The 57,671-nt window shown below is 37.0% G+C and carries 49 protein-coding genes, 4 tRNA genes and 2 riboswitches (2 of these 55 cut by a window edge); of the genes, 33 read left to right on the top strand and 20 right to left on the bottom strand.

The window, feature by feature from the left end; translation table 11 throughout:
* On the top strand, positions 1-176 hold the 3' portion of the coding sequence (gene pckA / locus J2786_RS16350; RefSeq protein ID WP_047427432.1) for a phosphoenolpyruvate carboxykinase (ATP). The gene continues 1,441 nt to the left of window position 1, outside the view; the window shows 176 of its 1,617 coding nt (coding positions 1,442-1,617); its start codon lies off the left edge, out of view; the stop codon is at positions 174-176.
* Positions 177-223: 47 nt separating this feature from the next.
* On the opposite strand, the gene J2786_RS16355 is transcribed toward pckA, so the two are convergent.
* Together J2786_RS16355 and J2786_RS16360 are read right to left on the bottom strand one after the other, a co-directional pair.
* Positions 224-664, bottom strand: coding sequence for a hypothetical protein (locus tag J2786_RS16355; protein WP_047427436.1), 441 nt, complete (start codon positions 662-664; stop codon positions 224-226).
* A 61-nt stretch (positions 665-725) separates the two neighbouring features.
* Positions 726-1,133 carry a type II 3-dehydroquinate dehydratase gene (locus J2786_RS16360; protein ID WP_047427440.1) on the bottom strand — a complete coding sequence of 136 codons (408 nt, stop codon included), beginning with the start codon at positions 1,131-1,133 and terminating at the stop codon, positions 726-728.
* 244 nt (positions 1,134-1,377) lie between these two features.
* A riboswitch (SAM riboswitch) is annotated at positions 1,378-1,476 on the top strand.
* Between the two features lie 83 nt (positions 1,477-1,559).
* Here J2786_RS16360 and J2786_RS16365 point away from each other — a divergent pair.
* Together J2786_RS16365 and J2786_RS16370 are read left to right on the top strand one after the other, a co-directional pair.
* Entirely contained in the window at positions 1,560-4,493 is a 2,934-nt protein-coding gene (locus J2786_RS16365) for a SusC/RagA family TonB-linked outer membrane protein (RefSeq protein ID WP_047427442.1), read from the top strand.
* A 17-nt stretch (positions 4,494-4,510) separates the two neighbouring features.
* On the top strand, positions 4,511-6,004 hold the full coding sequence (locus J2786_RS16370) for a RagB/SusD family nutrient uptake outer membrane protein (RefSeq protein WP_047427445.1): 1,494 nt from the start codon (positions 4,511-4,513) through the stop codon (positions 6,002-6,004).
* A 152-nt stretch (positions 6,005-6,156) separates the two neighbouring features.
* Here J2786_RS16370 and J2786_RS16375 read toward each other — a convergent pair whose 3' ends face one another.
* Together J2786_RS16375 and J2786_RS16380 are read right to left on the bottom strand one after the other, a co-directional pair.
* Positions 6,157-6,672 (bottom strand): hypothetical protein, encoded by a 516-nt coding sequence (locus J2786_RS16375; RefSeq protein ID WP_047427925.1) that lies wholly within the window; start codon positions 6,670-6,672, stop codon positions 6,157-6,159.
* Positions 6,673-6,685: 13 nt separating this feature from the next.
* Entirely contained in the window at positions 6,686-7,249 is a 564-nt protein-coding gene (locus J2786_RS16380; RefSeq protein WP_052186786.1) for a hypothetical protein, read from the bottom strand.
* A 27-nt stretch (positions 7,250-7,276) separates the two neighbouring features.
* On the opposite strand from J2786_RS16380, the gene J2786_RS16385 reads away from it, so the two are divergent.
* The 19 genes from J2786_RS16385 to J2786_RS16475 all read left to right on the top strand — a co-directional run bounded on the left by J2786_RS16385 (position 7,277) and on the right by J2786_RS16475 (position 31,167).
* A complete protein-coding gene (locus J2786_RS16385; protein ID WP_047427447.1) occupies positions 7,277-7,600 on the top strand; it encodes a DUF6660 family protein in 324 nt (107 codons plus the stop codon).
* A gap of 147 nt (positions 7,601-7,747) precedes the next feature.
* A complete protein-coding gene (locus J2786_RS16390) occupies positions 7,748-12,109 on the top strand; it encodes a CusA/CzcA family heavy metal efflux RND transporter (protein WP_082001903.1) in 4,362 nt (1,453 codons plus the stop codon).
* 46 nt (positions 12,110-12,155) lie between these two features.
* Entirely contained in the window at positions 12,156-13,385 is a 1,230-nt protein-coding gene (locus J2786_RS16395; RefSeq protein ID WP_047427930.1) for an efflux RND transporter periplasmic adaptor subunit, read from the top strand.
* Positions 13,386-13,519: 134 nt separating this feature from the next.
* On the top strand, positions 13,520-14,401 hold the full coding sequence (locus tag J2786_RS16400; RefSeq protein ID WP_047427451.1) for a bestrophin family protein: 882 nt from the start codon (positions 13,520-13,522) through the stop codon (positions 14,399-14,401).
* An 18-nt stretch (positions 14,402-14,419) separates the two neighbouring features.
* On the top strand, positions 14,420-15,316 hold the full coding sequence (locus J2786_RS16405) for a cation diffusion facilitator family transporter (RefSeq protein ID WP_047427454.1): 897 nt from the start codon (positions 14,420-14,422) through the stop codon (positions 15,314-15,316).
* Between the two features lie 17 nt (positions 15,317-15,333).
* Positions 15,334-15,753 carry a Fur family transcriptional regulator gene (locus J2786_RS16410; protein WP_002983024.1) on the top strand — a complete coding sequence of 140 codons (420 nt, stop codon included), beginning with the start codon at positions 15,334-15,336 and terminating at the stop codon, positions 15,751-15,753.
* A 378-nt stretch (positions 15,754-16,131) separates the two neighbouring features.
* On the top strand, positions 16,132-17,781 hold the full coding sequence (locus tag J2786_RS16415; RefSeq protein WP_374710519.1) for a heavy metal translocating P-type ATPase: 1,650 nt from the start codon (positions 16,132-16,134) through the stop codon (positions 17,779-17,781).
* Between the two features lie 539 nt (positions 17,782-18,320).
* Entirely contained in the window at positions 18,321-18,683 is a 363-nt protein-coding gene (locus tag J2786_RS16420; protein ID WP_047427460.1) for a hypothetical protein, read from the top strand.
* Between the two features lie 213 nt (positions 18,684-18,896).
* A complete protein-coding gene (locus J2786_RS16425) occupies positions 18,897-19,172 on the top strand; it encodes a YHS domain-containing protein (RefSeq protein WP_047427462.1) in 276 nt (91 codons plus the stop codon).
* Entirely contained in the window at positions 19,159-19,836 is a 678-nt protein-coding gene (locus J2786_RS16430; protein WP_156121329.1) for an SCO family protein, read from the top strand. Before J2786_RS16425 ends, J2786_RS16430 begins: the two co-directional genes overlap by 14 nt.
* 189 nt (positions 19,837-20,025) lie before the next feature.
* Positions 20,026-20,700 (top strand): superoxide dismutase, encoded by a 675-nt coding sequence (locus J2786_RS16435; RefSeq protein WP_047427466.1) that lies wholly within the window; start codon positions 20,026-20,028, stop codon positions 20,698-20,700.
* 4 nt (positions 20,701-20,704) lie between these two features.
* Entirely contained in the window at positions 20,705-21,073 is a 369-nt protein-coding gene (locus J2786_RS16440) for a hypothetical protein (RefSeq protein ID WP_047427470.1), read from the top strand.
* A gap of 211 nt (positions 21,074-21,284) precedes the next feature.
* A complete protein-coding gene (locus tag J2786_RS16445; RefSeq protein ID WP_052186790.1) occupies positions 21,285-22,115 on the top strand; it encodes an MbnP family protein in 831 nt (276 codons plus the stop codon).
* Complete coding sequence (locus J2786_RS16450; RefSeq protein WP_047427473.1) at positions 22,108-23,157, top strand: cytochrome-c peroxidase; 1,050 nt, start codon at positions 22,108-22,110, stop codon at positions 23,155-23,157. The genes J2786_RS16445 and J2786_RS16450 overlap by 8 nt, the downstream gene beginning before the upstream one ends.
* A 12-nt stretch (positions 23,158-23,169) precedes the next feature.
* Complete coding sequence (locus J2786_RS16455) at positions 23,170-24,117, top strand: transporter (protein WP_047427476.1); 948 nt, start codon at positions 23,170-23,172, stop codon at positions 24,115-24,117.
* Positions 24,118-24,208: 91 nt separating this feature from the next.
* Positions 24,209-24,395: riboswitch (cobalamin riboswitch) on the top strand.
* A gap of 109 nt (positions 24,396-24,504) precedes the next feature.
* Positions 24,505-26,538 (top strand): TonB-dependent receptor plug domain-containing protein, encoded by a 2,034-nt coding sequence (locus J2786_RS16460; protein ID WP_052186792.1) that lies wholly within the window; start codon positions 24,505-24,507, stop codon positions 26,536-26,538.
* Positions 26,535-27,668 carry a YncE family protein gene (locus J2786_RS16465; RefSeq protein ID WP_047427481.1) on the top strand — a complete coding sequence of 378 codons (1,134 nt, stop codon included), beginning with the start codon at positions 26,535-26,537 and terminating at the stop codon, positions 27,666-27,668. The genes J2786_RS16460 and J2786_RS16465 overlap by 4 nt, the downstream gene beginning before the upstream one ends.
* Before the next feature lie 14 nt (positions 27,669-27,682).
* Positions 27,683-28,876: a hypothetical protein gene (locus tag J2786_RS16470; protein WP_047427483.1), complete on the top strand. Its 1,194-nt coding sequence runs from the start codon at positions 27,683-27,685 to the stop codon at positions 28,874-28,876.
* A gap of 32 nt (positions 28,877-28,908) precedes the next feature.
* Complete coding sequence (locus J2786_RS16475) at positions 28,909-31,167, top strand: T9SS type A sorting domain-containing protein (protein WP_047427486.1); 2,259 nt, start codon at positions 28,909-28,911, stop codon at positions 31,165-31,167.
* Between the two features lie 170 nt (positions 31,168-31,337).
* Here the strand turns inward: J2786_RS16475 and J2786_RS16480 are convergent, their stop codons facing one another.
* From J2786_RS16480 to J2786_RS16520, 9 genes are all read right to left on the bottom strand, one after another.
* Entirely contained in the window at positions 31,338-32,126 is a 789-nt protein-coding gene (locus J2786_RS16480) for a T9SS type A sorting domain-containing protein (protein ID WP_047427488.1), read from the bottom strand.
* A 217-nt stretch (positions 32,127-32,343) separates the two neighbouring features.
* The gene (locus J2786_RS16485; protein WP_082001904.1) at positions 32,344-33,117 is read right to left on the bottom strand and encodes a T9SS type A sorting domain-containing protein; all 774 of its coding nucleotides are present in this window, start codon (positions 33,115-33,117) and stop codon (positions 32,344-32,346) included.
* Between the two features lie 303 nt (positions 33,118-33,420).
* A tRNA-Glu gene (locus tag J2786_RS16490) sits at positions 33,421-33,492 on the bottom strand.
* Positions 33,493-33,555: 63 nt separating this feature from the next.
* Positions 33,556-33,627: transfer RNA gene (locus J2786_RS16495), tRNA-Glu, on the bottom strand.
* 83 nt (positions 33,628-33,710) lie between these two features.
* A tRNA-Glu gene (locus J2786_RS16500) sits at positions 33,711-33,782 on the bottom strand.
* 10 nt (positions 33,783-33,792) lie between these two features.
* Positions 33,793-34,047 (bottom strand): 30S ribosomal protein S20, encoded by a 255-nt coding sequence (gene rpsT / locus J2786_RS16505; RefSeq protein ID WP_002983073.1) that lies wholly within the window; start codon positions 34,045-34,047, stop codon positions 33,793-33,795.
* Positions 34,048-34,113: 66 nt separating this feature from the next.
* Positions 34,114-34,434, bottom strand: coding sequence for a hypothetical protein (locus J2786_RS16510; RefSeq protein WP_034694584.1), 321 nt, complete (start codon positions 34,432-34,434; stop codon positions 34,114-34,116).
* Between the two features lie 358 nt (positions 34,435-34,792).
* Positions 34,793-34,864, bottom strand: a tRNA-Glu gene (locus tag J2786_RS16515).
* Positions 34,865-34,923: 59 nt separating this feature from the next.
* Positions 34,924-36,210: an N-acetylmuramoyl-L-alanine amidase family protein gene (locus J2786_RS16520; protein WP_052186795.1), complete on the bottom strand. Its 1,287-nt coding sequence runs from the start codon at positions 36,208-36,210 to the stop codon at positions 34,924-34,926.
* 53 nt (positions 36,211-36,263) lie between these two features.
* Here J2786_RS16520 and J2786_RS16525 point away from each other — a divergent pair, with 53 nt between their 5' ends.
* The 3 genes from J2786_RS16525 (at position 36,264) to J2786_RS16535 (ending at position 39,826) form a co-directional block, all read left to right on the top strand.
* Positions 36,264-38,849: a putative LPS assembly protein LptD gene (locus J2786_RS16525; protein ID WP_047427503.1), complete on the top strand. Its 2,586-nt coding sequence runs from the start codon at positions 36,264-36,266 to the stop codon at positions 38,847-38,849.
* 141 nt (positions 38,850-38,990) lie between these two features.
* A complete protein-coding gene (locus tag J2786_RS16530) occupies positions 38,991-39,371 on the top strand; it encodes a RidA family protein (RefSeq protein WP_047427505.1) in 381 nt (126 codons plus the stop codon).
* Positions 39,371-39,826: a hypothetical protein gene (locus tag J2786_RS16535; RefSeq protein ID WP_047427508.1), complete on the top strand. Its 456-nt coding sequence runs from the start codon at positions 39,371-39,373 to the stop codon at positions 39,824-39,826. Before J2786_RS16530 ends, J2786_RS16535 begins: the two co-directional genes overlap by 1 nt.
* A 66-nt stretch (positions 39,827-39,892) precedes the next feature.
* Here J2786_RS16535 and J2786_RS16540 read toward each other — a convergent pair whose 3' ends face one another.
* The gene (locus J2786_RS16540; RefSeq protein WP_047427511.1) at positions 39,893-41,422 is read right to left on the bottom strand and encodes a trypsin-like peptidase domain-containing protein; all 1,530 of its coding nucleotides are present in this window, start codon (positions 41,420-41,422) and stop codon (positions 39,893-39,895) included.
* A 339-nt stretch (positions 41,423-41,761) separates the two neighbouring features.
* Here J2786_RS16540 and trhO point away from each other — a divergent pair, with 339 nt between their 5' ends.
* Both trhO and J2786_RS16550 read left to right on the top strand, forming a co-directional pair.
* Positions 41,762-43,123, top strand: a complete 1,362-nt coding sequence (trhO, locus tag J2786_RS16545; protein WP_047427515.1) for an oxygen-dependent tRNA uridine(34) hydroxylase TrhO — start codon at positions 41,762-41,764, stop codon at positions 43,121-43,123.
* A gap of 62 nt (positions 43,124-43,185) precedes the next feature.
* Positions 43,186-43,761, top strand: coding sequence for a 5-formyltetrahydrofolate cyclo-ligase (locus J2786_RS16550; RefSeq protein WP_047427518.1), 576 nt, complete (start codon positions 43,186-43,188; stop codon positions 43,759-43,761).
* Here J2786_RS16550 and J2786_RS16555 read toward each other — a convergent pair.
* Both J2786_RS16555 and J2786_RS16560 read right to left on the bottom strand, forming a co-directional pair.
* The gene (locus J2786_RS16555) at positions 43,710-44,291 is read right to left on the bottom strand and encodes a hypothetical protein (protein WP_047427520.1); all 582 of its coding nucleotides are present in this window, start codon (positions 44,289-44,291) and stop codon (positions 43,710-43,712) included. The genes J2786_RS16550 and J2786_RS16555 overlap by 52 nt on opposite strands.
* Entirely contained in the window at positions 44,275-45,456 is a 1,182-nt protein-coding gene (locus J2786_RS16560) for a hypothetical protein (RefSeq protein ID WP_047427523.1), read from the bottom strand. The genes J2786_RS16555 and J2786_RS16560 overlap by 17 nt, the downstream gene beginning before the upstream one ends.
* A 183-nt stretch (positions 45,457-45,639) precedes the next feature.
* Between J2786_RS16560 and J2786_RS16565 the strand changes: the two genes are divergently transcribed.
* The gene (locus J2786_RS16565) at positions 45,640-45,969 is read left to right on the top strand and encodes a hypothetical protein (RefSeq protein ID WP_034694620.1); all 330 of its coding nucleotides are present in this window, start codon (positions 45,640-45,642) and stop codon (positions 45,967-45,969) included.
* Positions 45,970-46,100: 131 nt separating this feature from the next.
* On the opposite strand, the gene J2786_RS16570 is transcribed toward J2786_RS16565, so the two are convergent.
* The 4 genes from J2786_RS16570 to J2786_RS16585 all read right to left on the bottom strand — a co-directional run bounded on the left by J2786_RS16570 (position 46,101) and on the right by J2786_RS16585 (position 50,127).
* Positions 46,101-46,868, bottom strand: a complete 768-nt coding sequence (locus tag J2786_RS16570) for a TrmH family RNA methyltransferase (RefSeq protein WP_047427527.1) — start codon at positions 46,866-46,868, stop codon at positions 46,101-46,103.
* 20 nt (positions 46,869-46,888) lie between these two features.
* On the bottom strand, positions 46,889-47,680 hold the full coding sequence (locus J2786_RS16575) for a CPBP family intramembrane glutamic endopeptidase (RefSeq protein WP_047427530.1): 792 nt from the start codon (positions 47,678-47,680) through the stop codon (positions 46,889-46,891).
* Between the two features lie 90 nt (positions 47,681-47,770).
* Complete coding sequence (locus J2786_RS16580; protein WP_047427533.1) at positions 47,771-48,610, bottom strand: LytTR family DNA-binding domain-containing protein; 840 nt, start codon at positions 48,608-48,610, stop codon at positions 47,771-47,773.
* Between the two features lie 11 nt (positions 48,611-48,621).
* Positions 48,622-50,127 carry a DNA recombination protein RmuC gene (locus J2786_RS16585; protein WP_047427537.1) on the bottom strand — a complete coding sequence of 502 codons (1,506 nt, stop codon included), beginning with the start codon at positions 50,125-50,127 and terminating at the stop codon, positions 48,622-48,624.
* Positions 50,128-50,309: 182 nt separating this feature from the next.
* Between J2786_RS16585 and J2786_RS16590 the strand changes: the two genes are divergently transcribed.
* The 5 genes from J2786_RS16590 to J2786_RS16610 all read left to right on the top strand — a co-directional run.
* Complete coding sequence (locus J2786_RS16590) at positions 50,310-50,984, top strand: response regulator transcription factor (RefSeq protein ID WP_047427539.1); 675 nt, start codon at positions 50,310-50,312, stop codon at positions 50,982-50,984.
* A 2-nt stretch (positions 50,985-50,986) separates the two neighbouring features.
* Positions 50,987-52,351, top strand: a complete 1,365-nt coding sequence (locus J2786_RS16595; protein ID WP_047427542.1) for a HAMP domain-containing sensor histidine kinase — start codon at positions 50,987-50,989, stop codon at positions 52,349-52,351.
* A gap of 482 nt (positions 52,352-52,833) precedes the next feature.
* Positions 52,834-54,036, top strand: coding sequence for a TolC family protein (locus J2786_RS16600; protein WP_310025943.1), 1,203 nt, complete (start codon positions 52,834-52,836; stop codon positions 54,034-54,036).
* Between the two features lie 3 nt (positions 54,037-54,039).
* Complete coding sequence (locus J2786_RS16605; RefSeq protein WP_047427545.1) at positions 54,040-55,155, top strand: efflux RND transporter periplasmic adaptor subunit; 1,116 nt, start codon at positions 54,040-54,042, stop codon at positions 55,153-55,155.
* On the top strand, positions 55,155-57,671 hold the 5' portion of the coding sequence (locus J2786_RS16610; RefSeq protein WP_047427546.1) for an efflux RND transporter permease subunit. It continues 582 nt past the right edge of the window; the window shows 2,517 of its 3,099 coding nt (coding positions 1-2,517); its start codon is at positions 55,155-55,157; the stop codon falls past the right edge of the window. The genes J2786_RS16605 and J2786_RS16610 overlap by 1 nt, the downstream gene beginning before the upstream one ends.

A 57,671-nucleotide genomic window follows, 5' to 3' on the forward strand; every position in this document is an offset into this window, starting at 1 on the left:
ACGTTTCTACAGGTATTTTAGATCCTAGAGATACCTATGAGAATGCTTCAGAATGGGAAGAAAAAGCAAAAGATCTTGCTTCAAGATATATCAAGAATTTTGAGCAGTACTGTGATACTGAAGAAGGTAAGAAATTAATTGCTTCAGGACCTCAATTGCAGGAACAGACTATTTAATAGCTATCCATCAACATATAAAAAGCCTCATCATTGATGAGGCTTTCTTATTTATACTTTTTACAACTTTCAATCAATTTATTCTGTTCATCCAGTTTTAGAATTGTTGATTGGATAGATTCTTTAGTCAAATGTTTTATGATCAAAAAATGTTTTGAAGAAAAATAAGACTCTTCATTCAACATCTTATCTAAATACTTTGGAGTTGTGAAGGTCGTCCAATATTTTGCTTTGTCAGAAAATGTAATGGTTACTTCTATGGCATCAGATTCAATATTTTCTATTGTATCATCTATGTTAATTGAAGTTATTTCCGGTTCATTATTTAAACTAAAATAAAATTTCGAATACCATCTCAGCCTTCCTTCATTATTTTGAATCCTTACATTTTCATCGTTTATTTCTTTAATGATATAGGATTTTCTTTTCGTTAATTGGCCGGGATATGCCCCAATATTCTTACAGTAAATCTTATCATTTATCTCCATAAATTACTCTCTCTATATCCACAAACATCTGTGAAAATCTGTGCAATCTGTGGTTAAGAAATTACTTCACGCTTAATAAAGCCAACCTATACCCATCCATCCCAAAACCAGACAAAACCGCATCAGTATTAGCAGCTGTCACAGATTTCTGCCTGAATTCCTCTCTTTTATAGATATTGCTGATGTGAACTTCAATCTTGGGTTTTCTGATGTTTTTTAAACAATCGGCAATGGCATAAGAATAATGGGTAAAAGCTCCAGGATTAATTATCACGGCATCAAAATCATCCTCCTGAAGTCTGTTAATAAGCTCTCCTTCAATATTAGACTGATAATATTTTATTTTATGAAAATGAAACTCGGATTTTAAATTTTCCAAATAACTTTCCATAGAGACATTTCCATAGATTTCCGGTTCTCTTGTGCCTAAAAGATTGAGATTAGGTCCGTTGATGATCAAAACTTTCATACTATAAAATTAAAAACTTTTTTGAATTAACTGTATACACCTGGCCGCAATTATTTTTTTTGTGCTATTGAATTATTTATAATGATATTTATCATATTTGAATTAATGGTAAAGTCTGCAACTCCTTATTGGTATGGCTTTTATTAAAATTTTATGTTAATTATTAAAAAATTATCACGAAAAATCAATAAGTCTACTTGTTTTGTAGACTAAAAGTTTCTAGCTTTGCAAACATATTTCGATCGGCTTATAAAGAAAGATGGAGGGAACTGACCCTGTGAAATCTTAACAACCTACCCGTGGGGCAAGGTGTTACGTTCAGCCTTTTAAGGAAAAATAAGCATTTGGTTTATCGTATTTATCGATGCCCTTTGCTGACTATTCTGCAAAGGGCTAAATTTTAATATATGATAAATAAAATTGATTATGATTAGCAAAAATTTATTCAATTCTAAAGCCTGGATACCTCCGGTTGCTGCTTTTTTTCTGGGAGTAACCAGTGTAAGTGCACAGAATTCCTGGCCGAAAAAAGATAGCCTTCATGAAAAGGAGATTGATGAAGTAGTAGTGGTAGCTTATGGAAAAGCTAAAAGAAACAGCTATACCGGTTCTGTAGCCACCATTTCAAGCGATAAAATTAACAACAGACCTGTAACCAATATTACCAAAGCACTTGAAGGACAGGTTGCAGGGATACAGACAACCAGTGCCTCAGGACAGCCAGGTGCGGTTTCGACCATCAGAATCAGAGGTATTGGTTCCATCAGTGCTTCCAGTGATCCGTTATATGTGGTAGACGGAATTCCTTTTGACGGAAATATTAACTCTATAAGTCCAAGCGATATTGAATCCATCAGTGTTTTGAAAGATGCTACAGCAAGTGCTTTGTACGGTTCAAGAGGAGCAAACGGAATTATTATCATTACTACAAAATCGGGTAAAAAAGGAGAAGCCAGAGTTAATTTTAATATCAGTCAGGGATTCTCAGGAAGAGCTGTTAAAGATTATGAGCAGGTAAACACAGATCAGTACTTTCAATTATATTGGGAAGCATTAAGAAACGGATATCAGTCCGGTAAAGTTTCTTCCCAGCAGGCTGCACAAATGGCAACAGACAATCTTGTTTCTACCCTTGGGATCAATCCATATGGAACTGCTTATCCAAAACCTGTAGGAACAGATGGAAAATTATTACCAGGTGCATCGCCACTTTGGAATGATGACTGGAGAGATATTCTGCAGAGAGTGGCTTCAAGAAATCAGGTAGATCTTGATATCAGCGGAGGAAGTGAAAAAAGTAATTATTTCTTTTCATTGGGGTATCTGGATGATAAAGGGATGGCGATTGAATCAGGATTTAAAAGATATAATACCAGATTAAAGATCAATTCTGAAGTAAAAAAATGGCTGAATGTTGGGGTAAACTTAAGTTACACAAACAGCATTCAACAGGCGCCAACTTCTTCAGATTCCAAGGCCAGTAATATCATCAATGCCGCAAGATTTATTCCTTCATTCTATCCTTATTATGAAAGAAATGCAGACGGAACTTACGTTTTGGATGCTGATGGAAACCCGGTTTATGATTTTGGCAAGTACAGACCAACAAATGCGCTTCAGAATCAGAATGCCGCTGCAACCCTGCCATTGGATAAAAACGAAAATAAAGAAGATAACTTTTCAGGAAAAGGATTCATGGAATTCACTTTCTTACCGGAGTTAAAATTCAAAACGAGTTTTTCTGTTGATTTGGTGAATTATAACGGACATTATTATTCAAATCCATTGCTGGGACAAGGTGCTGAAATCGGAGGTTCGGTAACAAAAACCAATACCAGAACGCTTTCTTATACAACCAGCAATATTCTGACATACGATAAGAAATTTGGGAAACACCATGTAAATGCTCTGGCAGGACATGAATTCTATAAATACGATTATCAAACTATTTCAGGAACAAGAAGCCAGTTTTCACTGCCTTATTACTATGAGCCGGATGCGGCTTCCCTGCTGGGGAGTTTCAGTGGAAACAGTAATAAATTAAGCTTATTAAGTTTCCTGGGAAAAGTAGAGTATGACTATAACAATACTTACTTCTTATCTGCATCAGGAAGGGCAGACAGTTCTTCGAGATTTGCAAAAGATAACAGATGGGGGAGATTCTGGTCAGTGGGAGGTTCATGGAAAATATCAAATGAAGAATTTGTGAAAAGCCTGAATGTCTTCAATCAATTGACATTGCGTGCCAGCTACGGAGGACAGGGGAATGATAAATTACTTAGACCTAACGGGCAGCCGCTTTATTATGCTTATCAGGAGTTGTACAGATTTATCAGTCTTGGTGGCGAACCTGGAACAACGCTGGAAAAAACATCTACCAATAATGTAAAGTGGGAAACCAACCTTAACTTAAACGTAGGATTGGAATTCGCGATTCTGAATAACAGGGTTAAAGGAAATATCGAATACTTCAAAAGAAAAAGCCAGGATCTTCTGTTTAATATGCCGGTTGCGCCATCGTTGGGAATCAGTGATTATCCGGCGAATATCGGAACGATTCAGAATACAGGATTTGAATTTTCATTATTTACAACACCTGTTAAAACTGAGGATTTCCAATGGAATGTGGATGTAAACTTAAGTACTTTAAACAACAAAGTAACCAAGTTACCCGGTGGTTCTCTTGTAGTAGGAACAAAATTATTAACGGTAGGAGGCTCTGTATATGATTTCTTTATTCCGGAATGGGTGGGTGTAGATCCAAGCAATGGAAAGCCATTGTGGAAAACCGTTTCTACAGATGCCAGTGGGAACTCAGTGGAAGGAACGACTTCAGAATATTCAAAAGCTACAAAATTGCTGCAAGGTTCTGCATTGCCTAAACTGACAGGAGGGATCAGTACAAGTATTACCTATAAGAATTTTGATTTTTCAGGATTACTGACATTCAAAATCGGAGGGAAGATTCTGGATACCGACTATACTTCCATTATGCATAACGGAAGTGCCGGCGGACGCGCATGGAGTGCAGAAATGTTAAACAGATGGACCCCAGACAATCCTAATACAGATGTCCCGGGATTGAGTACAACAACGAATAACTGGACCTCAACATCATCAAGGTTTTTATATTCAGGAACGTATGCAAGACTTAAAAATGTAAGCTTAGGATATACACTTCCAGAAGATTATTTTGAGAAAATAGGATTGAAAAAGTTCAGAATTTATATCCAGGCAGAAAACCTACTGACCTTCTACAAACATAAGGGAATGGATCCTGAGCAGGCGTTGGACGGAACAACGTATTACAGATATCCTGCAATGAGAACGATCACTTTTGGTCTTCAGGCAACACTTTAACCTTTAAAATTGAAACAATGAAAAAATTAAAATATTTATCGTTTGCACTTATCGGATTTTTATCGTTGACAAGCTGTGAAAGTGAGCTGGACACGGCTCCGACTGATCAGGCCAACAGCGTAGAAGTTTTCAAAACAGCCGAAAGTGCCGAAACGGTGGTGAACGGTACCTGGGCAAAGTTTAATAATGACGGAACAACATACGCTAATATCGGTTATTCCACTGTTTTAAGAGCCAGCGATGCGATGGGAAGTGATGTGGCAGTACTGACCAATAAATATGGTTTTGCTTCCACTTATGCTTTCACCGAAATGGTGAACAGTACGGCAAGCAGACCTTTATTTATCTGGACGATGTTGTATTCCACCATCAATAATATGAATAATGTGATTACAAGAATTGATGGGACAGAAGGAAGTCAGGAGAAAAGAGATCAGGTGAAAGGACAGGCAAAAGCATTACGTGCTTTCTGTTATCTGAATTTGGCGAGCTTTTATCAGTTCAGTTATCTGAAAGATAAGTCAGCATTGACAGCTCCCATTTATACTGAACCTTCTACCACAAGCACGGTAGGGAAGAAAAGAGCAAGGCTTGAAGAAATCTATACATTGATTAAAAGTGATCTTACTGATGCCGATAACCTGTTGAAAAATTATACGAGGAACAATAAGGATAAGATCAACCGTTCCGTTGTGAACGGACTTTTAGCAAGAACTTACCTGAATACCGGTGAATGGAGCAAAGCTTCAGCATCTGCAAAAATTGCAAGAGAAGGATTTTCGCTTATGGCTCCTGAAAAATACAAAGATGGCTTCAATGACATCAACAATGCAGAATGGATCTGGGGGCACGGGCAGACGCAGGAACAGTCTGATGCGAGCTATGCTTTTCATTATCTGGATGTTTCTTCATCAGGAAGTTATTATTACAGCTTTATGGCAGATCCTTATTTTAAAGACCTTTTTGATACCAATGACATCAGATACCAGTTGTTTTCATGGGACGGGCAGAAAGGAAGAGAAGGATTGCTGAGATATGCTAAGTTTAAATTTAAGCCAACTCTTATTGCAGACATTGTTTACATGAGAGCTGCAGAAATGTATCTGATCGAAGCTGAAGCCGAAGCAAGAAACGGAAATGTTTCTCAGGCAGTAACAGTCCTGAACCAGTTGAAAACAGCGAGAAATGCCAATGTTTACAATGGTTCCTTATCACAAAATGATGTTGTAGCAGCAGTTTTAATTGAAAGAAGAAAAGAATTATTCGGAGAAGGATTCTCCCTTTCAGATATTATCAGAACGCAGGGAACAGTAGTAAGAAAACCGTTTGTAGATGCTGATGGTAAGCCGATAAAAGTTCAGATCACTACACCGGACGGAACCGTGAAAACCGTAGACGGTAAAGGGCATTCTGTTCTTGATTTCCCGGATAAATCAGCTTTCACACCCAACAGTACTTATTATTTATTCAGTATTCCTCAGAGAGAGTTTGAGAATAACCCGAATTTATAAGATATAGTCCATAATTAGATTGATTTTTTTTAGCCACTGCTTTTGCGGTGGTTTTTTAATAAAAAACCGTTGCTAAAAAAGCAACGGTTTCTGTTTTTAAAATTATTTTTATAAGTTATTAAAAAGTGTCCTCTCTCCAATTAAAGATCTTGTTATTTTGCGGGCAAATTTTTTCTTTTCTCAAAAATAGAAACTAGCCCATCATTAAAAATAATCTTATTACCATCTATTTTACCATTAGTTATTCTCCTGGTATACCATTTTGTTTTACCTTGAGAAGCAGGAAGAAACTCTTCGATAAAAATCTCATTATTTTTTATTCTATATTTTCCTCCGTAATAAACAGAATTTTTTCCTCTATGTTCATCAAATTTTCCAAAATACATAAGTGATTCATTCTTGAAAAAACCATCATTATGAAAAATGATTATCCTTGGATTCTTCATTTCTTCTTCATTATAATATCTGCCCTCAAAGACCTGAACATAATATGCTGTAGTATCTATTGTCTTTAAATCTTCTTCGGTTGGCTTTTCTTTAAATGAATATTCTGCTTTATCATTTAGTAAAGGCTCACCATATTTATCTTTTTCTATTTTATATAGTTTTTGTCCACAACTATTTAAAAATCCCATCATGCAGAACATTGCAAAAATATATTTAATCATAATCAGATATTTTTTATTCATATGCTATAGTAGAAGGTTTTAGTTGTTTCACTTCATTTTTGTTGAAGATAATATCATGTATAGTTTTGTTAATTCTACTGAACTTTTTCCCATTATAGCAAAACCAGCCATCATCAGTATTGTGAATATATTCTACATTAATATTGTTCAGACTCAGTTTGTCATAAATTTTAGGATTATGTCCCCATATAGAACAATCAATTATATAAGGAAGATTTTCAAAGCTGTTTTCTGAAAAAGCTTTTAGAATTTTATTTTTTTCTTCTCTGGTTAAATGTACTTTTATTGTTGTTATATCAGAATCATAATTTCGTATAAACAAACCTGTTTTTGAATCGTACGTATCAGTCAGGTCTTTATAAACAAATGATGAATTCTGATTTATTGTACTCTGCTTATCACACGATATTAGACTAATAATAAGCGAACAAAAGATGGTCAGGGGAAAATTATGTTTCATTTGTGCCTTTTTAGATATTGAGTTATTATTTTCAATGATATGAATTTTATTTTTATCATAAAGAAATATTGGATAAATGCTCAATAAATAATTCATTTTATAAAAAAACTCTACCTTTGTACCATGAACCTCTTAAGATGGATACTGGCAGTTTACTTCATAGCATTATCACTGATGCCATGTGAAGACACATCCCATCCTCTGAATTCTGGAGGCAATAAAATTGCATTAAGTATTCACGGAGTTCATTCTACAGAAAAAGGAGATATATGTTCTCCGCTTTGTGCATGTAGCTGTTGTCAGATGACAGTTTCAGCATTTAAGATGGATCCTTTATTAGAAATTCCTGAGCAGATTCCTGCTTACTTTTCAAAGAAGATACTATTCCACAAAAACGATTTTGCTTACCAGATTTACGATCCTATCTGGCAGCCTCCTAAAATTTAATTTTTATTGACTTTTAGAAAGTTATGCTTTCTGATACTTAACCGTGCTTGAAACTTTGCAATACCATTGCAGAGGTTTTCAGGATATTTTTGCTGCAGTATTTTATACTGTGTGCATTCACTTTTCAATAAAAATTAAATACAAATCGTGTTAGATAAAATCATAAAATTCAGTATTAAAAATAAGGTGATCATTGGTTTGATGACTTTGGTGCTGATCATCTGGGGAACATGGAGTGCCACCAGATTACCGATAGATGCTGTGCCGGATATCACCAACAATCAGGTACAGATTATTACCGTATGTCCTACATTGGCAGGACAGGAAGTGGAACAGTTGGTAACCTTTCCCATTGAGCAGAGTATTGCCAATGTTCCCGATATTCAGGAAACAAGAAGTATTTCAAGATTCGGCCTTTCTGTAATTACAGTAGTGTTCAAGGAAAATGTAGATGTATATTTTGCGAGACAGCTCATTAATGAACAGCTGAAAAATGCCGTGGAAGAAATTCCGAAAGGAGTAGGAACTCCGGAGCTGGCACCTGTAAGTACAGGTCTTGGAGAAGTGTATCAGTATATTCTTCATCCTAAAAAAGGAAGTGAGAAGAAATACAATGCCAAAGAACTCCGCACCATGCAGGACTGGATCGTTCGCAGACAGTTGAACGGAACACCCGGAGTTGCGGAGATCAACAGTTTTGGTGGCGAATTAAAACAATACGAAGTAGCTATCGACCCCAATCGATTAAAAGCAATGGGAACCAGCATCACTGAAATATTTACCGCTCTTGAAAAAAATAACCAGAATACAGGAGGAGCTTATATTGATAAAAAGCCCAACGCTTATTTCATTCGTGGAATTGGATTGGTAACCTCTCTTGAAGACATTAAAAATATTGCTGTTAAAAACGAAACCGGAAGCGTTCCGATTTTTATAAAAGATGTTGCTGATGTCCGTTTAGGAAGTGCTGTTCGTTACGGAGCTTTAACGTATGACGGGAAAGTAGATGCAGTAGGGGGAGTAGTAATGATGTTAAAAGGAGCCAACAGTAATGAAGTGGTCAGCAATATCAAAGCAAAAATTCCGACTATTCAGAAGTCTCTTCCGGATGATGTTATTATAGAACCATTTCTGGACAGAACAGACCTTGTAGACAGAGCCATCAATACCGTACAGAAAAACCTCATCGAAGGAGCTTTGATTGTAATTTTCGTTCTTGTTGTTTTCCTTGGAAATCTGAGAGCCGGACTTATCGTAGCTTCGGCCATCCCGCTTTCTTTGTTATTTGCATTAGGAATGATGAATGTTTTCGGGGTAAGTGCCAATCTGATGAGTCTTGGTGCTATAGATTTCGGATTGATTGTCGATGGAGCCGTTATTATTGTAGAAGCCACATTGCACCATTTGGGAGTAAGGAAATCTGTCCGTGCCTTGACGCAGTCTGAAATGGATGAAGAAGTATTCCTTTCTGCATCCAAAATAAGAAGCAGTGCTGCTTTCGGGGAAATCATCATCCTAATCGTATATATTCCGATTCTTACACTAGCTGGTGTAGAAGGAAAAATGTTTACCCCAATGGCGAAAACAGTAGGATTTGCTATTCTTGGAGCTTTAATTTTATCCCTGACCTACATTCCTATGATGAGCGCACTGTTTTTATCTAAGAAAATATCCCACAAAGAAACCTTCTCCGATAAAATGATGAATCGTCTTCAAAAGGTTTATCAGCCATTATTACAGAAAGCGATCAAAGTAAAATATATCATTGTTTCGGCAACCACTATAGTCTTCCTTATCTCTGCTTTTATCTTTAAAAATATGGGAGGGGAATTTATCCCGCAGCTGCAGGAGGGAGATTTTGCTTTTCACTGTATTTTACCACAGGGAAGCTCATTGAGCCAGAGTATAGAAACTTCCATGCAGGCGTCAAGAATTATCAAACAGTTTGATGAGGTGAAAATGGTGGTCGGAAAAACGGGTTCCGCTGAGGTTCCTACAGATCCGATGCCACCTGAAGCAACCGATATGATTGTTGTATTGAAGCCGCAAAGCGAATGGAAAACTAAGAAGTCCTATAACGAGCTTGCAGATGAGATCAGCGAGAAACTGGAAACGATTCCCGGGGTATTCTTTGAAAAAAACCAGCCTATTCAGATGCGTTTCAATGAACTGATGACCGGTATCAGACAGGATGTTGCTGTGAAAATTTTTGGAGAAAACCTTGATTCCTTAGCTGTGTATGCAGATAAAGTTGGGAAAATCATTCAGACAGTGGACGGAGCTACAGCCCCTCAGATTGAAAGAGTTAGTGGTCTTCCACAAATCAATGTTCAGTATGACAGAACAAGAATTGCCAATTATGGATTGAATATCGAAGATGTCAACAATGCAGTAAGTACAGCCTTTGCAGGAAAAGCAGCCGGGCAGGTTTTTGAAAATGAAAGACGCTTTGATCTGGTAGTCCGTCTGGATAGTCTTCACAGAACGGATATCTCAGATGTGAACAACCTGATGATTACTTCCGGTACAGGAGCACAGATTCCATTATCGCAGGTCGCGAATATCAGTTATAAACTTGGACCTGCACAGATCAGCCGTGAGCAGGGAAAACGTAGAATTGTCATCGGATTCAATGTAAAAGACCGTGATGTGGAAAGTGTGGTGAAAGATATTCAGGCAAAACTGAATAAAGTGAAACTCCCTTCCGGATATTACTTTACCTACGGAGGACAGTTTGAAAACCTTCAGGAAGCCAGCAAACGTCTGATGATCGCTGTTCCGGTATCATTGCTTCTTATTTTTATGCTGTTGTATTTTACTTTCCGCTCATTCAAACAGGCTGCATTGATCTTTACAGCCATTCCTATGAGTGCAATCGGCGGTGTATTTGCGCTTTTAGTGAGAGATATGCCATTCAGTATCAGTGCCGGGATTGGATTCATTGCTCTTTTTGGAGTAGCAGTATTAAACGGAATTGTTTTGATCGGAACATTCAACCAATTAGAAAAAGAAGGGGAAACCGATATTCTGAAAAGAGTATTTGAAGGAACAAAAACCAGATTGAGACCGGTATTAATGACCGCAACAGTGGCTTCATTAGGATTTTTACCAATGGCTATTTCTACAGGTGCGGGTGCTGAAGTACAAAAACCTTTGGCAACGGTGGTGATTGGTGGTCTGGTAACAGCTACTTTCCTTACGTTATTCGTTTTGCCGATGCTGTATATTATTTTTAACACAAAGATTTTGAAAAGAAAAAATAACAATACAGGAATGTTTACAGCGGTTCTTGTTGTAGGATTCATGATGCTGGGGCAGACTTTTAATGCACAGTCCAGACCTATCTCTGTGGAACAGGCGGTAGAGCAGGCGGTGAGTAATAACTTAACCCTACAGTCAAAAGATTTAAGCATTAAATCCGCTGAAGCATTAAGACCCACAGCAAAAGAACTTCCCAAGGTAAGTTTTGAAGCCCAGCTTGGACAATACAACAGTCCGAAGTTTGACCAGTCGTTTGCTATTTCGCAGAGTATTCCTTTTCCTACGTTGTTTAAAGCAAGAAAAGAACTCATCAATGAGAATATTAAAAGCAAACAGATTGATAAAGAGATCACAGCCAATGAGCTGATAAAGCAGGTACGAACCTATTATTATCAGATTGAATATCTCCAGTATAATAAAGCTCAGCTAACCAGTCTGGATAAATATTATGAGGAATTTATCAGAATCGCGACCGTAAGATTTAAAGCAGGTGATATCAAAAAAATTGAAATCAGTACTGCAGAAACCCAGAAAGGAGAAATTGATCTGCTTCTCAGACAGAACGAAGTTTATCTGAATAACGCTTATAAGAATTTAAAAACTCTGATGAACACTTCAGAAGATATTGAAGTTCCTTTTAATAAAGATTATGCTCCTTTAAAAGCAGAAAATGTACTCGACAGTGCTGTAGTTGCCAACAATCCTACAGTAAAAGCTTTTTATCAGGAAATGGAAATTGCTGAGAAAAATAAGAAAGTTGAAAAATCACTTGGGCTTCCTGATTTCAGCTTAGGATATACCAATCAGTCTTTGATAGGTTTCCATACTGTTAACGGACAGGAAAATTTTTATAATTCAGGAAAACGTTTTCAGTCGGCAACAGTAGGGGTAGCAATTCCTTTGACATTTGGGGCAACAAAAGCAAGAATTCAGGCTCTGGAATATGACAGACAGGTTGCAGAAACCAATGCGAAAATGCAGCAGAAACAACTTTCAGCACAGTTGGACAATGCTTTTAGCCAGTACCAGCAGGATATTCAGCAGTATGATTATTATACAAGTCAGGCTTTGCCTAATGCTGATAAAATTGTAAAAGCAGCCCAGTTAGGATATAAAACAGGAGAAATTTCCTATGTGGAATATCTTTTTGCCCTCCAGACTGCTACCAATATTCAGTTGAAATACCTGGAATCTATCCAGCAGGTGAACCAATCTGTAGTGACCATTAATTCAATCATTAATAAATAATATGAAAGTGCTGAAATACAATATCAGACAAAATACATTCTTAGATATGAAACTCAAATATAATATCATACCCCTTATCCTGATTTCACTATTACTGACAAGTTGTGGAAAAAAAGAAACCGCAGAAGAAAAGGCTCCTGAAAAAACAGAGCAGAAAGAATCTGCACACGAAGAAGCTCCCGCGACGATAGCTTCACTCACAGAAGATCAGATGAAATCCGTAGGAGTTGCATTGGGAACAGTAGAAATGAAAGAATTGACCTCTACTATAAAAGCCAATGGTCTTCTCAGTGTTCCGAATAGTAATAAAGCAACCATTACTTCCCTGTACGGAGGAATTATCAAAACCATCAATATTCAGGTTGGAAGTATCGTGAAAAAAGGACAAGTTATCGCAACCATTGCCAATCCGGAATACATCCAGCTTCAGGAAGATTATTTGACCACAAACAGCAGAATTACTTATGCGGAACAGGAATACAGAAGGCAGAGAGAACTTTTTGATAATGATGCAGGAGCGAAGAAAAATCTTCAGAGTGCCGATGCTGAGCTTAAAACATTAAGAACAAAAAGAGCTTCCCTGCTGAAGCAGCTTCAGATGATGGGAATAAGTCCCGGGAAGGTAAACAATGGAAATATGAAATCCGGTTTGGTGATCACAGCACCTATCAGCGGAACGATCAGCAGTATTACAGCGCAGATTGGAAGTTATGTAGATATTTCTTCTCCTGTGGCCACAGTAATTGATAACGGTTCTATCCATCTCGATCTTCAGGTGTTTGAAAAAGATCTTCCTAAAATGAGAGTAGGGCAGATTGTTCATTTTAAACTGACCAACAATCCGGAAACCGAATACGACGCGAGAATTTACAGCATAGGTTCCTCTTTTGAGAACGAAAGTAAAACTATTTCTATGCATTGCGAAGTGATCGGAAACAAATCCGGGCTGATCGATGGAATGAATATCACCGGAATCGTAAGCCTTGATAAAAGTACAACCCCAGCAGTTCCTACAGAAGCTATTGTAGAAGCAGACGGAAAATACTACGTGTTTATTCAGACCGATAAAAAAGTGGAAGAAGAGCATGAAGAAAAAGGAAAACCACATCCAAAAACCTTAAACTTTGAAAAAATAGAAGTGGTAAAGGGAACAACTGATATGGGATATACCGCGATAACTCCGGTAGGAAGTATTCCGGACAATGCAAAAATAGTAGTGAAAGGAGCATTCTTTGTCAATGCAAAACTGGTGAATTCAGGAGAACACGAGCATTAATGAAAGCAGCCGGAACCAGTAAAATGTCGATTTTTATCCTTAAATTAGAGCTGTTTACGGAATTTTTTATTGAATAAAAGCGGCAGGAAAAAAGTAAAGATTATCTCACCGAATTTTTAATAAATGACCTGATTATGTTACTAAACAAAAAAATATCAGTCTGGTATTTCATCCGTGAAATAAAAACCCAAATTCTGTTCATCGGAATATTTGCCATTGCCATTGGTCTTCTGGACGAATTGCCGTGGTTTCGCAAAATATCACTGCCGTTGAATATTCCTGCATTGCTGGGAACAGCGGTATCATTGCTGTTGGCATTCCGGACTTCCCAATCCTACGAAAGATGGTGGGAAGCCAGAACAGTTTGGGGAGCCATTGTCAATGATTCCAGAACTTTTGTGAGACTGGTCATTCAGTTTATGCCTGCCAGAGATGATAAAACCATAAAAGATTTTGCCGAAAGACAGATCATCTGGACCTATGCCCTTGGAGAATCGCTGAGAAAACTTCCGTTTTCTGAAAAAGTCCAGCAGTATCTGAATCAACATCAGATTAAAGGAGTCAATATTTCCAATGCTATTCTGGACGAACACTCAAAACAGTTGAAAGAAATTGCAGCTTCCAAAGGACTGACGGATTTCCAGCAGATGCAGCTGAACGACATCATCACAAGACTTTGCGACAGTATGGGAAAATGTGAAAGACTGAAGAATACGGTTTTTCCTCGTTCTTACAGTGTTTTAGTTCATATTTTGATCTACGTTTTTGCCGCTATACTTCCGTTTGGGCTTGATGATTCACAGCTGTTGGTAGAAATTGCAATCACTTTCCTGGTTCCGGTGACATTCATTGCCATTGAAAAAACATCTATCATTATGCAGGATCCTTTTGAAAATGGCCCTGTAGATACTCCGATGACTTCTCTGGCACAAACCATAGAGATCAATATCAGACAAATGATTGGTGAACAAAATGTTCCACCTAAAAAAGAAAATACATCTTATTACGAAATGTAATTAAACCATACATACAATATGGAAAATACACCAACACAAACCGTTTCTGCAGGAAGCAGACATAAAAAAAGCTTACTGATTGTTCTGTGCCTCAGTGGAACTTATCTTATTGCTGAGGTTATTGGCGGAATCATGACCAATAGTCTTGCATTATTAGCAGATGCCGCTCATATGCTCACCGATGTGGTAGGATTATTGTTGGCATTTATAGCCATTAAAATAGGAGAGAGAAAAGCTGATCCTTCCAGAACATACGGATATTACCGTACTGAAATACTGGCAGCAGTAGTGAATGCTGTTGTTTTACTTGGAATCTCAATCTATGTTTTGTTTGAAGCCTACCAGAGATTTCAGAATCCGCCGGAAGTACAAAGCAAATCAATGCTGATTGTTGCTGGAATCGGGTTGATCGTTAATATTGTCGGAATGATGATTCTAAGAAAAGACTCAGAAGGCAGCCTGAATATGAAAGGCGCTTATTTTGAGGTACTTTCAGATATGCTTACTTCAGTAGGTGTAATGATTGCCGGAGTGATTATGCTGACAACCGGGTGGTACTATGCCGATCCGTTGATTTCGGCAGCAATCGGACTGCTGATCTTTCCAAGAACATGGAGGCTGTTGAAAGAAGCAATCAATGTTTTACTCGAAGGAACTCCAAAAGATGTTGATATCCATGAACTTCGTACATCTCTGGAAAAAACTCCCGGGGTAAAAAATGTTCATGATCTGCATGTATGGTCGCTGACATCCAGTGTCAATGCAATGAGTGCCCATGTTGTAAAGGAAACAGGATATTCTCAGAATCAATTATTAAAAACATTAACGGATATCACTGTTAATAACTTTAAGATCAGTCATACCACTTTTCAGATAGAGGAGGAAGGCTATGGAGAAAATGAAGTACATCTGTAAAAATTTAAAAGCGTACAATGAAAAAAGATATAGAACACAAGCTCATTGATAAAAATACCAAACCTACCAGTATGAGGATTCTGGTATATGATTTCTTAAGCTCTCAGGAAGCGGCTTTATCTCTTTCTGAAATAGAAAATCATTTTGACAATGCTGACAGAATTACCATCTACAGAACTTTGAAAACCTTTGAAGAAAAAGGAATTGTTCACAGCATTCAGGAGAACACCACCACAAAATACAAACTTTGTGAAGACGATTGTGATGAAAAAACACATAAAGACTGGCATCTGCATTTCTACTGTAAAATATGCAAACAAACTACCTGTAAAGAAGATATTTCCTTCCCTGAAAATATACAGACCAATTTCAGGATTGACGAAATAAGATTGTTTGCTAAAGGAATCTGCGAAAATTGTCTCGAAAGTTTGCAATAGCATTGCATCAGTCTCATCTTTACATTTGTATAAAAATATTCAGTTATGGAAAAATGCTGTAGTACAACCCCGGAAAAACCCAATACAAAAGGACACAAACATAATCACACGGAGGGAGACGGACATGACCACGATGGCCATGATCACTCTCACGACTCCGGAGATCAGACGGTCTTTCAGATGTTTCTTCCTGCCATTATATCTTTCGTCATTTTATTATTGGGAATTGCCTTTGATAACTATATAAAACCCGCATGGTTTACAGGCTGGGTTCGTCTGGTATGGTTTCTGGCAGCTTACATTCCTGTAGGATTCCCGGTTTTGAAGGATGCTTATAAAAGTATTATCAAGGGAGATGTATTCTCAGAATTCTTTCTGATGAGCATCGCAACCATCGGAGCTTTTGCTATTGGGGAATATCCGGAAGGCGTAGCAGTAATGCTTTTTTATGCCGTAGGAGAAGTATTCCAGTCTATGGCGGTCACCAGAGCCAAAGGAAATATAAAAGCTTTATTGGATCAGCGTCCTGATGAGGTAACGGTGATGGAAAATAATCAGCCTAAAACAATAAAAGCAAAAGAAGCAAAAGTTGGAGACGTTATACAGCTGAAACCAGGTGAAAAACTGGCGCTGGATGGAGAATTGCTTTCAGACTCAGCTTCATTCAATACAGCAGCTTTAACCGGGGAAAGTAAACCTGACACCAAAAATAAAGGCGAAGCCGTTCTTGCCGGAATGATCAATATGAACAGTATTGCTTTGGTAAAAGTAAATACGGCTTACGAAGACAGCAAGCTTAGTAAAATTCTAGAACTGGTTCAAAATGCCACTGCTCAGAAAGCACCTACCGAACTGTTTATCAGAAAATTTGCGAAAGTATATACTCCTATCGTAGTATTTCTTGCCATTGGAATCTGTTTACTCCCTTATTTCTTTGTGAGCGATTATCAGTTCAGAGACTGGCTGTACAGAGCATTGATATTCCTGGTAATTTCATGTCCTTGTGCCTTGGTAATCTCTATTCCGTTAGGATATTTCGGAGGAATTGGTGCCGCAAGCCGAAACGGGATCTTATTCAAAGGAAGTAATTTTCTGGACAGCATTGCAGAAATCCAGAATGTAGTGATGGATAAAACGGGAACGATGACTGAAGGTGTATTCAAAGTTCAGGAAGTAAGTATGAGCCCTGAATTTAATAAAGAGGAAATCCTGCAGATGGTGAATGTTCTCGAAAGTAAAAGTACACACCCTGTCGCAACAGCTATTCACAATTATGTAGGAGATATTAATCACGCCATTCCTTTAGAAAATGTAGAAGAAATTGCCGGCCACGGATTGAAAGCAACAATTAATGGTAAAGAACTTCTGGTAGGAAACTTTAAGCTGATGGATAAATTCAACATCAGCTATGATATCAACCATGCCAACATTGTGTACACGGTGATCGCAGTAGCTTACGACAAAAAGTTTGCAGGATATATCACGATTGCAGACAGCATAAAAGAAGATGCCAAAGAAACCGTAGACAATTTGCACAAAATGAATGTGAAAGCCACCATGTTGAGCGGTGATAAAAGTACTGTAGTAAAATACGTAGCAGACCAACTGGGAATTGACAATGCATTCGGAGACCTGCTGCCTGAAGATAAAGTAAACAAGGTTAAAGAAATTAAAGCTAAAAACCAAACCGTAGCTTTCGTAGGAGACGGAGTGAATGATGCACCTGTAGTCGCTTTAAGTGATGTAGGAATTGCAATGGGAGGTTTAGGAAGTGATGCCACCATTGAAACGGCAGATGTCGTCATTCAGGATGATAAACCAAGCAAAATCCCAATGGCCATCAATATCGGGAAACAAACGAAAAAGATAGTCTGGCAGAATATCATCCTTGCATTCGCGGTAAAAGCTGTCGTTCTGGTCTTGGGAGCAGGAGGTTTGGCCACCATGTGGGAAGCTGTTTTTGCAGATGTGGGAGTAGCATTGCTGGCTATCTTAAATGCGGTGAGAATCCAAAGAATGAAATTTTAAGAAGCAAATAATAAACACAACTCAATTATATTCAATAAAAGCTCTGCTGAATTTCAGTGGAGCTTTTGTTTTAAACTTTATCGCATATAAAATCCTTGCGCCTTAAAATAGTAAGCATTTAAAAAAACTTGCGTCTTTGCGTTTCCAAAATTACACCACGCCAGAACTTAATTTAGAAGAGGTAATAGGTTTTTGTTAGATAAACGCCATGGCGCAAAGAAGATAAAAATTGTGTTTGTTTTTAAGGACGCAAGAAAATCAAAGATTTTCAGCAAAATGACGTCTTAATGATTAGTCTCATTAAAAAAGCTCTGCCAAAAACATCAGCAAAGCTTTTATCAACAAGATTAAATTGTATATAAAGAACTAAATTTTTATTTAGGTCTAAAGTCTTATTCAAATTTCGGGATAAAATTATTCTAGTGACAGGCACAGTTTTGTGATTTTTATAGGTAACAGTAGATATGCATAATGACATTCATCATAAATCTGTTATAAAACAGTTTTGAAGTAGTATATTTGTAACAGAGAACAAATCGTTGAGGTTATTCATTTCCATATTCATCATTTTTACCATTGCAATACGTCCCGTTTTGCCATTGGTAAACTATGCTGTGAACTACGATTATATTGTAAAAAACCTTTGTGAGAACAGAAATGTACCACAATCAACATGTAAAGGAAAATGCTATGTGGAAAAAGAACTGGCAAAAACAGAAAAACAGTCCAATAGTTCTCAAACGATAAAGATTGCAGGATTAGATGTTTTTATTTCTCATGATATTCTTTCCTTCTCTTCTCAACTGAACTCGGAGCTGCTTACTGAAGTTCCGGATTCAAGCTATTTTAATTCTCACTCTTCAGAATACTTTTCCAGGATATTTCATCCTCCTTTAGCTTAATTATTCCTGTAAACTATGTTTTAAGTTTATAGTAACGGAAGTTTTAAAACTATTACAATTAAGTTGTTATAGACATCCCAAACAATTAAATGAATAATAAACATCTGAATTCTTATCAAAAATTCTGTATGTTAGAATGGTGGTTCATTAATTGGGAAATCTGGGCTTGTTTCTAACTTTATTTAACATTATTAATTTCAATTTAACATCAAAATGAAATCTCCTCTTATTTTGACTGCTTTGCTGTCAATCTCATTGTTGTCGTGTGCCAAAGAAGCGCCTAAGGTAAAGCATGCAAGCCATATGAACTCTTCCGGAAAAAATTTGGAAAACATACAGGTTGTGAATGAAGAAGATCCCATCTGCCATATGAAAACCGCCGGATCTATAAAAGATACTGCTGTATATAAAAATAAAACGTACGGTTTTTGCAGTGTCTCCTGCAAAAGTGAATTCAAAAAAAGTCCTGAAATATATGCCCAAAAATAAGAAGACCACAAATAAAAGTAAAGTGATCATACCCATTGCGGTATTTGCATTGCTTTTCCTGGGAATCGGGGTAGGAATGGGATATTTTAAAAAGAACCTTTATACTGTGATGAAAGTTCCTGATTTTGAACTGACGGATCAGAACAGTAAAAAAATTACCAATAAAGACATGCTGGGAAAAGTATATCTCGTAGAATTTTTCTTCAGCAAATGTCCTACAATATGCCCTGTAATGAATACCAATATGAAGGCGATTCAGAATCAGATCAATGATCCCGATTTCGGTGTTATCTCCATCAGTATTGATCCGGAAAATGATACCCCTGAAGCATTGAAAGAACATGCGAAAAGAATAGGGGCAAAATCTCCCAACTGGCATTTCCTGACAGGAGACCGTACGTACATTGGTAATCTTGCTGATAAATTTAATATCTATGTAGGTGACAAGGAAGATGAAGGAGAAAGTCTGAACCATAGCGGTATGATTGCGCTGGTAGATCAGGACGGAAATATCAGATGCAGATACAACAAGGAAAATATGCCGATTCTGTATTATTCAGGATTGAATTATGAAGATCCGGAAGGTAAAACACCAATGCTGACAGGGAAATATCACCCTGACAGAGAAATCCTGATTGAGGATATTAAGAAATTATTGAAATAGAGAAGAGGGAAGCTGGATGTTTGAAGCTGGAAGTTATTCCAGACGATGCAGCTCCGGCGATTTTTGAGATGGCTGTAAAGGTAAATAGAAGTTGAAAAAGTTATGTTACCACATTTCATTACTTCCAGCCCCCATCTCCCATCTTCCAGCTTAAGAAGAAAACATTGTTCAACCATAAACAAAAAAGTTATGAAGATTATGAAAATAGCTGCCTTAAGCGCAGTTTTCGCGGCTCAGTTTGCACTGGCTCAGTTTAAGCAGACTCCTCTGCCGTATGCTTATAATGCTCTGGAAGGGAATATTGATGCCCAGACTATGGAAATTCATTATTCAAAGCATGGTGCAGCTTATGCAGCCAATTTGAATAAAGCAATTGCAGGAACTCCACAGGAAAAAGAAACGTTGTTTCAGATTCTTTCCAATGCTTCAAAACTACCTGCTGCAGTGAGAAATAACGCGGGAGGACATTACAACCACGAATTATTCTGGACGGTTCTTACCCCTCAGAAAAATACACAGCCTTCTGCAAAATTGGCAAAAGCCATCACTGAAACTTTCGGAAGTATGGATGCTTTTAAAGAAAAAATGTCTAAAGCAGGAGCAGACCGTTTCGGTTCAGGATGGGCATGGCTTTCTGTAGGAAAAGACGGGAAACTGTTTGTTTCTTCTACTCCTAACCAGGATAACCCTTTGATGGATGTTGTGGAAGAGAAAGGAACTCCTATTTTCGGAATTGATGTCTGGGAACATGCTTATTATTTAAAATATCAGAACAAAAGAGCAGATTATCTTACCGCTATCTGGAACGTTACGAACTGGAAGGAGATCAGCAGAAGATATGACGAAGCGATAAGCAAGAAATAATCTGATGAAATTATTTTACAGCATACTTTTTACTTTTTATATGGTGCTAAGACCTTTGGTGCCATTGGTAGAGTATGCTGTAAATTATGATTATATCGTTAAAGTGCTCTGTATTAATAAATCCAGGCCGGAGATTCACTGTAACGGAAAATGTTATCTGAGTAAAGAATTGGCTAAAACCAATGATTCAGAATCTTCACCTTTCCAGAAACTCAAAAACTCAGGACAGAAAATTCTTGATATCTATATCCTGCCTGAAACTACAAAGATCAATACCACTGAAAAACGACCGTTTTTCAATTTCAACTTCACTTACGAAACAGCCTATTCTTTTCTGTTTCTGACCCATATTTTCAAACCACCGGTTTTTTAAGGTATACCATCACTATTCAACCACAAAGTCATAAAAGCTTACATCAATTAAGAATCAAAGATTTTTAAAAAGCTTACGTGTTCTTATTGTGCATAAAAATGATCACTTAATAAACTTAAGTGTAAAACTTTTGTGCCTTTTGTGGTAAAAAAGAGTGTTTTCACATTCAAAATAACTCATTCAAAATTGTATTCAACTTAAAAAATCAACAATGAAAATTTCTCAATTTTTATCACTATTCTTTATTGCCTTTACTTTGTTCTCTTTTGTTGCTTGTGAAAGCAGCAGAGATGACGAAAATCCGCAGGATACCACTCCCGGAAAACTTCAGATCAAATTTGAAAACGGATTTAATAATGTAGGAGATATTGTGTTAAATCAGACGGTTCAGACTTCTTCCAATGGTCAGAAACATAATTTTTCCGCTTTGAAATACGTCATCAGTAATATCACACTGACAGACGAAAACGGAAATGAATTTAAATACAATGAAAATAACCCTGATAAAGGTGCTTTTATCATAGATCAGGCAGATGCTGTAGCAGGAATTATCTACCTTAATCTGGATGGTGTTCCGAAAAACAATTATAAAAAAATAAGATTCGGATTAGGGGTCAGCCAGAAAGCGTATTTGCTGGGACAGGACGGACAAGCTGAATTCTGGACAAAAGCCAAGCAGAAAGGAATGTCTTGGTCATGGGCTGCCGGTTATGTTTTTGTAAAACTGGAAGGGAAATATGGAAATGATGCACCTTCAAAAGAATTTATGAACCATACCGGAAACATGGGAAATACTGCAGCCAACAATACCCCAGATCTTTATCGCGAAATCACATTGAATCTTCCGACAACAGCAAGGGTAACGGCAAAAATCCGTCCTTCTGTTCATATTCTGGCTGATCTGAACCAATTTCTGAGCGGAGATAAAGCACTTACTCTGACAACAGCCAATGATATGCTGATGGGTTCAAACCAGCACCTGGTAGACATTACCAATAATCTTACAAAAATGTTTAAAGTAGACCACGTTCACAATGATTAATTTTTTTGTTAAAACAATACTGGTTCTGCTTGTAATTGTATTGAGTTGCATTTCGTGCTCTGATGAGGTAATCCAGCCGTTGGAAAAAGATGAAGCCTACAATCTGCAGTTTCCTTCGTATTTCCCGGAAATGACTTTTGATCAATCGGTCAATCCGGTAACTAAAAATGGAGTGGAGCTGGGAAGAAAATTATTCTATGAAGGCAGGCTTTCCCGAAATAATACCATTTCATGCGGGTTCTGTCATATTCAGGAAAACGCATTCACCCATCACGGGCATACCGTAAGTCATGGGGTAGATGATAGAATAGGGATCCGAAATGCACCGCCCATTCAGAACATGGCTTTTCTGAAAAGATATATGTGGGACGGAGTGATTCATAACCTTAATGAGCAGCCGATCAGTCCTATTACAGATATCAATGAAATGGATAGCTCAATACCGGAAGCCATTTCAAAGATTAAAGATGATCAGAAATACAAAAAGCTGTTCAGAGAAGCATATGGAGACGAAACTATTACTGGCGAAAGAATTTTAAAAGCATTATCACAGTTTATGGCTTCTTTAATTTCTGCAGATTCAAAATATGACAGATTCAGGCAGGGAAAAGAACAATTGACTTCGGCGGAATCTCAGGGAATGGTATTGTTTAATCAGAAATGTGCATCCTGCCATAGCGGAGAATTATTTACTGACGAAAGTTTCCGCAACACAGGAATGTATTACAATACGGAGTTCAAAGACGCCGGACGGTACAGAGTTTCTCTCAATCAGGTTGACTGGATGAAATTTCGTGTTCCAAGCTTGCGAAATGTAGAATATACAGCACCTTATATGCATGACGGAAGGTTTTACACCTTAGAGGCTGTGCTCAATTTCTATTCAGACCAGGTAGAAGATAATCCTAATCTCGATCCCCAGCTGAAACAGAATGGCCATACGGGAATTGCTATGAACAGCCAGGAAAAACAATCCATTATAGCCTTCCTGAAAACATTATCAGATAAAAGTTTTATCTCCAATCCAAAATTTGCAGAATAAATTATAGAAAACATGAAGAAGATTATAGCAATACTAAGTTTAATGGTATTTAGCCTGAACCAGGCCAATGTGGTTAGAGACAGCATGTATATTGCACCGGAAACCTTTAGCAGATTTGATTTTGATGATGATTGTGATGCTTGCGGCTGTGCAGCTGGTAACGGATCATCCGGTTTTGAATCTTTACTGAATCCACAGTTTATCGGAATCAAATACTTTGCACAACATTACAAAGCAAAGGAAAACTTATTTGTTAAAGACCTTACCCAGGATCAGTATTTCAATACTTTGCAGCTTTGGGGGAAAATTCCATTGACTAAAAAATTGAGTGTTTATGCAAGTCTGCCCTTCCATTTCCATGAAAAGCAGACCATGCAGGGAGATATCAAGATCAATGGAATCGGAGATCTGAACCTGATGGGAATTTACCAGCTGATGAATTCTAAAGATAATTTCCATCACATAAGCGGAGGCCTGGGAGTGAAAATTCCTTTGGGGAAATTTGATGAAAAAGGTGCATCCGGAATCAATCCAAGTTTTCAATTGGGAACCGGAAGCTGGGATTATCAGGCGGCTTTGAATTATAAATTTCAAAAGAATAAAGTGGCTGTATTGGTCAATACAGATTATACAATCAAAACGGAAAATAAGAAAAATTACCGTTTCGGAAACCAGTGGAACTATGCTGCGACAGGATTTTATCAGGTTGCCGGAAACGAAAAGTCGATCTTTTCTGTAAAAACAGGAGTGCAGGGGGAAGTGTATGCACAGAATAAACAGTTTGATGAAGCCCTGCCCAATACTGCAGGAAGTGCTTTGTACGGGAAACTGGGATTTGAAGCTTCTTATAAAAAACTGAGCCTGGGAAGTGAAGTAATGCTTCCGATGTATACTCATTTGGCAGGTGGAGATATTGAAGCAAAATCAAGATTCAGTATTTTCCTGAATATCGGAATTTAAAATAAAACCCTTTTTTAATCATGTTAAAGCTCCTTCGGGAGCTTTAATTGTTTATGAATCATGAATTTAATTGGGGGTTAGGAATAATTTTTTATCTTTGCCGGAATTTGGTGAGCCATAAAAAGCTCTTAAAAGGGAATCCGGTGAAAATCCGGGACAGACCCGCTGCTGTAAGCTCCGCACCAAAGTTTTTGAAGAATATATCCACTGTTTTCAGGAATGGGAAGGATTTCAAAAATGGAGTAAGTCAGAAGACCTGCCAGAAAATAATCGTTTGACGCTTTCGTGGAATAAAGCTTAGGACATCAATGATTCTGTGCAGTGACAGCTGTGCTTTGTCGTTGTATTCTTATACCCATTAGCGTCATCATTATCCTAAATGAGCTAATGACGGCAAAACTAATTACTTCTGCAATTCATAAAGCTGTTTTCACGATCTTAGTGTTAACATCTCAACTTTTGTTTTCCCAAACCAATAAAAAAGACAGTCTTCAGGAGGAGACCATTAAAGGAATTAACCTTTACAAAAAGAATTTTAAAGAGATCATTCCGGCCCAAACCATCCAAGGGGAAGCACTTGAAAGACTGAACAGTCATTCCGTTGCTGATGCGCTGCGGTATTTCTCCGGAGTTCAGATTAAAGACTATGGTGGTATCGGAGGGCTGAAAACCATTAACGTCCGAAGTCTCGGAAGTCAGCATGTAGGGGTTTTCTATGACGGAATTCAACTGGGAAATGCACAAAACGGCCTTGTCGATCTCGGAAGATATTCTTTGGATGACCTTGAAGAAATATCATTATACAACGGACAGAAAAGTGAGATTTTCCAGCCGGCAAAAGATTTCGGTTCTTCCGGATCTATCTATTTACAGCCTAAAACCCCTGTGTTTAAAGGAGCAAGGAAAACCAATCTTGTGATAAGAGCCAAAAGTGCTTCTATTGATCTCTTCAATCCTTCATTCCGATTGGAGCAGAAAATTTCAGACAGGGTTTCTGCCAGTTTCAGTGCAGAATTTATGCAAAGTGACGGAATTTACAGATTTCGATATGCCAAGAAATATCCTGACGGACAGCAGGCTTATGATACCATTGCAAAAAGACAAGATTCAGATATCAAAGCAAAGCGTTTTGAAACTTCTTTAAATGGAACTTTGAATAACGGAAGCTGGAATATCCGTGGCTATGGCTATATTTCAGACCGCGGAATGCCGGCACCTATTGTGAACGGCCGTTTTGAAGGAAGAGGAGCTAGACTTTCCGATGAAAATTATTTCGTACAGGCCAATCTGCGGAAAAAACTGTTCCCAAAATTTGAAACACAGCTGAAAGCAAAATTTGCCTACGATTATACTCATTTTATGGATACCGTTCGTTCGCAATCTATTATGTATACGGATAATGTTTACATCCAAAGAGAAGTTTATCTTTCTTCATCCAATATATATTCAATTACTCCCAACTGGGATGTGAGTCTGAGTGGAGATTTTCAGTACAATAATCTGGATGCCAATCTTGATAACTTTTCCTATCCTACACGATATACAACATTAGTCGCTTTGGCAACAACCTACCAGTGGAACAGGTTTAAAATTCTGGGAAGCCTTTTGGGTACATTTACCTTTGAAGAAGTAAGAAAAAACAAAAGACCCGGAGACAGCAGAGAATGGACACCCGCTGTATTTATGAGTTACCAGCCTGAAATAATTCCTGAGCTTACCCTCAGAGCTTTCTATAAAAGAATTTTCCGACTGCCTACTTTCAATGACCTTTATTATACCAATATCGGAAACACTTACCTGAAACCGGAATTTACCAATCAGTATGATGTAGGATTTACGTACCAGAAAAACTACAAAAATCATTTCTTTAAATCTTTTTATGCTAAAGTAGACGGTTATTACAACAAAGTACAGGATAAAATTGTCGCAGCTCCTAACGGAAGTATGTTCCGCTGGCTGATGATGAATCTTGGTCTGGTTGAGATTATTGGTGCTGACGTGAATGTTCAGGCAGAAATGCAGTTGGGAAAAGTAAAACTTAGGCCATTACTTTCTTACACCTATCAAAGTGCAAGAGATATGACGGATCCTGAAGATACATTCTACAAAAATCAGATTCCTTACACACCATGGCATAGCGGATCATTTGCACTGATGGCCGATTATAAAGACTGGAGCTTCAATTACAGTGCAATGTATGTAGGAAAGCGCTATGATGTAAACCAGGATAATATTCAATACAATTATGTACAGCCTTGGTATACTCATGATCTCTCTGTTCAGAAAAAATTCAGCTGGGCGGATCATCAGTTTAAAGTAAGCCTTGAGATGAATAATATCTTCAACCAATATTATGACGTGGTGATCAACTATCCGATGCCGGGAAGAAATTTTAAACTTATTCTAAACTTCACCTTATGAGAAAACTAAACTTTTATTTTCTGTTTCTTGTCTTAGCTTTTCTTACCTCATGCCGTACAGATGATGTCATTGTCCGTCAGGAAGTAGTGGAAGGACTTCCTTCAGAAAATACAGCAATAAAAGGATTCTATATGCTGAACGAAGGGAATATGGGAAGCAATAAATGTACGCTGGATTTTTTTGATTATACCAAAGGAACTTATTACAGGAACATCTATGCAGAAATTAATCCCAATGTGGTAAAAGAGCTTGGAGATGTAGGAAATGATATCAAAGTGTACGGAAGCAAATTGTATATCGTAGTCAATGTTTCCAATAAAATTGAAGTATTGGATGCCAAAACAGCTAAACGTATTACTTCTATTCCGTTACAGAACTGCCGTTATTTAGCCTTCAAAGACGGGAAAGCATATGCCAGCAGTTATGCAGGTCCGGTAGCAATTAATCCAAAAGCACCCAAGGGAAAAGTGGTGGAAATTGACACTATATCTCTTTCCATTCAACGTGAAGTGGTAGTGGGATATCAGCCGGAAGAAATGGAAATTGTAGGGAATAAATTGTTTGTTGCCAATTCCGGAGGATACAAAGCTCCCGATTATGATAATACCGTTTCCGTAATAGACCTGAACACTTTTACTGAAATCCAGAAATTAAATGTTGCCATCAATCTTCACCACATTAAAAAAGACAATTACGGTGATCTTTATGTAAGCTCAAGAGGAGATTATTATAACATTTCTTCCAGCTTATACCTTATAGATGCGGCAACCGGGATTGTCAAGAAAGATTTCCATCTCGCTGTGAGTGAAATGACAATCGTGAATGATAAACTCTATTTCTACGGAAACGAATTCAATTACAATACCCACAGCTATAAAAAGAGCTTTGGAATCATTGATGTAAAAACAGAACAGATCATTGCCAACAGAATTTTTGATAAAGAATACGAAACTGCCATTAAAACACCTTACGGAATTGCGGTAAATCCAATCACAGAAGATATCTACATCACAGATGCCAGGAATTATGTTTCCTTGGGATTTGTGTACTGCTTTGATAAAAACGGACATTTTAAATGGAAGACAGAGGGCGGAAATATTCCGGCTCACTTCGCTTTTTTATACAAATAACCAAACTTTAAGAAATGAACAGAAATACCTTTACTTATTTAAAAGCCGGAGTCTTATCATGTTTCCTGGTAGGAGTGATAGCCTGTAAACATGACGATCAGGATGAATTTACCTTTAATGGTCTTGATGATTCCTATACCATTGAGCGTTTGAGAGTGTTGAGTATTCCTACCAATACATCAGGATCGGTTACATGGAGTATTAACGATTCTATTATTTCTCAAAATTCAGAACTTGAATTTATCAGTCCAACGGCAGATGCTTATCCTTTGACTTTAAAAATTAATAACAAAGGGAATGAACAGGTTTATCATTCTAAAATCATCGTTACCAAAGAAAAAACACCTTACAGTAAATATATCGCTAAAGTATTGGAGTTCCGTCCTGCTGTAGGACAGTTCATGAACGAGATTCCGGAATATTTACCTGGAAATACGGCTGCAAATATGCTTCAGAAAGCAAACGAATCATTGGTGGGAGGCAATTCTACCATGATCAGCCTGGGCGGATATGGCGGATATGTGGTTTTCGGTTTTGATCATACGATTCCCAATCTGAATGGAAGAGATTTTAAAGTGCTGGGAAATGCATTTTTTGGAAATGATGCCAGCGACCACCGTTCAGGATCTTGTGAGCCGGGAATTATTATGGTAGCCTACGACAGAAACAAAAACGGAAAACCGGATAATGATGAATGGTACGAAATTGCAGGCAGCGAATATTTTAAAAATGCAACCGTAAGAGATTACAGTATCACATACCATAAGCCTGATGAAAATAAAACTCCTGTACCCGGAACCGAATTCTGGCAGACCGATGTAGAATATATAAAATGGAGTGACAATCTGGGGAATCAGGGTTTTAAAACAAAAAATACGTTTCACGCGCAAAGTTATTATCCTTTATGGTTTACCGATAGTTCTTACGGGTTTTCCGGAACAAGACTGGCAAATAATTTTTACGATCAGAACGGGGACGGATCCTATTGGGTAGGAAAGTCATATGATTTCGGATATGCTGATAATGCCCCGAATAATGATGAAGCTTCCAATATTGATATTTCCTGGGCAGTAGACAGAAGCGGTAAGTATGTAAAACTTCCCGGAGTCGATTTTATGAAAATATATACAGGAGTCAATCAGGAAGCCGGCTGGCTGGGAGAAGTTTCTACAGAAGTGGCGGGAGCTTACGATTTACATTTCAAATAATACATAATTCAATCTATTTAAATTAATAAAAAATGAAAAAGTTTTATCTTTTTATGATGCTTTTTCTGTTTGCATGCGTATCAAATGCACAGATAAAAGTTCAGGGTGTTCCCCGAAATGATATTTCAGGGATCAGTAAGCTTAATACCACTACCATCAGTTTTTCTGATATTCAGTACTGGGTAGGATCCGGAACCAACCAGGCCGCTTTTGTAGTACAGTGGAACGACGGTAAAAATCCTGATGCGATGGTTTGGGGATTCAAATGGAACGGAAATGCTACCGGAGAAGACATGCTTAAAGCGATTGCTAAAGCAGACCACAGACTATACACATTGCTGTATCAGGGAACACAGTTTGGATCGGCAGTAGGAGGAATTGGATTTGACCTGAACGGTCAAGGTACCAATGCTTTGATCAAAAGTGGAAATACCACTTATCCGTTATATCCGGTGAATGGTTTTGTCAATACTACTGCGTATGATTTTGACAGCTATACCATCGTAGATGCTGCTAACGATCACTGGCAGTCCGGATGGACGGTTAACGGATATTGGTCTTATTGGGTAAAGAACCCTGCAGATGCTGATTTCGGATATTCTAGCGTAGGAGCTTCTTCACGTGTATTGGAAAACGGTTCATGGGATGTATGGAACTTTAATGTAGGCTTTACTCAAACACCTGTATCCTCTACCATCACTCCTGTTTCTCCATACGTAGCTTCCAACAACTTTACCAACGGATATTTCATGGTGAACGAAGAATGGTTTGGTCATACCAACGGTTCTGTAAATTTCATTGACAATAACGGTCAGATCAACTACCGTGTATACAGTAATGCAAACAATAACCAGGCTTTCGGTGCCACTACACAATATGGAACAATCTACGGAGATAAGTTCTATTTTGTATCTAAGCAAGCAGCAGATGGAGGAGATACGCAATATACTCCGGGAGGAAGATTGGTTGTAGCCAATGCCCAGACCATGCAGAAACTTGCAGGCTTTAATAATATTGGAGGTGGTGATGGGAGATCATTTGTAGGAGTGAATGAACATAAAGGATATATTGGTACTTCCACCGGTATTGTTACTTTCAATATTGATAATTTGCAGGTAGGCTCTTTAATTACCGGAACAGGTGGAAACGGGCAGATCGGAAACATGATCCGTACTTCACAATATGTTTTTGCAGTAAAGCAAGGGGTAGGAATTTTAGTAATTAATCCTAACACCGATACGATTGTGAGCACTATTGCGGGAGGTTTCTACTCAGTTGCTCAGGCTAAAGATGGAAGTGTATGGGGAATTCAGGATCAAAAAGTGATCAGCATCAATCCTACTACTTTTGCTACTCAGGCTTATAATATGCCTACTACAAAATATATCGGAGACTGGGGAGCGTGGAATGCAGGGAGGTTTACAGCAAGTAATAAAGAAAATGCTTTATACTGGATCAATTCAATCAGCAGCTGGAGTTCAGGAACACAGATTGTAAGATTTGATGTTACAACGAAAACATTTAATGAAAACTTTGCTGCCATTCCAGGACAAACAGGTCAGTTTAAACAAATCCCTTATGGAGCTGCCCTTCGTGTAAACCCTGTTACCGGGGAACTTGTTCTGAATACAACAGAAAGCGGATACGGTGCACACTACCAGAAAAACTGGATCCATACGTATGATATGACCGGAACTCTTATCAATACAAAAACACTGAATGATTACTACTGGTTCCCTTCACTGACGGTATTTACCAATAATTCGGTTCCTGTGGTAAGCAATACTTTACCTTCACAGCTTACAGCAGCAAGTACAACTGCAATTGATCTGAAAACAATAATTTCCGATGCTGATAATATGGCGGTATCTGTAGTGAAATCTATCAAATCAAACAGTAATCCTACAGCAGTTTCCGCAGCGATTAATGAAAATGATGAATTGGTTTTGACACCTCTTGTTTCAGGAACTTCTGATATTGTGATCAGCTTTAACTCAAACGGTAAGCTGGTTGAAAAAACGGTGAGTGTAAACAGTTTAGGAACTACTTTGGCAACTGCTGAAGTGAAAAAACTTGAATTCGGTATTTATCCGAATCCGGTTACCGATATCCTTACTCTTAAAACTCAGGAGAAAATTCAGAATGTTTCTATGTATGATGCTTCTGGAAGAATGGTTAATGTACAGCTGAACAACGGACAAATCAATGTAAGTGCACTTCCAAAAGGTATTTATATTTTGAAAGCAGTTACAGATAAAGCAGTATATCAACAAAAAGTAATCAAAAACTAACACTAGTTTTAGATCGTAATCTTGTTAATAAAACCTCTGGTCAATTTTGATCAGAGGTTTTTATTTATCATTTAATCAATATGATTTTAAACCGGGTATGTTAATAAATGGGATGTAAAAACCCGGCAAGCTTGAAAAGCTTGCCGGGTTTGATCTGTTATGTTTTTTTCTTATTTAATAATCACCTTTTTAGAGTATGTTTTTCCTTCTTTTGTCTGAAGTTTCATAATATATACTCCCTGTGGCTGTTTGGTTTCAAAAGAATTTGATGTCAGCTTAGAACGGAATACCTCTTTTCCTGAAGTATTAGTAAGGGTAACCTCTGAACCTTCAGCAGAAACATTTTTATCAAGAGTAAACTGTCCATCCTTGCTGTGAGCCATAAAATTGATGAAAGGATCTTTGTATTGATAAGCATAATATACTCTGAGCTCACCACCAATATTCAATAATCCTGAGTTAACATTAATTTTTATACGGTCAAAAGGAATGTTCATAGTCATTTCAATTTCACCTTTACTTGGATCTCCGGCACCAAGGTTAATCAGTTTTGTGGCAAGACTTGTGTAATCGTTATTGGAAACATCTCCATTAAATGTTTCAATAGATGCACCACCCAATACCTGAGCAGATAGTGGAGTTCCGTTGGAACCAATAGCAAGAACAAGTTTGTTGGTATTGTTTGCAATATTGGTCGTAGGGAAGATTAATGTCTGTTCCGTTCTTGCAAGAAGACCCACTGAAACCTGTAAAGTAGAGTAGTCATTCTCGTTGCTCCCTACAGCATTCTGAGGATTTAATACCCCACAACCCAGACATACCCCAAGAACCTGACTGGTCTGGCTGCTTGCATAGGTTTTTACAATCTGAGCAAAAGACATGGTGCTTGTTAAAAATAGGAATGATGCCAAAGCTGCAGCCTTCATTGTGCGCTGGCCAAGTAATAAATAAGTTTTCATATATAGAAAAATTTTGGATTTTAGTTTTTTGTAAATTTATAAATAAAATAATTATGTTGCTTATTTTATTTCATAATTATGTGATTTGTTAATAATTTATTGATATTTGTGTTTGTTGGTTTGTTATTATTTAATAATCTGTTGATTTGTATTCGGCTGAAAGTGAATGTTAAAAATACGGTAAGCTTAAAAAAATCTACCGTATTTATTGATCGCTTTATTTGATTAAAATTTTTCTGGAATATGTTTTACCTTCTTTGGTTTGTATATTCATGATATAAACACCTTCCGGTTGTTTTGATTCAAATATATTTGATCTCAATGTGGAACGGAATACCTCTTTTCCTGAAGTGTTGAATAAGGTAACTTCCGAACCTTCTACAGGAACATTTCCGCCAAGAGTAATCTGTCCGTTTTGACTGTGAGCCATAATATTCATCAATGGATCCTGGTAAGCATAATAAATTCTGAAACCGCCGCCAAGGCTTAAAACACCACCTGTTAATCCGATTCTTATTCCATCATAAGGCTTTGAAGGCTTGAATTCTACTGTACCTCTGTTAGGAGTTGCACCCAGCTTAAGAAGACTTACATCAATAGTTCTTCGGTCATCGTTAGAAGTGCCACCATTCATAGTCTCAAGCGTTACTCCGCTTAATAGCTGTACAGATAATGGGATGTTGTCTGTTCCGATTCCTACTACCAGCCTTGTGTCTGATCTTAAGTCTGGGAAAATCAGTGTTTGCTGAATTCCTCCCAACAGCACTGTTCCCAATACCATTGTTGAATAGTCATCTTCGTTATCTCCTACGGCATTAAGCGGATTGTCTATGCGACATCCAAGGCAGGCTACCCCGAATACCCCTGAACTTTGTGCATGTGCATAAATCCTGTTTTGTGCCAATGACATGGTGCTGGCAGAGAATAAAAATAAAGCCATCAATCCGGCTTTTAAAGAAGATGGGCTTCCCGAAAATAAATTGAATTTCATGTTATATATTTTAGAATGAATAGTTTTATTCAAATTTAAGGATTAATGGAAGAAGTATAAAATAATATTTCCATTATTAGTGATATTTTTAATGAAATTTAATATGACTTTATCGTTGAAGGTGAAAATTGTACGAGGAGTATGGTTAGTGAAGTATTTTGTCTGAAGAAATTATCGTTCGTAGTTCAATAAAGTAGGTGTAATTAAACTATTGAAAGCTTAAATTCTTTGGATGCTTTCAGGAAGAATTCCCCGAAATTGTTATACAGAAACGAAAAAAGGACTTTCGAAAAAGTCCTTTTGTAGCCCGTAGGGGAATCGAACCCCTCTTACCAGAATGAAAATCTGAGGTCCTAACCGATAGACGAACGGGCCCTCTATCTTCCATTACCGAAGCAATGTGTTAGCTTTTGTTTTTATAAGTGTCAACTCTTATTGTAGCCCGTAGGGGAATCGAACCCCTCTTACCAGAATGAAAATCTGAGGTCCTAACCGATAGACGAACGGGCCGGTTAGATTTATTTTTACTATAGCTTTTTCTACTCTGATCTTTATAAAACCACCGTTATTACAGTGGTCTTATAAGATGTAAGTAGCCCGTAGGGGAATCGAACCCCTCTTACCAGAATGAAAATCTGAGGTCCTAACCGATAGACGAACGGGCCAGCTATATTGTTACGCTAATTTATTAACGTGCTTTGTTAATTTGCTTTTCAAGTTAGCCGCTTTGTTCTTGTGGATAATATTTTTCTTAGCTAATTTATCCAATAAAGCGATAACTTTTGGCAATTGTTCTGTAGCAGCAGCTTTGTTCTCTTCATTTCTTAAAGCTTTTAAAGCTGTTCTAGCAGTCTTGTGGTAATATCTGTTACGAAGTCTTCTAGTTTCGTTTTGTCTGATTCTCTTTAGTGCTGATTTATGATTTGCCATATCGTTTAAATGTGAGTGCAAAACTATAAACTTTTTTTTAAACTACCAAATTTATTTTTAAAAAATTTAATTTTCTTCTGATAGGTACTTTCTAAGTTTATTTATTGCTTGTTCTATTTTTAAATTTTCTTGTTCTTTCTCTATTTTTTTGATCGTATTTCCCAGCATGATCAGTGCATTATTCCATTCTCCAGTGGTATTGGTGAAAGTAAGTTCATCAATTGTTACTTCAAAAGCAACCCTTTCTCCAGTCCTGTAAAGTCTGAAACTGATTTTATCATCTCTGCCTGTAATCCCGCCTTCATTGATTTGTAAATCGTAACTTTTTGGGTTAGAGTGGATTTTCTTAAAAAGCAATTTCGCTTCTTGTATTTTTAAATCCGGCATGATATAAAATTTGATAGTCTGCAGAAAACTACAAACAATGTTTTATCAATAATATTTTTCATCAGTGTTACCATATTGGTGTGACCAACTATGGATAAAATTTTTGCAAATATAATGCTTTTGTGACATATAATATCAATGGAACGCTTTTTTCAAATAAAAGTCATTTCCTTTTCAGTATAATGACAGTAAACTACAGGTTCTCAATGGACTAATCCTTCAATGATAATATAAGTCACAAAATTTGAAAAGTTCTTTACAGCTGTTTAATGCATTAAAATAATTTTAAAAAGCAAAAAACAAAACTAAACAACTCATAAAAAAACCTTTAACCGATCGGCTAAAGGTTTGTGATTTGTAGCCTATAGGGGAATCGAACCCCTGTTGCAAGAATGAAAATCTTGAGTCCTGACCACTAGACGAATAGGCCAAATTTTGAGGTCGCAAAAGTAGGAATTAACTTTGAGACTTCAAAATTATTTTTTTGATTTATTTGTACACTTTTTGTATCACCGTATTTTTGACACCTTTAGCTTCAAGTTCCTTTTGAAGTTTTACAGCATCTTCCAATGTGTATACTTTTCCATAGGTGTAGTAAAATACACCATTGTCCTTATTTCGTTCCACATCTTTTAAATTCTGAAGGATATAAGAGTTACCATTCAGTTTATCACCAGCATACACTTCAATAGTATAATATCCCATGCTGATTCTCTGATTAGGCATAAATCCTACTGCAAAAGCATTTCTGAAACCTGCATCTTTGGCAGTTTTAAGATTAATATCTTTTACAGAAGCCATATTGGTTACAGCATAGTAATACTTGTACTGTCCGTTTTCTTTAAGCGTAAGGATGTAGTTCAGACCTTTCAGGGCTGGATCATTTTCATTGTATTTCGTAGGAGAACTCATGAGTAGAATTCTGAAATCATTTTTCAAAGGAACTTCTGCAGGCTTTTCAGGCTCAGGTTTTTTAACAGCAATAGAACCACCGGATTTTCTGTCAACTGCTTTTTTGTAATCAATGATAGCATTATAGATACTTTCTGCAATTTCAGTCTGGCCTTTGTCTGAAGCAATATAGTGGCTTTCCTCAGGGTGATTGATAAAACCGGTTTCTATCAGTACGGATGGCATGGCATTCATACGGAGAACGTGAAGGTTTTTCTGAAATACACCTCTTGAGGATCTTTTATCTTTATTCACAAAGTTGTCTTCTACCAATCCTCCCAAAAGAAGACTGGATTCCAGATATTTACTCTGTTGAAGTTTTAAGGCAATTAAGGATTCCGGAGAATCAGGATTGTAAGAACCAAAGATCTGCTTATCCTTTTCATCCAGAAAGATCACGTCATTTTCCCTTTTGGCTACTTCCAGGTTTTCATTATTCTGGTTAGGTCCCTGTACATATGTTTCGGTACCATAAGCTGTAGGTCTTTGGGAAGAATTACAGTGAATAGATACAAAAAGGTCTGCCTTACTTCTGTTGGCAAGATTGGTCCTGTCAGACAGAGAAGGATACTCGTCTATTTTACGGGTATATATTACTTTAAAATCTCTGTTTTTCTCTAACATGGCACCTACTTTTAACGTAATAGCAAGTGTAATGTCTTTTTCTGCGACTCTTCCAATGTCAGAATAAGTCCTGTTGGCTCCATGGTCACTTCCTCCGTGTCCCGCATCCAGAACGATAGTAAACTTCTTTTGAGAGAAAATAAAGTTACTGGTAAGGAGAAGGAGAAATGATAAAATTATTTTAAAATTTTGTTTGTGCATCTTACAGTTATAAAAATTATATTAATTTTGGGCCTTAATTATATAGTATAAAATTGGCCAAAACCGTCTTCAAAAATATATTACAAATTTTAATTATCCTAATTTTTAACAATTTTTTAGCACAGAAAACTCCTGAAAAATTGCCTAAAAATGCGGTTAATGATACTATTTCCAAAAAGGATACCATAGTTGTAAAAAAAGAACCCTTAAATGATGTTCTTCGTACAAAAGCGGATGATCAGAGAAGAGATGTTCCAAAAAAAATGACATTTCTGAACAAAAATGCTCAGGTAAAGTATCAGGATATGCAGATTGATGCAGATTATATCTCAATAGATGATAACAAAAATCTGATCTATGCAAGAGGGAAACAAGACTCTTTAGGAAAGATTGTAGAACCTGTAATTACTACACAGGCCGGGAAAAAATACGAAACCAACGAATTCAGCTATAATACAAAAACGAAACAGGCTATTGCTTTCAATGCGAGAACAGAAGAAAGTGAAGGGGTAATTATAGCTCAGAAAACTAAAAAATATAATGATTCCGTATTTGCAATGAGAAAAGCAGATTATACAACGGATGATTATTTTATTAAGAAAAAAGATACGGCAGCGGATTATTTTATGAGAGCTTATAATATTAAGCTGATTAAAACCAAAACAAAATCCCAGATCGTTACAGGTCCTATTCAGATGTTTATTGAGCAGGTGCCCACACCACTGTACCTTCCGTTTGCTATTTTACCCTTTTCAGATAAAAGGGCAGCCGGTATTCTGATCCCAAGTTTCGGGGAAAGAGAAGATGTAGGATTCTTCCTGAACGGAATCGGATATTACCAACCGATTGGAGAACACTTTGACCTTAAAGTTTTAGCAGATATTTATACAAAAGGAAGCTGGAACTTACGCCCTCAGGTGAATTACCAGAAGAAATACCGCTATTCAGGAAACTTTACAGCAGATATTGGTACTATGGTAAGAGGGATTAAAGGCCTGGATGATTATACTAAAAACAGTACCTATAGAATCAACTGGACACACTCACAGGATTCTAAGGCCAATCCTTTCCTGACATTCAGTGCTTCTGTGGATATTGTAAGTACCAAGTTCTATAACAACCCGCTTAACAACAACTACATTTTCAACCAGAATGTATTGAATACTCAGCAGAACTCTACGGTAACCCTTACCAAAAGATTCCTGAAACTTCCGATGACTATTACAGGAACTGCTTCATATTCCCAGAACTTTGCAACAGGATTGGCAGACCTTCGTCTTCCACAGATGAACGTAGCCATCAACCAGTTCTATCTGTTTAAATCAAGAACAGGGATCAGACAGGGACTTCTTGAAAATATTACGGTAAATACCGGGTTCAACCTTACCAATTTCGTAAATACTCAGGAAAACGAGTTATTTAAAAAAGAAATGTGGGATAAAATGCAGACAGGACTTAAAAATAATATTGCCTTAGCAACCAATACAACAGTAGCAAAATATTTCACCTTTAGTTTAAGTGCCAATATTGATAACGCTCTGACTACAAAAACGCTGAACAGATATTATGATCCGGTAAAAAACGTAACGGTTGACGAGATCAATAAAAACTTTACAGGATACTCTACTTTTTCCACTTCTGCAAGTCTTCAGACAACACTTTTTGGAATGATGAAATTCAAAAAAGGATCTACAGTAGAAGCGGTAAGACATATGATGACGCCAAGTTTAAGTTTTACCTATTCACCGGATTTTTCAAGTCCTAACTTCGGATATTACAGAAACTATTATAATGCAACCGGAGCACTGACTCCATATTCTATTTTTGAAAAAGGAATTATCGGAAGCCCGTCAAGTGGTATGCAGGGAGCTTTAGGTTTCAATATCGGTAACAATATCGAGATGAAAGTAAAGTCTAAGAGTGACTCTACGGGAGTGAAGAAAATCAAAATTTTTGAATCTTTAAACCTTGCAGGAAGCTACAACTTTGCGGCTAAAGATCACCCTTGGTCTGTATTCTCTATCAACGGACAATCTTCATTTTTCAATAATAAGCTAACGGTAAATACCAGCCTTGCACTGGAACCTTATAAAATTGAGTTTTTACCGGGACAGGATACCGGAATAAGAACAGAACAGTTCGGACACTTCAGTGTACAGGGATTCAATGTTCAGTTATCATATCCTTTAAGCAGCGAAATTTTTGGACAGAAAACAGATTATGCCAAGAAATATTCTTCGAAAGGAGAAATCCGAAATGAAAATTATTATTTTGATGATGATCATTACGCACACTTTGATCAGGCCTGGACTTTAAATATCAGTGCCAATTATGCTTACTCTAAAGGATTGAGCAGATTGGGCAATAAAATTGCATCGTTAGGTTTAGATGGTAGCATCAAGCTGACTCCTTACTGGAATATCAATGGAAGTACGCATTATGACATGGTGACTAAAGAATTGGCATATACAAGGATTGGTTTTTCAAGAGATCAGCGAAGTTTTACGATCAATTTCAACTGGGTTCCTTTCGGACAGTATAAAGTGTATGACTTCTTTATCGGTATCAAAGCCAATATCTTAAGTGATGCATTGAAGTACAAAGACAGAAGCTTTACCCAGCCTAATGCACCTTTCTAATATCAGATTGGCATTTGAGAATATAAATTTTATATTTGCAAGAAGAATAAATTCTAATAAATTCACTGTTGACAGAATTCGCAGACCAGCGAATAAAACAGATAGTGATGGTTTAGATCTTATAAAAAATTAAATCCACATATGAAACAAGTAATCAACACAGTTAATGCACCTGCAGCTATCGGGCCTTATTCGCAAGCTAATATGGCTAACGGAGTTTTGTATATCTCCGGACAGATTCCTGTAGATCCTGCAACTGGTAAATTGGTAGAAGGCATTGAAAAGGAAACGCACCAGGTAATGAAAAACCTTGAAGCAGTCCTTACGGAAGCTGGCATGACTTTCAAAAATGTTGTAAAAGCTACCATCTTCCTTAAAAGTATGGATGATTTTGCTGTAATGAATGATATTTATGCATCTTACTTGGATTCAGAAAGCTATCCGGCTCGTGAAACAGTACAGGTTTCATGTTTGCCTAAAAACGTGGATATCGAAATTTCTATGATTGCACATCAGGATTAATGAATTTTATAAGAAATACAATTGCGGTTCTGATAGGTCTTGGTATTGCAGGACTTATTATTACTCTTGGTATAAGAGCTTTTCCGCAATGGGTAACTTTTGAGGCTTTCGCTCCGTTTGAGCACTGGCAAAGGTTTCTTTTCAGCATGAAAGATGATAAGGCATTTTTCGGCTTCCTTTTATTTATTTCCGGATTAGGAACTACTGTTGGGGGAGTGGCGACTGCTATTATCGTTAAATATGCTAAAGTAGCCTATGCTATTCTGATTGGCTTTATCATGCTTTTTATTGCCATGTTGGATGTTATTATTTTTCCTTATCATCCTACATTCTATAAGATCTCTATTTTCCTTACATTCTTTCCGTTTTCCTGGATTGGAGGTAAGATTGTAGAAGTGATTTACGAGCGGAATAAGAAGAAAAGTATCGCTGATAAAATGAACAAGTCTAAATAACTCATAAAAAAACGCTGCAGATGTCTGCAGCGTTTTTTGTTGATATGAAAATCTATTCATTTCTGATTAAGGCATCTTGAATCCTTTGGTATAAATTCTTCCGTAGTCATCCACGAATTTCACCTGTACATTCCCCTGATATTTTTCAAGGATCTTTTCAACATCTTTCTGTGAATTAACCGGCTTGCCATTGACTTCAATGATGATATAGTTATCTACAATTCCGATTTTAGCCATTTCGCTGCCCTCAGAAACGTTTTTGGCCACTACGCCACTGTTCAGTCCATATTCTGTTTTAAAACGCTCGGTAAGAGGGTCAAATTCAGCTCCTATTTTTTCCGTTACGCTAAGATCTGCTTTCGTTCTGGTTGAAGTTCCTCCTTTCTGGTCTCTAAGTGTTACGGTAGTAGTACCTTCTTTACCATTTCTGGAATAGGTTACCTGAACTTTGTCTCCAGGACGCTTGCTTCCAATAGACATAGAAAGATCAGCAAAGTCTGTGATATCGTAGTTGTCTACTTTAGTGATTACGTCTCCTTTTTTCAGTCCTGCATCTTCAGCACCACTGTTTTCACCAAATCCTGTAACATAAATACCTGAGCCTACTTTCAGATTTGTTTTGAACTGTTTATTATATGAAGTTACCAACTGATCATTCGAAAGATCTAAAGATTGAACGCCAAGGAATCCTCTCTGTACAATTCCGAATTTCTTGATATCTTCAACAATCTTTCTTGCTAAATTAGAAGGAACGGCAAATCCGTATCCCTGGTAATATCCTGTAGTAGACTGAATAGCGGAGTTGATCCCGATAAGCTCTCCATTCGTATTTACCAGCGCTCCTCCTGAGTTACCCGGGTTAATTGCAGCATCGGTCTGAATGAAACTTTCAATAGGGTTGGTTGCTTTTCCCTGACTTCCTAAGATTCCGATACCTCTTCCTTTTGCAGAAACAATACCTGCTGTTACCGTAGAATTTAATCCTAATGGATTTCCTACTGCAAGAACCCATTGTCCCACATCAATATTGTCAGAATTTGCAAAATTCAGATAAGGAAGACCTTTTTCTTCAATCTTCAATAGAGAGATGTCCGTATTAGGGTCTGTTCCTATCAGAGTTGCAATATATGATTTCTTGTTGCTTAATACGACTTCCAGCTTATTGGCACCTGCTACCACGTGGTTGTTGGAAATGATATAACCGTCCGGAGAGATGATTACACCAGAACCCATTCCTGATGGCATATTATCAGGAGCCTGCTGCTGCTTTTGTCTCTGCTGGCCCCTTCCTCCGAAAGGATCTCCGAAGAAAAAGTCAAACAAATCCTGTTCTGAAGCTCTGCTAGATGTTCTGCTTTGGTAATTTTTAATGGTAACTACAGCCGGAACGGTTGTTTTAGCCGCTTTTACAAAATCATCACCTACCGCTCCCGTATTCATTCCTGCAAAGGAAGTATTAGGTGCTGCTGTTGTGAAATACGATTGATCTCCATTGTTGGAGCCATGTCCGAAATATTGTAAAGCTCCAACGGTAGTAGCTCCGGAAATGACTCCAACTACTGCAAATGGTAATAGTTTTTTTAAAGTACTCTTCATTGTATATCTTTCTTGTTTATTAATTAATTTTCTTTTTATGTTTTTGAGTAAACAAATTTAATGTTAAATAAGTAAGCAATTAGCATGCTATGTTTCAATTTTAACTAAAATTTAACGGCTATTATATCATTTTATACCTTATGTCATAATTGTTAGTGCCATAGTTAACACAACTTAAAAAAAATTAAAGAAAATATGGCAGACTTATGATACAAAGTCATCAGATTTTTTATTGCATACACGTCAGTATGTACTGTTCGTGATTTGTGTCATAAATATACTTAATTCAAAAATTATTATCTTTGCAAAAATTTTATTCTCACTTAAAACGTTTATAGCATGCAACTGTATAACACCTTAAGCGCAGAAGAAAGAGCTCAACTTATTGATGAAGCCGGTAAAGACCGTCTTACTTTGTCTTTCTATGCGTATGCCAAAATCGAAGACCCCAAAAAATTTCGCGACGAATTATTTATGGCCTGGAACGCACTGGATGCACTCGGCCGTATTTATGTTGCTACAGAAGGAATCAATGCTCAGATGAGTGTTCCTGCAGATCAGTTTGAGGCTTTTCGTGATACGCTGGAAGTGTATGACTTCATGAAAGGAATCCGTTTGAACGTAGCGGTAGACCAGGACAATTACTCTTTTTTAAAATTAACCATAAAAGTCAGAAACAAAATTGTTGCTGACGGTTTGAATGACGAAACTTTTGATGTGACCAACAAAGGAATTCACTTAAAAGCTCAGGAATTCAATAATTTATTAGAAGATCCTAATACGATTGTTGTAGATTTTAGAAATCACTATGAAAGTGAAGTAGGGCATTTTGAAGGTGCTATTACTCCGGACGTAGAAAATTTCAGAGAAAGTTTACCCATTATCAACGAACAGTTACAGGATTTCAAAGAAGATAAAAACCTGTTGATGTACTGTACAGGTGGAATTCGTTGTGAAAAAGCAAGTGCTTACTTCAAACATCAGGGTTTCAAAAACGTTTATCAGCTTGAAGGAGGTATTATCGAATACACGCGCCAGATCAAAGAAGAAGGAATAAAGAGTAAGTTTATTGGTAAAAACTTTGTATTTGACCACCGTTTAGGGGAGAGAATTACAGACGATATTATTTCACAGTGCCACCAGTGTGGAAAACCTTGTGATAACCATACCAACTGTGCAAACGATGCCTGCCATCTATTGTTTATCCAATGTGATGATTGTAAAGCTGCAATGGAAAACTGCTGTTCTACAGAATGCCTGGATACCATTCATTTGCCTTGGGACGAACAGGTGAAGTTGAGAAAAGGACTTCAGGTTGGAAATAAAGTATTCAGAAAAGGAAAATCTGATGCTTTGAAATTCAAAAACTCTGGTGATTTATCAGATAAGCCTTTAGCAAAAGCAGAAACAAAGAATATCCGCCAGAAGATTGCTGTAAAAAAAGAATTGATTGGTAAAGCAGAACATTACTTTTCAAAATCAAAAATTGCACAGTTTTTAATTGAACATAAAGAGTTGTCAGTTGGAGATAAAGTATTAATTTGCGGTCCTACAACAGGAGAGCAGGAAGTAACCATTACTGAAATCTATGCCAACGGAGGTCCTTGTGAAACTGCTAACATCGGAGATCAGATTACTTTTGAACTGCCATTCAGAGTTCGTTTATCTGACAAACTGTATAGAATAGTGCAGAACGCATAATCCTAGTAAACTTCGAAAGCCTGTAGGTAACAATTATTTCAGTTAAAAACAACTTAATAATTATGCTAAAAGCTGAGCTTAGAAAAAAATATACCCAAAAAAGAAAAGCCTTGTCTACCGATGAGGCTTTCTTGTTATCTGAGAAGGTTTTTGAAAATTTCATCCAATATTTCAAACCAAAAGAATCAGAGAAAGTACACATTTTCATTCCAATTCCAGCAAGAAAGGAAGTCGATACCCAAATCTTCATTCAATACTTTTTAGCAAAGAATATCCATGTCTATGTGCCTAAAATTGTAGGTGACGAACTTATTAATATTGAAATCTTTGAAGACACCGTTTTTGAAACCAATCATTGGGGGATTTCAGAACCGGTCTCCAATATGGATTCTGGTGAAAAATACTTTCATTACGTGATTACCCCTTTGTTGTATTGCGACAAAGAAGGAAATAGAGTAGGATATGGTAAAGGTTTCTATGACGGATTGTTTCAGACGATATCCGGAGAGACAAAAAAAATCGGAGTCAATTATTTTGACCCCGATGAATATGTGGATGATACCTGGGAAAATGATATTCCCCTGGACTACCTGGTTACTCCTACAGAAGTACTGTCTTTCTTAAGTGGCTTGGAATAAAAATCTAAAAAGTAGAATTTAAACTCTTTTTTAAGCTTGGAAGTGGAAAGCAGTATATATTGTGCATTCTTTTCAAAGCTTCCCAGCGACTTGTTTTTATTATCAAAATACTCAACATTGAACTTGGCGTAGTCTAATGTATCTTTTTTATAAAACTCTTTATATACATTCAGGTTGCTGACTTTTGCTGTTTTTGCTTTCATGCTGTCCAGTTCCTTCAGTAATTTTTTAAAGGTCAGAGAATCCGGTTTGTGAAAATAGCTTTCCATCTGGGAATAGATAACAGTATCTATTTCCGTATTCCTGTTTCCGCTAAGATATAGAGTAGAAAGATCCAGAAGTTCCTGAACTTTCTGTTTGGTGATGGAATTAATAGCCTGCATACTATCCATTTGCACGGCAGGATAGCTTTTTTCATTGTTGCTGTTTCGTAGTTTATCGAGGTCGCTTACCTCTGAGGTTTTATTATTACAGGCAATAACTAAAGTCAGAAGCACGGTGAAAATTAAAAAATTACTTATTCTTTTCATCTGTGGTAGCAATTTTAAATTTGATGGATACAATTTTACCTTTGATATCCTTTTTCATTTCTATTACATTCAGGTTTTTCAGAGAGGTTGTTGGAGTCGTTACCAGAGTGATATACTTCTGCTTATCCAGTCTTTCAATGCCGTAAGTATCATTATCATAGACTTGATAGATCACTGCATTACTGCTGATCAGATTTTCCAGCTGGTTTCTTTTCTGCTTAATCAGTGCAACCTGCTCATCTGGATTCCCGCCTTTGATGTCTTTTATAGAGAAATAATACACAGCCATCTTGTAATCATCCGGCTTTAGTTCTATTTTTTCTTCTTCAGGAGCATTTTCAAGGTTTCTGTTTACCTCCAATGGTTCGTAGAAAGGAGCGCTGATTCGCATTTTCAGATTTTTATCCTTGGTAGAATAATAAAAACACTCGCCCGGTTTTATTTTATACATCAATGGAGATTCGTTTTCTTTCACCACCATTATTTCTAAGGTATTGATTACAGAAACTCCTCTGTCTTTGTCGATGAAGCAATATTTATAAGTTTTTGAAAAAAGAACATCTTTAAATCCTAAAATACCGGTGATGGTAATCAAAACTGAAGTAACGAGTGCCCAGGCATTCTTTTTGAAGAAATTTTTCTTTGCCGGAGCAGGTGAAATTTCAATTTCATTAGCAGTTGTCTTGTTTTTTGTAAATAACTGATTATCAGTAATTGATTTTTGTAAATCAATGTTTTCCTGGGTATTTATTTCAGCTTTTTTGGGCTGAATTTCAGTTTTTGGTAGTTCAGGAGCCGAAGACACTGTTTTTTCAAGTTCATCAATTTCTTCCTCCTCCGGAATTTCATTTTCCTGTAGTAATTCACCGGCAAAAAGATGTTGCTTTTTGAACTCGTACCATGAGTCGTAACCTGCATAAATACTCAATAAATTGAGCATATCTATCCTTGGTAATTTAGTAACTGGTGAATTTTTAAAATAGGTATAAAATGACTTTTCACTGATGTTACCTTTCGCTTTTTTTCGAAGGTCTTCCTGAAAATATATAATATCTATACCCTTCCACTTGGATATGTCATCCTGCGAAGGGGTATATTCTTTTAAGTATTGACCCTGAACATCCTTTTTTAGCTGTTCAAAGTGTAATAGATCTAAATCTGTCAATTTTTCAAAAAATAATTAAATTGTTGATTATCAGCTATGTTTTTTTGTAAAACTATTTTACAAAGGTATTACAATTATTTTTCATAGACAAATTTTCTAACTGCTCTACCTTTGTCTTGTTCAAATAACAGAACAGAAGAAAATTTTATAAAACAATATTAACAAAATTAAATTTAATTTATTATGAAAAAGTCATTATTCGTAGCTGCTATCGCTGCAATCTCTCTAGTTGCTTGTAAAAAAACTGAAGCTACTGCTACTGAAGGTACAACTGATTCTGCTGCTGCTACTGTAGCTGATTCTGCTGCTGTAGTTTCTGATTCAGCTGCTAAAGTTGTTGATTCTGCTGCAACTACTGCTGTAGAAGCTACTAAAGATGCTGCTGCTGCTACTACTGCTGCTGGTGCTGAAGTTGCTAAAGATGCTGCTAAAGGTGCTGCTGACGCTGCTAAAGGTGCTGCTGATGCTGCTAAAGGAGCTGCTGATGCTGCTAAAGATGCTGCTAAGAAATAATTCTAGCATACGCTTAACAATAAAAGAACCGTTTCACCCAGTGAAACGGTTCTTTTATGCTTAGTCATTGCGAGCCGTAGGCGAAGCAATCTCATTAATAATAAAGTTCAATAAAGAATAGCCCAATATATCTAGCCTTTCTTCTGTCTTAAAGATTCGTAGCAGGTAATAGCTACCGCATTGCTTAAGTTCAAAGAATCAATACTTCCAGCCATAGGAATTAATGTGTTTTTTCCTTTTCCAATCCAGAAGTTGCTTAACCCTGAATGTTCCGTACCGAATAATACCGCAGAACGCTGTCTGAAATCTCTCTTATAAAGATCTTCAGCACTTTCGTCCATCAACGTTGTGTAGATACTGAAGCTGTTTTTTTGCAGGAATTCCAAAGTTTCTTCATTTTCAGCCTGATAGACTTCCATCCCGAAAAGACATCCTACACTGGATCTGATCACATTAGGATTGTAGAAATCGGTTTTTCCGTCAGCAACAATCAGAGCATCAATCCCAAATGCTTCACAACTTCTTAAAATAGCACCAAGATTTCCTGGTTTTTCCACTCCTTCCACAATGATTACCGTAGAATTTTCTTTAGGAACAAATGCTGAAAGTGAATTTTCTTTGGCATGGTAGACCCCGATAATTCCTTCAGAACTTCCTCTGTAAGCGATTTTTTCATATACTTTCTCGCTTACATAATGGATTTTTCCCTCGGGAAGAGTTCCTTTAAAGATATTTTCACAGATAAAGAACTCCAGCGGTTCAAAATCATACTGCATGGCTCTTTCATTTTCTTGCTGGCCTTCTACTACAAAAACTTTTGATTTTTTACGGAATCTATTGTCAGTAAGGAGCTTAGTGACATTTTTTATTTTATCGTTTTGGAAACTTTCTATCAACATGCTGCAAAATTATGCAAAATTTATGATTGAACTTCTCTGGTTTTGACAAAAAGGGTTTTCCACGTGATCTCAACAGGAATTTTATGTTTCTTTTTAAAATTGATAACAACTGCGATCATGATGATAATAGAAAAGACTTTATAAATATTTCCATAGAGATTTCCTGAAACATTTTCAGATACAGAAAAGATTTCCCAATACAGATTCATATAAAAATGAAGAAAAACAGCCGTCCAAAGGTTGTATCCGGATTCAAAGTAGACCCACGCAAAAAATATTGAACCCAAAAATGTAATAACAAATATCTCAACAAGTTCTGTTATGTTATGGCTTTGGTATAAATGGACCTGTGCAAAGAGCATCGAACCAAATAATGCTGACGATAAAAAACCAAGCCTGGTAAATCTGTACACAATTCCGATAAGAAAAGCTCTGAAAATAATCTCTTCAAAGAAAGCTGACGAAACAGTGTTGATGAATAGAGCTTCAAAGTCGATTGCAGTAAGCATTTTAAAATGAAACAGATATCCGGTTAGCATAGGAAGAGTTCCGGCAAATGCCAATGTAAATCCTTTAAAAATAGGATTATTTAAAGAAAACAGATCCCAAATACTTCTTTCGGGAATCAAAATCTTCAACGTAATAACCAGCGGAATTAAAGTAATGGAATATGCAATGACATGCGAAATAGCTTTGCTGTGAAAAACTTCTTTTGAGAAGACCTGAATGTTTTTGAAACAGAAGAAATCAAAGAAATAATAGAAGGTAAAACCCAAAATAAAGATTAGAATGAAGCGGATGTTTTTACTCATGTTTGTTAATTTTGAGCAAAAATGTAGCTTTTAATCAATGCTTTCAAGGTAAAGTGATGAATGACAAAGAAGAGTGACGAATGACAAAATTTATGAACTTCGCTTTTGCAGCTGAGGGATAATTGTGGTAATAAAACTTCTTGAAACAGGAATTTCAAAATCAAGTTCCGGAAGAATTAATTTATAACCTTGCGCGTTACCTTTCAAATCTTGTACCTTTCTAAGATTGACAATATAAGAACGATGACATTTTTTGACAGCATCAGTTTCGATCTGTTGTAAAACATTGTATAAACTTATTCTGACCAATATTTTTTTTACATTTTTATTCTCTAGAAAATAAAAGGTACAATAATTTTCCATCGACTGAACGCACAGAAAATCATTTTCGCTTATCATTAGTTCTGTATGCTGTGCTGATATTTTTAATAGAGTTTCCGGTAATTCAAGATCTGAAACCGGAAGATGCCGAGAAATATCGCGGGCCGTATTTTCATGAATATTCTTTAAATAAATATATCTGGATAAAATATATATGATAGAAATAGGAATACCTATTGCAAGAGAATAAAGTAGCATATAAAAATAATTACCCAGATCCAGTTCTACATGGCTTAAAAATAGTGAATTATAAAAGTAGGATAGGACAGAACCTAAAAAAAGGATGAGAATTTTTTTTAGGAGCTCAGCACCAATATTCCAGTTGGTAAAACGGGAAGTTATAAGATTGGCCATAAAAAATGCAGTTCCGAAGATAATGCAATAAGGGAAGAGCAATAAAAACTTATAGGGATGATGAAAGGTCTCCGTACCGAAAGGTTGAAAAATAATCAAAAACAGATACACCAAAATTCCTGCTCCAAGGGAAGAAACGAAAATTTCTTTGAAAGATTCGGATTTTGGGTATGGATAGGCTGTAAATGAAAACATAACCTCCGTTTTTAGCTTTCTGATGGTTCAATAAGATTACTGTTATCGATAAGACTTTGGGGCAGATCTTTTTTATTTTTAATTCCTAATGATTTCAGTTTTTGAGTTTGAATCACCAGGTTGTCATTTCCGGTGTGAAGCTGTTTGTAAGCATCATTATAAACATTTTTCGCCTGATCCAGATTTCGGCCTACTTTTTCCAGATTTTCTACAAAGCCTACGAATTTGTCATAAAGTCTGGCTCCACGATCAGCAATTTCAATGGAGTTTCTGTTCTGATATTCACGTTTCCAAAGATCGGCAATCAGCTTAAGGGAAGTAATCAGGTTACTTGGATTCAGCAGCAGAATTCTTCTTTCGTAAGCATAGTTCCACAGATTCTGGTCTGCCTGCATCGCTGCAATATAAGCCGGTTCACTTGGAATGAACATCATCACGAAATCCAGAGATTTTCCATAGTCATCATATGCTTTTTGACTAAGCTGATTAATATGGTTTTTGATCGATCCAAGGTGTTGGCTCAGTTTTATAGCGTAAACATCTGCATCGGTTTCATCTACCAATTCTGTGAAAGCTGTCAGAGACACTTTGGAATCAATGATGACATTTCTTTCGTCGGGATATTTTACAACAGCATCAGGACGCATTTTCTTTCCGGAGAATTCTGAAAACAGGGCTTTGTTGTCTTCATCACGTAATTCATGCTCCAGGAAATATTCTCTTCCTTTTACCAGTCCTGATTTTTCAAGAATGCTTTCCAGAATCATCTCGCCCCAATTCCCCTGGGTTTTACTTTCTCCTTTTAGTGCGCGGGTCAGTTTTTTGGCGTCCTCAGAAATCTGCTGATTCAGTTCCGCCAGTTCTTTCACTTTTTCAGCAAGGGAGAAACGCTCTTTGTTTTCCTTTTCATAGGCTTCGTTGACTTTGTTTTTTAAATCAGCGATTTTCTCCTGAAAAGGCTCAAGGATATTTTTTAAGTTATTTTGATTTAAAGCCGTAAACTTTTCTGTTTTTTCTTCTAAAATTTTATTGGCAAGGTTTTCAAACTGAAGTTTAGAATCTTCCTGGATCTTGACAATTTCCTCTTTCTGAGTATCAAGTGACTGTTGAAGACCTTCATTTTTGGCAGAAAGCTCAGAGTTTTTAGCAAAAAGAGTCTGTTTTTCGAGAATAAGGGTTTCTATCTGAGAAGTCTGTCTCTGATTGGTTTGTTTTAACTCCTGAAATTGGATGCTTAAAGAAGCATATTCTGCGGAGATTTTAGAAAATTCATTTTTCAGATCATCCAGAAGATCCTGTTGCAGCATATTGGCTTCTTTCTCTTTACTGATGATTTGATTAAGCTCCTGAATTTTCAGGTTTGAATTTTCAAGATCAGATTGCGTTTTAATAGATAACGTATTCAACAAGTCATAGGAACTTCTTGAAACCATTGATGATTTCAAGGCAAAATATAATATAACCGCACCCAGAACGCCACCGGCAATCAATCCAATAATTAAATATATCATCTCCATCTTCCAAAATTATGAAAAAAGGCTGGAAGCTGTATGGGCAATACCGGTTGTTTGTTCTACTATTTTAAAAGACTGACGAAATGTTTGAGACTATTTACCAGAGCTCCGGCACTTCTCTCTTCCAGCCTCCAGCTTCCTTTCTTAATTAGAATACCTATATTTATGGGAAATTTCCGAGCCTTATGAATATTTTGTTGGTAGAAGATGATCAGAGAATCAGTAATTTCCTTATAAAAGGCCTTTCTGAGGCTGGTTATAATACGACTCTTGCCGATTCCGGGGAAAAGGCTCGTGAGCTTCTTCATACCTATGATTTTGATATTATTTTAATGGATATTATGCTTCCTGGGCTGGATGGAATGCAGCTTACCCAGATTATCAGATTTAAAGGAAATTATACTCCGATTTTGGTTTTAAGTGCCTTGAACAGCCCCGATGATAAGATCAAAATGCTGGATATGGGCGCTGATGATTATTTATCAAAACCTTTCCATTTTGAAGAACTGATTTCAAGGATTAAAGCCTTAACCAGAAGAAATAAACTGAGCTATCAGAAAGAAGATCAATTGTTATCATGCGGTAATATCACCATTGATACCGATCTTCATAAGGTAACGCAGAACGGTAAAGAAATAGAGTTTTCTCCAACTGAATATAAACTTTTTACTTTCCTGATGGAGAATAAAAATAAGGTGCTGAGCAGAACCCAGATTCTGCATAAGGTTTGGGGAATTGATTTTGATAATACAACGAATGTAGTGGATGTTTATATTTCCTATGTCCGTAATAAAATTGATGAAACGGAACAGAAAATTATTCATACGGTAAAAGGAACCGGATATTTGATCAAAGACTGAATATGACCCTCAGAAATAGATTTACCCTTATTTCAAGCCTTTCATTCGGCATTGTTTCTATCATCACATCTGCGGTGATATTTTTTGCCTATTATGACAGTACCAAGATTTTTTATTTTGAAAAGCTAAGAAATACGGCCCTGATCTCTGCTATTTATTATCTCGAAAAAGATGAGCTTCCGAAAGACCGTCATGCCCAGATTAAAAAAGAATACAATCACCTGATTCAGAATAACAGGGTAGCGGTCTATAATCAGAATAATGAAGTCACTTTTGGCCATAATCTGAATGATAAGAATATAAAATTATCCCATTTGCAGTCAGTCAGGACTAATAAAGGAATTCAGTTTATGTCTGATAACCAGTTCTACTACGGGATTTTTTATCCGGACAACCAGGGTGATTTTGTGGTTTTTGTAAAATCCTCCAACGATTCTTTCCAATCGCAGATCCTGAGACTGGCTATTATTATGCTTTCGGTATTGGTCATTGGTCTGCTTGCGATTTATTTCCTGAGCAGATATCTTTCCAAGGTAGTTTACAAACCTATTTCCAATGTGGTAGAACGTATCAATAAAGTGGAATATGATAATATTTCTACCGCAATTATTACCTCTGCTAATACCAATGATGAGATTGAAGATCTCATTAAATCTTATAATAAACTGCTGGGCAGGATTTCTGAAAACGTGCTTTTACAGCAGAACTTTATCAATTATGTTTCTCATGAATTTAAAACGCCCTTAGCGGCGATTTCCGGAAACCTGGAAGTCTTTGCACAAAAAGACCGAACGCCGGAAGAGTATAAAGCGGTGGCTAAAGAGTCATTGGAAAATGTATATGAGATTGAAAATATTCTCAACAATCTTTTGCTGATGTCCGGAATGACAAAACTGGAGTCTTCTCATAAGCTGATGAGAGTGGATGAACTGATCTGGAAGATTTATGAAAAACTAGAACCTAAAGCAAAAGAAAATAATTCATCCATTAAAATACATCTTCAGGTAACAAAACCAGCTCTGCTGGAATTCCCCGGCAACGAAACATTGCTGTATCTGGCAATATATAATATTGTAGAAAATGCTGTCAAATATTCCTATGATAAGCCTATAGTGATCACATTATCAGAAAAGAACAGCCAGCTGTATATTGAGGTCAGAGATGAAGGAAGAGGGATTCCGGCTGATGACCTTGTAAAAATATCCGAAACTTTCTACAGAGGAAAAAATGTTGATACTGTGAAAGGAAGTGGAATTGGCTTATCACTTTCAAAAAGTATTTTTGATCATCATCATATTGTCATGAAAATTGATTCTACGGTCAATGTGGGAACCAATGTTCTTCTGGAATTTCCTGCCCATTCCTGATTTTTTCTCCCACAGATTTGCCAGATCTCGCAAATTGGTGATTTTAGATTCATTTTAAATCTTAAAAAATCTATGTCATCCGTGAAATCTGTGAGAGATTAAAATATTCAATAGGAGCGGGTTTTAACCCGCTTACAAAATGCATTCAACACCCTTCGGCTTCAGCCAAAACATAATGTGATCATCATCATATTGTCATGAAAATTGATTCTACGGTCAATGTGGAAACCATTGTTCTTCTGGAATTTCCTGCCCATTCATAATTGTGTTATTTGTGAAAAGATTTGTGTTTTTAGTGTTTTTAAAAAAGTTCTAATCAAACTCTAATGTTGGACTAACCGAATTTTAATTTTCTTTACAATTCCCTCTAATATTAGACAAGTAGCTTTGTGGTCATAAATAAGAGACCCTTGAAGAAGCTATTTTTTACACTATTTTATATTCATTGTTTCAGTTTCTTTTCAGCACAGATTTCAGACACTATGAAAATCAGCAGAAAGGAAGCTGAAACTATTTTTCTGGCTAAAAACCTTGACCTTATTGCACAGAAGCTTGAAATTTCACAAGCAGAGGCAAGAGCTGTCCAGGCTAAATACTGGCCTAATCCCACATTGAGTATCAGTGAGGTAAACCTATGGAGAACCTATGACATCGAAGAGCAGCCTGCGCTTATCGGAAACTGGGGAAAGAATACTCAGATTTCTGCCGAAATAGAACAGGTGATTCAGACTGCCGGAAAGAGAAGAAAAAATATTGAACTTCAGAAAATAGAAGTGGAAGGAGAGAAGTATGAACTGCAGGAAGTTTTACGTGAACTTAAGAAGACGCTTAGAAATACCATTACTGAAATTCTTTACAATCAGGAACAGCAGAAAATCTATCAGGGACAGATTGCTTCCATTGAGAAATTAACAAAATCCTACAACAATCAATTAAACCTTGGGAATATCAGTAAAGCTGAATATGTCCGCTTAAAAGCACAGGAAATCGAATTCAAAAAGAAACTGGTTTCATTGAAGCAGGAAATTGAAGATCAGCAGGTAGAACTGAAAGCGTTATTAATGCTGCCTTCCCAAACATATCTGGTGATTTCAGATTCGTTTGTTATGCCCGAAAAACAACTTTCAGAACTGGAAGTGACTCAATGGATGGAAAAGGCAAAAGAAAACCGTCCCGATATCATGATCGCGAAAAATAAAGAGAAACACGCTGCCAAAAATCTGGAAATTCAGAATGCTATGAAGACTCCTGATGTTACTCTTTCTATAGGATATGACCGGGGAGGAAATATTATGAAAGATTTTATAGGATTAGGTGTTTCTGTGGACCTACCCATTTTCGACCGTAACAAAGGAAATATTCAGGAAGCTAAACTTGAGATTGAGAAAAGCAAACTGGAGACCCGGAAAAATATGTTGAAATCAGAGAATGAAATTGTCTCTGTCTTCAGAAATTATATCAGAACACAACAGGTTTCCGAAGAGATTGATGACCATTACGAATCTACGCTGGACGGCTTGTTGGTAAGCCACGAGAAAAATTTCAGACTAAGAAATATCAGCATGCTTGAGTATATGGATTTTCTGGATACCTACATCGGAAATAAAATGATCATCCTGGATACTAAAAAAGAACTTAATCAATACTACGAAAACCTGCAGTATGTTGTAGGACAAGATTTATAAGCTATGAACAAAAATATTACCAAATACAGTGCTGCGGCTTACCTGTCTGCCCTCATTATTTTTACAGGCTGTGCCGGAAAAGTAGAAAATAAAGAAACAGAAAAAACGTATTGCATCAGCAAAGAACTTAAAAAAGAGATTAAACTGGCCAAAGCAGAAATGCTTCCCATAGAAGAAAGTATTACGCTTACCGGAGAAGTGGAAAGTAATTCGGATAAGACGGTTCCTTTTGTAAGCCTTGTGGACGGCGTGGTGATGGATACTTATTTCTCACTTGGTGATTATGTGAAAAAAGGGCAAACCCTGGCGAGTGTAAAAAGTACAGCTGTCAATGAAATGCAGGATGATACGCAGACCTTACAGGCCCAGCTGGCTGTTGCGAAAAGAAAACTGTCCTCTGTAGAAGCGATGTATAAGGATGATATTGCCTCTCAGAAAGATTTGCAGGAAGCACGTTCCGAAGTTGCGATATTACAGTCCAATATTTCCAAGACACAGAAAAATATGCAGCTGTATTCTGCAGGAGGAAGCACGATTCAGATAAAAGCACCCGCAGACGGATATGTTATTTCAAAGAATATTTCAAAAGGAATGCCTGTTACTGCCGGCGGTGATCAGCTGTTTACTATTTCCAATCTGGATAAAGTATGGGTAATGGCCAATGTATATGCCACCAATATGAGGCATGTTTATGTAGATCAGCCTGTAGTGGTAAAGACTCTTGCGTATCCTGATGACAGTTTTTCAGGAAAGATCAATACTATTTCCCAGGTTTTTAATGAAAATGAAAGGGTCCTCAAAGCCAAAATCATTATGGATAATAATGGAATGAAGCTGAGACCGGGAATGTCCGCAGATGTTGTATTACCCATTAATTCACAAAACAAAAGTGCATTGGCAATTCCTGCAAAGGCTTTAATCTTTGATAACAACCAAAGCTATGTAGTGGTTTATAAAAAAGACTGTGAACTTGAGATCAGACCGGTGACGGAAATCGCTTCCAACAGTCAATATATCTATGTAGAAGGTAATTTAAAACCAGGTGAAAATATCATTGCTTCCAACGGCCTGCTGATCTATGAAAACCTGAAAAACCAATTAAATAATTCCACGAAGTAATGCGAAAGTTTGTACAGAATATAGTTTCCTTCTCGTTAAAAAACTCTTTGATTGTTCTTTTGGGAACCTTCCTTTTGCTGGCCGGAGGAATCTATTCCTATCTGCATACACCCATTGAAGCATTTCCGGATGTTACCAATACAAGGGTAAGGGTTATTACCCAATGGCCGGGAAGAAGTGCTGAAGAGATTGAAAAATTTGTCACATTACCCATTTCCAAAGAAATGAATGCCATCCCGAACAAAACTTCGGTGCGTTCCATTTCCTTATTCGGATTGTCTGTGGTGACAGTTATTTTTGATGATCATGTCAATGATTTTTATGCCCAGCAATATGCTTCCAATAAACTCGGAAATGTAGAGCTCCCCGCCGGAGCAGAATACAGTATTGAGCCTCCTTCCGGTGCTACAGGTGAAATTTATCGGTATATTATAAAAAGTAAACTTCCCATCAAAGAAGTAACTGCTATTCAGGATTGGGTGGTGGAAAGAGAATTGCTTGCCGTTCCCGGTGTGGCTGATGTGGTAAGCTTTGGTGGAGAAGAAAAAACATATGAAATAAAAATTAATCCTACGGAATTACACAATTACGACCTTTCCCCCCTGGATGTGTATGAAGCGGTTTCGAAGAGTAATATCAATGTAGGAGGAGATGTAGTAGCAAAAGGTGATCAGGCTTATGTAGTGAGGGGGATTGGTCTTTTGGAGAAAAAAGAAGATATTGAGAATATTCAGATCGAAGTAAAAGGTTCTACACCTATTCTGGTGAAACACGTAGCGGAAGTAAAAGTTTCTGCAAAACCAAGATTAGGACAGGTAGGATATAATAAAGAAAATGATGTTGTAGAAGGAATTGTGATCATGCTTCGTGGGGAAAATCCAAGTGAAGTTATTGCAAGACTGAAAGACAGAATAGAAGAACTGAACGGGGGAGAACTGCCGGGAGATGTTCAGATTGTTCCGATCATCGACCGTACGGAGCTTGTGAATACTACAGTGCATACGGTTTCTAAAAACCTGATCGAAGGAGTTATTCTGGTTTCCATTATTGTGTTTATTTTCCTTTACAACTGGAGAACAACTTTCATTGTAGCGTCAGTAATTCCTTTGGCTTTCCTGTTTGCTATTATTATGCTTAAAATTCAGGGATTGCCTGCCAACCTGATTTCTATGGGAGCGCTGGATTTTGGATTGCTTCTGGAAGGAACGCTGGTTATTGTGGAACACGTCTTTGTTGCCCTCGAGCTTAAAGCAAAAAAGATTGGATTGCGGCGATTCAATAAAATTTCAAAACTGGGAATCATCAAAAAAAGCGCAGGAAGTGTAGCGGGTTATATTTTCTTTGCCCTGTTGATTCTTATCGTTGCCCTGATGCCGATTTTCTCTTTCCAGAAAGTAGAAGGGAAAATGTTCTCTCCACTAGCATTTACGCTGGGATATGCATTGTTAGGATCATTGATCTTAAGTTTGACCTACGTTCCGGCAATGTGTAAACTTTTACTGACGAAAAATATTGAAGAGAAAGAAAACTTTATTTCGAGATTCTTCAGAGTCAATATCTATAGAATCTACGAATTCAGTGACCGTTATAAAAAAGGATTTATCATTGGTTTTGTTGCCTTGCTTTCTGTTTGTGGCTGGAGATTCTCCAATTACGGATCCGAATTCTTACCGAAACTGAACGAAGGTGCGATCTATGTAAGAGCAACCCTTCCCAACAGTGTCAATCTGGATGAATCTGTTAGGTTAACCAAAGAGATGAAGGAAATTCTCATGAAATATGATGAAGTAAAATTTGTTATGACCCAGACAGGTCGTCCCAACGATGGCACCGATCCCACCGGATTTTTTAATATCGAATTTAATATTCAGCTGAAACCGGAAAATGAATGGAAGAAAAAAATATCCAAAGAGGAACTTCTTGAAGAAATGAGACTCTCCCTTGAGAGATTTCCGGGAATCAATTTTGGATTCAGTCAGCCGATACAGGATAACGTGGAAGAATATGTGGCAGGAGTTAAAGCTCCGCTGGTCATTAAAATTTTTGGAAATGATTTATTTGAGCTTGAAAATTATGCCAATAAAGTAGCCAATTCCATCAGAACAGTTCCGGGAATATCAGACGTCAATGTATTCAAGAATATCGGGCTTCCGGAATTGAGAATACAGCTTCATGATTCCAAAATGGCAAAGTATGGAGTGTCCATGGCAGATGCGCAGGCTGTGATTGAAATGACAATCGGAGGACAGGCTGCCACCAAGTTTTATGAAGAAGAAAGAATGTTTGACGTAATGCTCAGGTTTGAAAAAGAATACAGAGATACGCCTGAAAAGATGGGGAATATTCTGATCCCGACTCAGGACAATAAAAAAGTTCCGCTGAAAGAAATTGCAACCATTGATTATCATACCGGACCGTCATTTATTTACCGTGAAGGAAACAGCAGATACATCGGAGTTGGGTTCAATATTGAAGGGCGTGATCTCGGAAGTACCATCAAAGAGGCCAAAGCGAAA

It is taken from the genome of Chryseobacterium vietnamense (assembly GCF_031454475.1).
Taxonomy (GTDB): Bacteria; Bacteroidota; Bacteroidia; order Flavobacteriales; family Weeksellaceae; genus Chryseobacterium; species Chryseobacterium vietnamense.

Excerpts from the sequence above, each read along its gene's own strand:
- J2786_RS16355 (WP_047427436.1), bottom strand. The coding sequence starts at position 664 with ATGGAGATAAATGATAAGATTTACTGTAAGAATATTGGGGCATATCCC.
- J2786_RS16360 (WP_047427440.1), bottom strand. The coding sequence starts at position 1,133 with ATGAAAGTTTTGATCATCAACGGACCTAATCTCAATCTTTTAGGCACA.
- J2786_RS16365 (WP_047427442.1), top strand. The coding sequence starts at position 1,560 with ATGATTAGCAAAAATTTATTCAATTCTAAAGCCTGGATACCTCCGGTT.
- J2786_RS16370 (WP_047427445.1), top strand. The coding sequence starts at position 4,511 with ATGAAAAAATTAAAATATTTATCGTTTGCACTTATCGGATTTTTATCG.
- J2786_RS16375 (WP_047427925.1), bottom strand. The coding sequence starts at position 6,672 with ATGATTAAATATATTTTTGCAATGTTCTGCATGATGGGATTTTTAAAT.
- J2786_RS16380 (WP_052186786.1), bottom strand. The coding sequence starts at position 7,249 with ATGAATTATTTATTGAGCATTTATCCAATATTTCTTTATGATAAAAAT.
- J2786_RS16385 (WP_047427447.1), top strand. The coding sequence starts at position 7,277 with ATGAACCTCTTAAGATGGATACTGGCAGTTTACTTCATAGCATTATCA.
- J2786_RS16395 (WP_047427930.1), top strand. The coding sequence starts at position 12,156 with ATGAAACTCAAATATAATATCATACCCCTTATCCTGATTTCACTATTA.
- J2786_RS16400 (WP_047427451.1), top strand. The coding sequence starts at position 13,520 with ATGTTACTAAACAAAAAAATATCAGTCTGGTATTTCATCCGTGAAATA.
- J2786_RS16405 (WP_047427454.1), top strand. The coding sequence starts at position 14,420 with ATGGAAAATACACCAACACAAACCGTTTCTGCAGGAAGCAGACATAAA.
- J2786_RS16410 (WP_002983024.1), top strand. The coding sequence starts at position 15,334 with ATGAAAAAAGATATAGAACACAAGCTCATTGATAAAAATACCAAACCT.
- J2786_RS16415 (WP_374710519.1), top strand. The coding sequence starts at position 16,132 with ATGAGCATCGCAACCATCGGAGCTTTTGCTATTGGGGAATATCCGGAA.
- J2786_RS16425 (WP_047427462.1), top strand. The coding sequence starts at position 18,897 with ATGAAATCTCCTCTTATTTTGACTGCTTTGCTGTCAATCTCATTGTTG.
- J2786_RS16430 (WP_156121329.1), top strand. The coding sequence starts at position 19,159 with ATGCCCAAAAATAAGAAGACCACAAATAAAAGTAAAGTGATCATACCC.
- J2786_RS16435 (WP_047427466.1), top strand. The coding sequence starts at position 20,026 with ATGAAGATTATGAAAATAGCTGCCTTAAGCGCAGTTTTCGCGGCTCAG.
- J2786_RS16440 (WP_047427470.1), top strand. The coding sequence starts at position 20,705 with ATGAAATTATTTTACAGCATACTTTTTACTTTTTATATGGTGCTAAGA.
- J2786_RS16445 (WP_052186790.1), top strand. The coding sequence starts at position 21,285 with ATGAAAATTTCTCAATTTTTATCACTATTCTTTATTGCCTTTACTTTG.
- J2786_RS16450 (WP_047427473.1), top strand. The coding sequence starts at position 22,108 with ATGATTAATTTTTTTGTTAAAACAATACTGGTTCTGCTTGTAATTGTA.
- J2786_RS16455 (WP_047427476.1), top strand. The coding sequence starts at position 23,170 with ATGAAGAAGATTATAGCAATACTAAGTTTAATGGTATTTAGCCTGAAC.
- J2786_RS16460 (WP_052186792.1), top strand. The coding sequence starts at position 24,505 with ATGACGGCAAAACTAATTACTTCTGCAATTCATAAAGCTGTTTTCACG.
- J2786_RS16465 (WP_047427481.1), top strand. The coding sequence starts at position 26,535 with ATGAGAAAACTAAACTTTTATTTTCTGTTTCTTGTCTTAGCTTTTCTT.
- J2786_RS16470 (WP_047427483.1), top strand. The coding sequence starts at position 27,683 with ATGAACAGAAATACCTTTACTTATTTAAAAGCCGGAGTCTTATCATGT.
- J2786_RS16475 (WP_047427486.1), top strand. The coding sequence starts at position 28,909 with ATGAAAAAGTTTTATCTTTTTATGATGCTTTTTCTGTTTGCATGCGTA.
- J2786_RS16480 (WP_047427488.1), bottom strand. The coding sequence starts at position 32,126 with ATGAAAACTTATTTATTACTTGGCCAGCGCACAATGAAGGCTGCAGCT.
- J2786_RS16485 (WP_082001904.1), bottom strand. The coding sequence starts at position 33,117 with ATGAAATTCAATTTATTTTCGGGAAGCCCATCTTCTTTAAAAGCCGGA.
- rpsT (WP_002983073.1), bottom strand. The coding sequence starts at position 34,047 with ATGGCAAATCATAAATCAGCACTAAAGAGAATCAGACAAAACGAAACT.
- J2786_RS16510 (WP_034694584.1), bottom strand. The coding sequence starts at position 34,434 with ATGCCGGATTTAAAAATACAAGAAGCGAAATTGCTTTTTAAGAAAATC.
- J2786_RS16520 (WP_052186795.1), bottom strand. The coding sequence starts at position 36,210 with ATGCACAAACAAAATTTTAAAATAATTTTATCATTTCTCCTTCTCCTT.
- J2786_RS16530 (WP_047427505.1), top strand. The coding sequence starts at position 38,991 with ATGAAACAAGTAATCAACACAGTTAATGCACCTGCAGCTATCGGGCCT.
- J2786_RS16535 (WP_047427508.1), top strand. The coding sequence starts at position 39,371 with ATGAATTTTATAAGAAATACAATTGCGGTTCTGATAGGTCTTGGTATT.
- J2786_RS16540 (WP_047427511.1), bottom strand. The coding sequence starts at position 41,422 with ATGAAGAGTACTTTAAAAAAACTATTACCATTTGCAGTAGTTGGAGTC.
- trhO (WP_047427515.1), top strand. The coding sequence starts at position 41,762 with ATGCAACTGTATAACACCTTAAGCGCAGAAGAAAGAGCTCAACTTATT.
- J2786_RS16550 (WP_047427518.1), top strand. The coding sequence starts at position 43,186 with ATGCTAAAAGCTGAGCTTAGAAAAAAATATACCCAAAAAAGAAAAGCC.
- J2786_RS16555 (WP_047427520.1), bottom strand. The coding sequence starts at position 44,291 with ATGAAAAGAATAAGTAATTTTTTAATTTTCACCGTGCTTCTGACTTTA.
- J2786_RS16565 (WP_034694620.1), top strand. The coding sequence starts at position 45,640 with ATGAAAAAGTCATTATTCGTAGCTGCTATCGCTGCAATCTCTCTAGTT.
- J2786_RS16570 (WP_047427527.1), bottom strand. The coding sequence starts at position 46,868 with ATGTTGATAGAAAGTTTCCAAAACGATAAAATAAAAAATGTCACTAAG.
- J2786_RS16575 (WP_047427530.1), bottom strand. The coding sequence starts at position 47,680 with ATGAGTAAAAACATCCGCTTCATTCTAATCTTTATTTTGGGTTTTACC.
- J2786_RS16580 (WP_047427533.1), bottom strand. The coding sequence starts at position 48,610 with ATGTTTTCATTTACAGCCTATCCATACCCAAAATCCGAATCTTTCAAA.
- J2786_RS16585 (WP_047427537.1), bottom strand. The coding sequence starts at position 50,127 with ATGGAGATGATATATTTAATTATTGGATTGATTGCCGGTGGCGTTCTG.
- J2786_RS16590 (WP_047427539.1), top strand. The coding sequence starts at position 50,310 with ATGAATATTTTGTTGGTAGAAGATGATCAGAGAATCAGTAATTTCCTT.
- J2786_RS16595 (WP_047427542.1), top strand. The coding sequence starts at position 50,987 with ATGACCCTCAGAAATAGATTTACCCTTATTTCAAGCCTTTCATTCGGC.
- J2786_RS16600 (WP_310025943.1), top strand. The coding sequence starts at position 52,834 with ATGAAAATCAGCAGAAAGGAAGCTGAAACTATTTTTCTGGCTAAAAAC.
- J2786_RS16605 (WP_047427545.1), top strand. The coding sequence starts at position 54,040 with ATGAACAAAAATATTACCAAATACAGTGCTGCGGCTTACCTGTCTGCC.